Annotated in this window: 45 protein-coding genes, 1 tRNA gene and 1 rRNA gene (1 of these 47 cut by a window edge); 32 read left to right on the top strand and 15 right to left on the bottom strand. The window is 71.6% G+C overall.

From position 1 onward, the window contains the following. Positions 1 to 95 (top strand): 5S ribosomal RNA (gene rrf / locus ACZ6C6_RS16590); the annotation flags it as partial. A 161-nt stretch (positions 96 to 256) separates the two neighbouring features. Then, a tRNA-Thr gene (locus tag ACZ6C6_RS16585) sits at positions 257 to 329 on the top strand. A gap of 53 nt (positions 330 to 382) precedes the next feature. Here ACZ6C6_RS16585 and ACZ6C6_RS16580 read toward each other — a convergent pair. Beyond that, a complete protein-coding gene (locus tag ACZ6C6_RS16580; RefSeq protein ID WP_469203324.1) occupies positions 383 to 2989 on the bottom strand; it encodes a SpoIIE family protein phosphatase in 2607 nt (868 codons plus the stop codon). Positions 2990 to 3400: 411 nt separating this feature from the next. Here ACZ6C6_RS16580 and ACZ6C6_RS16575 point away from each other — a divergent pair, with 411 nt between their 5' ends. The 11 genes from ACZ6C6_RS16575 to ACZ6C6_RS16525 all read left to right on the top strand — a co-directional run bounded on the left by ACZ6C6_RS16575 (position 3401) and on the right by ACZ6C6_RS16525 (position 18461). Continuing rightward, positions 3401 to 8827 (top strand): HAMP domain-containing protein, encoded by a 5427-nt coding sequence (locus tag ACZ6C6_RS16575; RefSeq protein WP_469203356.1) that lies wholly within the window; start codon positions 3401 to 3403, stop codon positions 8825 to 8827. 245 nt (positions 8828 to 9072) lie between these two features. After that, entirely contained in the window at positions 9073 to 9750 is a 678-nt protein-coding gene (locus ACZ6C6_RS16570) for a response regulator (protein WP_469203322.1), read from the top strand. A gap of 185 nt (positions 9751 to 9935) precedes the next feature. Further along, positions 9936 to 12695 (top strand): DNA translocase FtsK, encoded by a 2760-nt coding sequence (locus ACZ6C6_RS16565; protein WP_469203320.1) that lies wholly within the window; start codon positions 9936 to 9938, stop codon positions 12693 to 12695. Between the two features lie 201 nt (positions 12696 to 12896). After that, a complete protein-coding gene (locus ACZ6C6_RS16560; RefSeq protein ID WP_469203318.1) occupies positions 12897 to 13697 on the top strand; it encodes a helix-turn-helix domain-containing protein in 801 nt (266 codons plus the stop codon). 133 nt (positions 13698 to 13830) lie between these two features. Beyond that, positions 13831 to 15309, top strand: a complete 1479-nt coding sequence (rimO, locus tag ACZ6C6_RS16555) for a 30S ribosomal protein S12 methylthiotransferase RimO (protein WP_469203316.1) — start codon at positions 13831 to 13833, stop codon at positions 15307 to 15309. Then, complete coding sequence (gene pgsA / locus ACZ6C6_RS16550; protein WP_469203314.1) at positions 15306 to 16052, top strand: CDP-diacylglycerol--glycerol-3-phosphate 3-phosphatidyltransferase; 747 nt, start codon at positions 15306 to 15308, stop codon at positions 16050 to 16052. The genes rimO and pgsA overlap by 4 nt, the downstream gene beginning before the upstream one ends. Next, a complete protein-coding gene (locus ACZ6C6_RS16545) occupies positions 16049 to 16558 on the top strand; it encodes a CinA family protein (RefSeq protein ID WP_018105284.1) in 510 nt (169 codons plus the stop codon). The genes pgsA and ACZ6C6_RS16545 overlap by 4 nt, the downstream gene beginning before the upstream one ends. A gap of 109 nt (positions 16559 to 16667) precedes the next feature. Continuing rightward, positions 16668 to 17051 carry a helix-turn-helix domain-containing protein gene (locus ACZ6C6_RS16540; protein ID WP_018105285.1) on the top strand — a complete coding sequence of 128 codons (384 nt, stop codon included), beginning with the start codon at positions 16668 to 16670 and terminating at the stop codon, positions 17049 to 17051. Between the two features lie 263 nt (positions 17052 to 17314). Beyond that, positions 17315 to 17785 carry a Dps family protein gene (locus tag ACZ6C6_RS16535; protein ID WP_469203311.1) on the top strand — a complete coding sequence of 157 codons (471 nt, stop codon included), beginning with the start codon at positions 17315 to 17317 and terminating at the stop codon, positions 17783 to 17785. Positions 17786 to 17832: 47 nt separating this feature from the next. Further along, positions 17833 to 18021, top strand: a complete 189-nt coding sequence (locus ACZ6C6_RS16530) for a CsbD family protein (RefSeq protein WP_365684629.1) — start codon at positions 17833 to 17835, stop codon at positions 18019 to 18021. A 176-nt stretch (positions 18022 to 18197) separates the two neighbouring features. After that, complete coding sequence (locus tag ACZ6C6_RS16525) at positions 18198 to 18461, top strand: hypothetical protein (protein ID WP_469203309.1); 264 nt, start codon at positions 18198 to 18200, stop codon at positions 18459 to 18461. A 43-nt stretch (positions 18462 to 18504) separates the two neighbouring features. Here the strand turns inward: ACZ6C6_RS16525 and ACZ6C6_RS16520 are convergent, their stop codons facing one another. Further along, the gene (locus ACZ6C6_RS16520) at positions 18505 to 19335 is read right to left on the bottom strand and encodes a DNA-formamidopyrimidine glycosylase family protein (RefSeq protein WP_469203307.1); all 831 of its coding nucleotides are present in this window, start codon (positions 19333 to 19335) and stop codon (positions 18505 to 18507) included. Between the two features lie 97 nt (positions 19336 to 19432). Beyond that, positions 19433 to 24109: an Lhr family ATP-dependent helicase gene (locus ACZ6C6_RS16515; protein ID WP_469203305.1), complete on the bottom strand. Its 4677-nt coding sequence runs from the start codon at positions 24107 to 24109 to the stop codon at positions 19433 to 19435. Positions 24110 to 24209: 100 nt separating this feature from the next. Here ACZ6C6_RS16515 and ACZ6C6_RS16510 point away from each other — a divergent pair, with 100 nt between their 5' ends. From ACZ6C6_RS16510 to ACZ6C6_RS16500, 3 genes are read left to right on the top strand one after another with little or no spacing between them, the layout of a single operon-like run. Next, complete coding sequence (locus ACZ6C6_RS16510) at positions 24210 to 25073, top strand: AraC family transcriptional regulator (protein ID WP_469203303.1); 864 nt, start codon at positions 24210 to 24212, stop codon at positions 25071 to 25073. A 10-nt stretch (positions 25074 to 25083) separates the two neighbouring features. Further along, on the top strand, positions 25084 to 25875 hold the full coding sequence (locus tag ACZ6C6_RS16505) for an AzlC family ABC transporter permease (RefSeq protein WP_469203301.1): 792 nt from the start codon (positions 25084 to 25086) through the stop codon (positions 25873 to 25875). Beyond that, a complete protein-coding gene (locus ACZ6C6_RS16500) occupies positions 25872 to 26177 on the top strand; it encodes an AzlD domain-containing protein (protein WP_469203299.1) in 306 nt (101 codons plus the stop codon). The genes ACZ6C6_RS16505 and ACZ6C6_RS16500 overlap by 4 nt, the downstream gene beginning before the upstream one ends. A 108-nt stretch (positions 26178 to 26285) precedes the next feature. Here the strand turns inward: ACZ6C6_RS16500 and ACZ6C6_RS16495 are convergent, their stop codons facing one another. Further along, positions 26286 to 27200, bottom strand: coding sequence for a hypothetical protein (locus ACZ6C6_RS16495; protein WP_469203297.1), 915 nt, complete (start codon positions 27198 to 27200; stop codon positions 26286 to 26288). A 79-nt stretch (positions 27201 to 27279) separates the two neighbouring features. Here ACZ6C6_RS16495 and ACZ6C6_RS16490 point away from each other — a divergent pair, with 79 nt between their 5' ends. From ACZ6C6_RS16490 to recX, 5 genes are all read left to right on the top strand, one after another. Next, positions 27280 to 27474, top strand: a complete 195-nt coding sequence (locus ACZ6C6_RS16490; RefSeq protein WP_469203294.1) for a DUF3046 domain-containing protein — start codon at positions 27280 to 27282, stop codon at positions 27472 to 27474. A 171-nt stretch (positions 27475 to 27645) separates the two neighbouring features. Then, on the top strand, positions 27646 to 28854 hold the full coding sequence (locus ACZ6C6_RS16485) for an AI-2E family transporter (RefSeq protein ID WP_469203354.1): 1209 nt from the start codon (positions 27646 to 27648) through the stop codon (positions 28852 to 28854). A gap of 76 nt (positions 28855 to 28930) precedes the next feature. Beyond that, on the top strand, positions 28931 to 29689 hold the full coding sequence (locus ACZ6C6_RS16480; RefSeq protein ID WP_469203292.1) for a hypothetical protein: 759 nt from the start codon (positions 28931 to 28933) through the stop codon (positions 29687 to 29689). A gap of 212 nt (positions 29690 to 29901) precedes the next feature. Further along, positions 29902 to 31029, top strand: coding sequence for a recombinase RecA (recA, locus tag ACZ6C6_RS16475; RefSeq protein WP_469203290.1), 1128 nt, complete (start codon positions 29902 to 29904; stop codon positions 31027 to 31029). A gap of 3 nt (positions 31030 to 31032) precedes the next feature. Next, on the top strand, positions 31033 to 31674 hold the full coding sequence (gene recX, locus ACZ6C6_RS16470) for a recombination regulator RecX (protein WP_469203288.1): 642 nt from the start codon (positions 31033 to 31035) through the stop codon (positions 31672 to 31674). An 11-nt stretch (positions 31675 to 31685) separates the two neighbouring features. On the opposite strand, the gene ACZ6C6_RS16465 is transcribed toward recX, so the two are convergent. Further along, entirely contained in the window at positions 31686 to 32318 is a 633-nt protein-coding gene (locus tag ACZ6C6_RS16465; RefSeq protein WP_469203286.1) for a DUF6197 family protein, read from the bottom strand. A 464-nt stretch (positions 32319 to 32782) separates the two neighbouring features. Here ACZ6C6_RS16465 and ACZ6C6_RS16460 point away from each other — a divergent pair, with 464 nt between their 5' ends. Together ACZ6C6_RS16460 and ACZ6C6_RS16455 are read left to right on the top strand one after the other, a co-directional pair. Further along, positions 32783 to 33379: an ArsR/SmtB family transcription factor gene (locus tag ACZ6C6_RS16460; protein WP_469203283.1), complete on the top strand. Its 597-nt coding sequence runs from the start codon at positions 32783 to 32785 to the stop codon at positions 33377 to 33379. Then, positions 33376 to 35931: an FtsX-like permease family protein gene (locus ACZ6C6_RS16455; RefSeq protein WP_469203281.1), complete on the top strand. Its 2556-nt coding sequence runs from the start codon at positions 33376 to 33378 to the stop codon at positions 35929 to 35931. Before ACZ6C6_RS16460 ends, ACZ6C6_RS16455 begins: the two co-directional genes overlap by 4 nt. A gap of 45 nt (positions 35932 to 35976) precedes the next feature. Here the strand turns inward: ACZ6C6_RS16455 and ACZ6C6_RS16450 are convergent, their stop codons facing one another. The 8 genes from ACZ6C6_RS16450 to ACZ6C6_RS16415 form a co-directional block, all read right to left on the bottom strand. Continuing rightward, on the bottom strand, positions 35977 to 36366 hold the full coding sequence (locus ACZ6C6_RS16450) for a rhodanese-like domain-containing protein (protein ID WP_469203279.1): 390 nt from the start codon (positions 36364 to 36366) through the stop codon (positions 35977 to 35979). Then, positions 36363 to 36878, bottom strand: a complete 516-nt coding sequence (locus tag ACZ6C6_RS16445) for a cupin domain-containing protein (RefSeq protein WP_469203277.1) — start codon at positions 36876 to 36878, stop codon at positions 36363 to 36365. Before ACZ6C6_RS16445 ends, ACZ6C6_RS16450 begins: the two co-directional genes overlap by 4 nt. Positions 36879 to 36982: 104 nt before the next feature. Further along, positions 36983 to 37069 (bottom strand): putative leader peptide, encoded by an 87-nt coding sequence (locus ACZ6C6_RS16440; protein ID WP_311307652.1) that lies wholly within the window; start codon positions 37067 to 37069, stop codon positions 36983 to 36985. 32 nt (positions 37070 to 37101) lie between these two features. Then, positions 37102 to 38718: an FAD-dependent monooxygenase gene (locus tag ACZ6C6_RS16435; RefSeq protein ID WP_469203275.1), complete on the bottom strand. Its 1617-nt coding sequence runs from the start codon at positions 38716 to 38718 to the stop codon at positions 37102 to 37104. A 221-nt stretch (positions 38719 to 38939) separates the two neighbouring features. Beyond that, entirely contained in the window at positions 38940 to 39851 is a 912-nt protein-coding gene (locus ACZ6C6_RS16430; RefSeq protein WP_469203273.1) for an amino acid ABC transporter permease, read from the bottom strand. Continuing rightward, positions 39848 to 40516, bottom strand: coding sequence for an amino acid ABC transporter permease (locus ACZ6C6_RS16425; protein ID WP_469203271.1), 669 nt, complete (start codon positions 40514 to 40516; stop codon positions 39848 to 39850). The genes ACZ6C6_RS16430 and ACZ6C6_RS16425 overlap by 4 nt, the downstream gene beginning before the upstream one ends. A 75-nt stretch (positions 40517 to 40591) precedes the next feature. After that, complete coding sequence (locus ACZ6C6_RS16420; RefSeq protein WP_469203269.1) at positions 40592 to 41434, bottom strand: glutamate ABC transporter substrate-binding protein; 843 nt, start codon at positions 41432 to 41434, stop codon at positions 40592 to 40594. Between the two features lie 69 nt (positions 41435 to 41503). Next, positions 41504 to 42292: an amino acid ABC transporter ATP-binding protein gene (locus ACZ6C6_RS16415; RefSeq protein ID WP_026171813.1), complete on the bottom strand. Its 789-nt coding sequence runs from the start codon at positions 42290 to 42292 to the stop codon at positions 41504 to 41506. 329 nt (positions 42293 to 42621) lie between these two features. On the opposite strand from ACZ6C6_RS16415, the gene ACZ6C6_RS16410 reads away from it, so the two are divergent. After that, the gene (locus ACZ6C6_RS16410) at positions 42622 to 43314 is read left to right on the top strand and encodes a response regulator transcription factor (RefSeq protein WP_469203267.1); all 693 of its coding nucleotides are present in this window, start codon (positions 42622 to 42624) and stop codon (positions 43312 to 43314) included. Positions 43315 to 43329: 15 nt separating this feature from the next. Further along, positions 43330 to 44724 (top strand): sensor histidine kinase, encoded by a 1395-nt coding sequence (locus ACZ6C6_RS16405; protein ID WP_469203265.1) that lies wholly within the window; start codon positions 43330 to 43332, stop codon positions 44722 to 44724. 5 nt (positions 44725 to 44729) lie between these two features. Here ACZ6C6_RS16405 and ACZ6C6_RS16400 read toward each other — a convergent pair whose 3' ends face one another. Beyond that, entirely contained in the window at positions 44730 to 45728 is a 999-nt protein-coding gene (locus ACZ6C6_RS16400) for a TAXI family TRAP transporter solute-binding subunit (RefSeq protein ID WP_469203263.1), read from the bottom strand. A gap of 99 nt (positions 45729 to 45827) precedes the next feature. Between ACZ6C6_RS16400 and miaB the strand changes: the two genes are divergently transcribed. Together miaB and ACZ6C6_RS16390 are read left to right on the top strand one after the other, a co-directional pair. Continuing rightward, entirely contained in the window at positions 45828 to 47348 is a 1521-nt protein-coding gene (miaB, locus tag ACZ6C6_RS16395; RefSeq protein WP_469203261.1) for a tRNA (N6-isopentenyl adenosine(37)-C2)-methylthiotransferase MiaB, read from the top strand. 90 nt (positions 47349 to 47438) lie between these two features. Further along, positions 47439 to 48152, top strand: a complete 714-nt coding sequence (locus tag ACZ6C6_RS16390) for a class III extradiol dioxygenase subunit B-like domain-containing protein (protein WP_469203259.1) — start codon at positions 47439 to 47441, stop codon at positions 48150 to 48152. 63 nt (positions 48153 to 48215) lie between these two features. Here ACZ6C6_RS16390 and ACZ6C6_RS16385 read toward each other — a convergent pair whose 3' ends face one another. Continuing rightward, positions 48216 to 48461: an antitoxin gene (locus ACZ6C6_RS16385; RefSeq protein ID WP_365684581.1), complete on the bottom strand. Its 246-nt coding sequence runs from the start codon at positions 48459 to 48461 to the stop codon at positions 48216 to 48218. 145 nt (positions 48462 to 48606) lie between these two features. Here ACZ6C6_RS16385 and miaA point away from each other — a divergent pair, with 145 nt between their 5' ends. From miaA to ACZ6C6_RS16360, 5 genes are all read left to right on the top strand, one after another. Then, complete coding sequence (miaA, locus tag ACZ6C6_RS16380; RefSeq protein WP_469203256.1) at positions 48607 to 49545, top strand: tRNA (adenosine(37)-N6)-dimethylallyltransferase MiaA; 939 nt, start codon at positions 48607 to 48609, stop codon at positions 49543 to 49545. 104 nt (positions 49546 to 49649) lie between these two features. Continuing rightward, positions 49650 to 50102, top strand: coding sequence for a hypothetical protein (locus tag ACZ6C6_RS16375; protein WP_469203352.1), 453 nt, complete (start codon positions 49650 to 49652; stop codon positions 50100 to 50102). A gap of 95 nt (positions 50103 to 50197) precedes the next feature. Next, positions 50198 to 51070, top strand: a complete 873-nt coding sequence (gene dapF / locus ACZ6C6_RS16370; protein WP_469203254.1) for a diaminopimelate epimerase — start codon at positions 50198 to 50200, stop codon at positions 51068 to 51070. Positions 51071 to 51210: 140 nt separating this feature from the next. Next, positions 51211 to 53304, top strand: coding sequence for a RelA/SpoT family protein (locus ACZ6C6_RS16365; RefSeq protein ID WP_469203252.1), 2094 nt, complete (start codon positions 51211 to 51213; stop codon positions 53302 to 53304). Positions 53305 to 53491: 187 nt separating this feature from the next. Further along, positions 53492 to 54914 carry the 5' portion of a M1 family metallopeptidase gene (locus tag ACZ6C6_RS16360; RefSeq protein ID WP_469203250.1) on the top strand. 32 nt of this gene lie beyond the right edge of the window, so 1423 of the gene's 1455 nt are visible here — the first part of the coding sequence; the start codon lies at positions 53492 to 53494; the stop codon falls past the right edge of the window.

Below are 54914 nucleotides of genomic sequence, written 5' to 3'. Positions count from 1 at the left end.
AAACGCCCGGTTACATTCCGAACCCGGAAGCTAAGCCTTTCAGCGCCGATGGTACTGCAGGGGGGACCCTGTGGGAGAGTAGGACGCCGCCGAACTCCTTTTAGGAAGAGCCCCGTGCCCTTGTGGCACGGGGCTCTTCTGCGTTTCCGGTGCGGGACGCCTGGCCGTCCACCTGCCAGCCGGCCCGAGCGGTCCGGCGGTTTTGCATAACCCCTGGATCAGGGTAAGCTTTAGCTCGTTGCCGCAGGGCAGCAAGGCCCCAATAGCTCAGTCGGTAGAGCGTCTCCATGGTAAGGAGAAGGTCTGCGGTTCGATTCCGCATTGGGGCTCAGAACAAAGAAAGGCCCCGCCAGTCGGCGGGGCCTTTCTTCATGTCCGGGACCTACTGAGGTTCCGGGACCCTCATCGTCAGAATGGCCATGTCGTCCGAAGGCGGCTCGGCGGCGAAGCGCTCGACGGCCCGCAGGATGCGTGCGGCCACCGCGCCCGCCGTGAGCCCTGTGCAGTGGGCGAGCACGTCAGCCAGGCCGTCGTCGCCGAGCATCCGCGTACCCTCACGGCGTTCCGTCACACCGTCCGTCACGCACAACAGGACGTCGCCCGGCTCCAGCGTGAATTCCTGCTCGTACAGCTCCAGGTCCTCCATGACGCCCAGCAGCGGCTGCGGGTCCGCCGCCGGCTCCACCGAGCCGTCCTGGCGCAGACGCAGCGGCAGTGGGTGGCCCGCACAGACGACCTTCAACAGTGCGCTGCCGTCCTCCTGCGGCCACAACTCGCCGTAGAGCAGCGTGAGGAAGCGGCTGCGGGACCCTTCGTCGAGGATCGCGGCGTTGAGCCGTTCCAGGACCGCGGGGCCGCCGAAACCCTCCCGGGCCAGCAGGCGCAGGGCGTGCCGGGCCAGGCCCGTGACGGCCGCCGCCTCCGGCCCCGTACCGCACACGTCGCCGATGGCGAACCCGTACGCGCCGTCCCGGATCGGGAAGACGTCGTAGAAGTCGCCGCCGACCTCGTTGCCCTCGCCGGCCGCGCGGTAGATGACGTCCACCTCGACGTTGGGCACGGCGGGAAGGCCCGGCGGAAGGAGGCTGCGCTGAAGGGACTGGCTGATCGCCGTGCGCTCCGAGTAGAGGCGGGCGTTGTCCAGGGCCAGGGCGGCCCGGCGGGACAGGTCCTCGGCCAACTCCAGGATCTCCTGGCGGAAATGGTCGTCGGACGGCTTGCCGAGCGTCAGCATGCCGATGACGCGGTTGCGGGCGACAAGGGGCAGGACGACGGTCTCGCCGCCCACCGCCGCCGCGGTCGCCAGAGTCGTGCGCGTGGTCGAGCCGAGGCCCCCCGCGTCGCCGATCCCGATGCTCCGCATCGAGGTCCGCAGCGCCGCCTCGTGGGCGGCCTGGGAAGGAGCGGCCCACACCCGCGCCCCGGGGGTCCGCACGGGCTCCGGCGGGGAGATCCTGGTGAGCAGCCCCTTGAGCCCGTCGATGCGGTCCTCGTCCTCGTGCAGCACGTAGGAGAGCTCCGGGTCCGACGCCGGGTCGGCGATCGTGTAGACGGCGCACCACGTCGCCAGCGTCGGGACCGTCATCTGGGCCATCAGGGCCAGCGTCTGGTCCCGGTCCAGGGTTCCCGCCAGCAGATCCGACGCCTCGACGAGGAAAGACAGCGAGCCCCGGCGCAGCCGCTCCAGCTCGCCGAGGCGTGCCGACTCGACGGCGAGGGCGATCCGGTCCGCGGCGAACTGGAGGCGCAGCGCCTCCTCGTTGGAATAGCGGCCCGCGGCCTCCGCCGCGACGCCCAGCGAGCCCGTGAGACGTCCCTCGACCTTCAGCGGGACCGTGACCACCGAGCGCATGCCGGTGTTGGCGAGGAGCGGGACCGCGCCCGGGACGGCGTCCAGATCCTCGTGGACGGCGGGCATCCGGGCGGAGCCGTACCGGCCGGTGCCGGCCTCGACGGGGACGCGGGCGAAGCGCTGACGGGCGGAGGGCAGGCCGGTCGTGGCGCGTACCTCCAGCTCCGTCTCGTCGTCCGTGGCCAGCAGCAGGAAGGCGGCGTCGGCGTCCAGCATGTCGCGCGCCCGTTCGACGGTGCGCTGGAGCAGGCCGTCGAGGTCGTCGGGAGCGGGGGAGCCGATGAAGACCTCGAAGGGGTCCGTCTGGCGGCTCTCGGCGGCATCCGAGACCGGGGCGCGCACGGGGGTCTGGAGGACCGCGCGCTCGTAGTCGCGCACCAGCAGGCAGACCGTGGACGGCTCGCCCTGAGGGTCCCGTACGCGCAGGTGGGAGCCGTAGACCGGGATGGTGCGGCCGTCGGCGCCCCGGATGCCGTAGCTGCCCTCCCAGCGGGAGAGGCGCAGGGCGTCCGCGATGCCGGTGCTGGTGCCGGGCGTCTGCGGCCAGGCGGTGAAGTCGGTGAGCTGCTTGCCGATGACCTGGTCCGTCGGGTGCCCGAAGAGGTACTCGGCGTCATCGTTCCACGCGGCCACGGCGCCCTCGCTGTCGACCTGGACGACCGCGACCCTGACGCGTTCGTCGGTGACCGGGAGGAGGCCCACCGGCAGCAGTGGACCGGCCGAGCGGACGCCCACCGGGCGGTCCGGGAGGTCCAGCTGGAACCAGACATGTTTGCGCGTGGGGGAGTATTCGACGCCCCAACGGGAAGCGAGGGCCGCGCACAGCAGCAGACCGCGACCGTTCTCGCTGTCGAGGCTGCCGAGATCCAGGGCGGCAGGCTGGAGCGGGATCTCCCGCTCCGGGTAGTGGTCGGCGATCTCCACCCGGACGCCGTCCTCCGTGCGCAGACACAGCACGTCCGCGGCGGTGCCGGCGTGGATCACGGCATTGGTGACGAGCTCGCTGGTCAGGACGACGGCGTCGTCCACGACGTCGGTGTAGCCCCAGCCCTGGAGCGTGTCGCGGACAAAGGCACGGGCCGTCGCGACGGAGCGCGCCACCGGGTCGAAGGTGGCAGCCGCACGCGCCGTGATCACAGCACTCCCCATATGGTGTCTCGTCGCTTCCCCGAGTCCGTGCCCGTTTCTCGCCGCTTCGATTCGCCTGCCAGGCTAGACGCTCCCCCCGCGTACCGGGTACACGAGGGCGGACTTCGGACAGGGCCGGGCGGGACCGGACGAATGACCGGACAGGATGGGCTTCCCCTCGGAGGGATGTGGGACAACCATGGGAGGTTCCACCCCGACCGGTTCCCGCCTGGTACGTTTCAACGATTTGACGTCCGCATGGTCACCCGTCGACGGTGGGCTGTGGCGGTGAGCCGTGGAAGTTCTGGGCAGGCTCTCGGACGAGGTTCTAGCTAGATGGTCAACCCCTGCGGGAGGGACACGGTGGAGTCTGACGTGGCGGCGCGGGGTTCGGGTACGCGCAATAAGGGCGGGCAGGCCGTGAAGAAGCAGCGCAATGGAACCGTCGAGGTAGACGCGGCGGCGCTCCACAGACTGCTGGCCGGTCTGGTCGCCATGCGCGACGGCAACTTCCGCAGGCGCGTCACGGTCTCCGGTGAAGGCGTGATGGCGGAGCTCGCCGCGGTCTTCAACGAGGTCGCGGACCGTAATGTGCACCTCACCGGCGAGCTGGCCCGGGTCCGGCGTGTGGTCGGGCGGGAGGGCAAGCTCACCGAGCGCCTGGAGACGGGCGCCTGCGAGGGTTCGTGGGCCGCGGCGATCGACGCCTCCAACGAGCTGGTGGACGATCTCGCGCGTCCGGTCTCGGAGGTCGGGCGGGTGCTGTCGGCCGTGGCCGACGGTGATCTCGAACAGCGGATGGAGCTGCGCTCCCACACGGCGGACGACACGGTACGGCCGCTGCGCGGCGAGTTCCTGAAGGTCGCCCGTACCGTCAACAACCTGGTCGACCAGCTGTCGGCGTTCACCGAACAGGTGACCCGGGTGGCGGTCGAGGTGGGGACCGAGGGCAAGCTGGGCGGCCAGGCGCAGGTGCGCGGGATGTCGGGGTCGTGGAAGGACCTCACGGACTCCGTCAACACCATGGCGTACCGGCTGACCGCACAGGTGCGCGACATCGCGCTGGTGACGACGGCCGTGGCCAAGGGTGACCTGTCGCGGAAGGTCACCGTCCACGTGGCCGGCGAGATGCTTCAGCTGAAGAACACCGTCAACACGATGGTCGACCAGCTGTCCTCGTTCTCCTCCGAGGTGACCCGGGTCGCCCGCGAGGTGGGCACGGAGGGCGAGCTCGGCGGCCAGGCCGTGGTGCCGGGGGTGGCCGGGGTATGGAAGGACCTCACCGACTCCGTCAACACGATGGCCGGCAACCTCACCTCACAGGTGCGTGGCATCGCGGAGGTGACGACAGCGGTCGCCAACGGTGACCTGTCGCAGAAGGTGCAGGTCAGCGCGCGCGGCGAGGTCGCGCAGCTCGCCGAGACGATCAACCAGATGACCGAGACGCTGCGCACCTTCGCGGACGAGGTCACCCGCGTGGCCAGCGAGGTCGGTGGGCAGGGTCTGCTCGGTGGTCAGGCGCAGGTGCCGGGGGCCGCCGGGACCTGGAAGGACCTCACCGATTCGGTGAACACGGTCTTCCGGAACCTGACGACCCAGGTGCGCGACATCGCCCAGGTGACGACGGCGGTGGCCAGCGGTGACATGACGCAGAAGGTCACCGTCGACGTCGCCGGCGAGATGCTGGAGCTGAAGAACACCGTCAACACGATGGTCGACCAGCTTCAGTCCTTCGGTTCGGAAGTGACCCGGGTGGCCCGGGAGGTCGGCGTCGAGGGCCGGCTCGGCGGGCAGGCCGAGGTGCCGGGCGCCGCCGGGACCTGGAAGGACCTCACGGACTCCGTGAACACGGCCTTCCGGAACCTGACCGGTCAGGTCCGCGACATCGCGCAGGTGACGACGGCGGTCGCCAACGGGGACCTGTCGCAGAAGGTCACCGTCGATGTGGCCGGCGAGATGCTGGAGCTGAAGAACACCGTCAACACGATGGTGGCGCAGCTCTCCTCGTTCGCCGACCAGGTCACGCGGATGGCGCGTGACGTGGGCACCGAGGGCCGCCTCGGCGGTCAGGCACGGGTCGACGGCGTCTCGGGTACGTGGAAGGAGCTCACCGACTCCGTCAACTTCATGGCGGGGAACCTGACCTCCCAGGTGCGCCAGATCGCGCAGGTCACGACGGCGGTGGCGCGGGGTGACCTGTCGCAGAAGATCGACGTGGACGCGCGGGGCGAGATCCTGGAGCTGAAGAACACCATCAACACGATGGTCGACCAGCTTTCCGCCTTCGCCGAGCAGGTGACCAGGGTCGCCCGCGAGGTGGGTACGGACGGTCGGCTCGGCGGCCAGGCGCAAGTGCCCGGCGTCGCCGGTGTGTGGCGTGATCTGACCGACTCGGTGAACGGGATGGCGGGGAACCTGACCGCTCAGGTCCGTAACATCGCGCAGGTCGCCACGGCGGTGGCGCGGGGTGACCTGTCGCAGAAGATCGACGTGGACGCGCGCGGCGAGATCCTGGAGCTGAAGAACACCCTCAACACCATGGTCGACCAGCTCTCGAACTTCGCGGAGCAGGTGACGCGGGTGGCCCGCGAGGTGGGGACCGAGGGCATTCTGGGCGGCCAGGCCGAGGTGCAGGGTGTCTCCGGTACGTGGAAGGACCTCACGCAGTCCGTCAACGGCATGGCCAACAACCTCACCCTTCAGGTGCGGAACATCGCCGAGGTGACGACGGCGGTGGCCAACGGTGACCTGTCCAAGAAGATCACCGTCGACGCCAAGGGCGAGATCCTCGAACTGGTGACGACGGTCAACACGATGGTCGACCAGCTGCTCAACTTCGCCGACGAGGTGACCCGCGTCGCCCGCGAGGTGGGCACCGAGGGCATCCTCGGCGGCCAGGCGCGGGTGCGCGGGGCGACGGGCATCTGGAAGGACCTCAGCGACAACGTCAACCTGATGGCCAACAATCTGACCAGCCAGGTGCGCAACATCTCCCGCGTCTCGTCCGCCGTCGCCAACGGCGATCTGACGAAGAAGGTCACCGTCGAGGCACGCGGCGAGGTCGCCGAACTGGCCGACACCGTCAACACGATGGTGACGACGCTGTCCTCGTTCGCGGACGAGGTGACCCGCGTCGCCCGCGAGGTGGGCACCGAGGGCGAGCTGGGCGGCCAGGCGCGCGTCCCGGGCGTCTCCGGTACGTGGAAGGACCTCACCGAGTCCGTGAACTCGATGGCGTCCAACCTGACGGGCCAGGTGCGCCAGATCGCCGCCGTCACGACGGCCATCGCCAAGGGCGACCTGACCAAGAAGATCGACATCGATGCGCGCGGCGAGATCCAGCAGCTGAAGAACACCATCAACACGATGGTCGACCAGCTGTCGTCGTTCGCCGAGCAGGTGACCCGGGTCGCCCGCGAGGTGGGCACCGAGGGGCAGCTCGGCGGTCAGGCGCGGGTGCGCGATGTGGACGGCACCTGGCGCGACCTCACCGAGTCGGTGAACGAGATGGCCGGGAACCTGACCCGTCAGGTGCGGGCCATCGCGGCCGTCGCCACGGCGGTGACGCGCGGCGACCTGAACCTGAAGATCGACGTGGACGCGGCGGGCGAGATCCAGGCCCTCCAGGACAACATCAACACCATGATCGCGAACCTGCGCGACACCACCGCCACCAACAAGGAGCAGGACTGGCTGAAGGGCAACCTCGCCCGCATCTCCGGTCTGATGCAGGGGCGGCGCGACCTGGACGACGTCGCCTCGCTGATCATGAGCGAGCTGACCCCCGTGGTCTCCGCGCAGCACGGCGCGTTCTTCCTGGCGACGCCCACCGGCGAGACCGACGCGCTGGGCGCCGAGGCCGAGGGTGCGTACGAGCTGCGCATGCGGGGGAGCTACGGCTACTCCGCCGGCTCCATGCCGACGTCGTTCCGGCCGGGCGAGACGCTCATCGGCACGGCCGCGGAGGAGAAGCGGACGATCCAGGTGGACAACGTTCCGCCGGGGTACCTGAAGATCTCGTCCGGGCTCGGTGAGGCGCCGCCCGCGCATGTGATCGTGCTGCCGGTGCTGTTCGAGGGCAAGGTCCTCGGAGTCATCGAACTGGCCTCGTTCCAGCCGTTCACGCACATCCAGCGGGACTTCCTGAACCAGCTCGCGGAGATGATCGCCACGAGCGTCAACACCATCAGCGTCAACACGACGACCGAGAAGCTGCTCGAACAGTCGCAGGAGCTCACCGAGCAATTGCGCGACCGCTCGCAGGAATTGGAGAACCGGCAGAAGGCCCTCCAGGCGTCCAACGCCGAACTGGAGGAGAAGGCCGAGCTGCTGGCCAGGCAGAACCGTGACATCGAGGTCAAGAACACGGAGATCGAGGAGGCGCGGCAGGTCCTGGAGGAGCGCGCCGAACAGCTCGCCGTCTCGATGCGCTACAAGTCCGAGTTCCTGGCGAACATGTCGCACGAGCTGCGCACGCCGCTCAACTCGCTGCTCATTCTGGCCAAGCTGCTCGCGGACAACGCCGAGGGCAATCTCTCGCCGAAGCAGGTGGAATTCGCCGAGACGATCCACGGGGCCGGTTCCGACCTGCTCCAGCTGATCAACGACATCCTCGATCTGTCGAAGGTCGAGGCGGGCAAGATGGACGTCAGCCCGACGCGGATCGCCCTGGTGCAGCTCGTGGACTATGTGGAGGCGACCTTCCGGCCGCTCACCGCGGAAAAGGGACTGGATTTCTCCGTACGGGTGTCGCCGGAACTGCCGGCCACGCTGCATACGGACGAGCAGCGGCTTCTCCAGGTGCTGCGCAACCTGCTCTCCAACGCGGTGAAGTTCACCGACAGCGGGGCGGTCGAGCTGGTGATCCGGCACGCCGGCCAGGAGGTGCCGGACGCCATCCGCGAGCAGTTGCTGGAGGCCGGTTCGCTGCGGGACGCGGACGGCGACCTGATCGCCTTCTCGGTGACCGACACCGGCATCGGGATCGCGGCCAGCAAGATGCGGGTCATCTTCGAGGCGTTCAAGCAGGCGGACGGGACCACCAGTCGCAAGTACGGAGGCACGGGCCTCGGTCTGTCCATCAGCCGCGAGATCGCGCGGCTTCTGGGGGGCGAGATCCACGCGGCGAGCGAGCCCGGCCGCGGCTCCACGTTCACGCTGTACCTGCCGCTGCACCCGAGCGAGCTCCCGCCGCAGGGCTACCCGCAGCTCGCGCCGGGGCAGCCTGACGGCCACACCGGCGCGATCGAGGGCGGCCGGATGCCGGAGGCCGGACAGGTGTACGTGCCGGACGCCGCCGAGGCCGCCCCGCGCCGCCGACGCAAGGCGCTCGGAGGCGCGCGGCAGCAGCCCGCGCTGCCGCCGCGTACGGTGTCGGCCCCCGCTCCGCAGGCGGCTCCGGCCGCCGAGCCGGAGGCGTGGGCCGTGGGCGGCCAGGAGGAGCCCGAGCAGCCGCGCCGGACGTTCCGGTTCGGCGGCGAGAAGGTGCTCATCGTGGACGACGACGTCCGTAACGTCTTCGCGCTCACCAGCGTGCTGGAACAGCACGGACTGACGGTCCTCTACGCCGAGAACGGGCGCGAGGGCATCGAAGTCCTGGAGCAGCACGATGATGTGACGGTCGTACTGATGGACATCATGATGCCGGAGATGGATGGCTATGCGACGACCTCGGCGATCCGCAGGATGCCGCAGTTCGCCGAGCTGCCGATCGTGGCCCTGACCGCCAAGGCGATGAAGGGCGACAAGGAGAAGGCGCTCGAATCGGGTGCGTCCGACTACGTCACCAAGCCGGTCGATCCCGACCATCTGCTTTCGGTCATGGAGGAGTACGTGCGTGGTGAGTGAGCACTCACCACGGGAATCCGTGAAGATTTGTTGAGCGGTGGTGTCCGAAGGAGTGTGGGAACGCGGATGGCGGGGAACTTTCTGGTCTCCCGCCACGTTTCCGGTACGGGCACTGTGACATCACGGTGACAGGGTGTGGTGACCGCCGGGGTGCGGTTACCATGACCGGCACAAGGACGGGCGGCGTAAGGGAGTCGTCCCCCGGGGCGGCGCCCGGTGCAATTCCGGGGCGAGGAGGGCGGGCCATGGTGCAGAAGGCCAAGATCCTCCTGGTCGATGACCGGCCGGAGAATCTGCTAGCGCTGGAGGCCATCCTCTCCGCGCTCGATCAGACACTGGTACGGGCATCGTCAGGGGAGGAGGCGCTCAAAGCGCTGCTCACGGACGACTTCGCGGTCATTCTGCTGGACGTCCAGATGCCGGGCATGGACGGTTTCGAAACCGCCGCGCACATCAAGCGGCGGGAACGGACCCGGGACATCCCGATCATCTTCCTCACCGCGATCAATCACGGCCCGCACCACACCTTCCGGGGTTACGCGGCCGGCGCGGTGGACTACATCTCGAAGCCGTTCGACCCCTGGGTGCTGCGTGCCAAGGTCTCGGTGTTCGTAGAGCTGTACATGAAGAACTGTCAGCTGCGGGAGCAGGCGGCGCTGCTGCGGCTCCAGTTGGAGGGCGGCGGCCGGACGAGCGCCCAGCAGGAGCGGGAGCCCGCCGGTCTGCTGGCGGAGCTCTCGGCGCGGCTCGCCGCCGTCGAGGAGCAGGCGGAGGCGCTGTCGAAGCAGCTCGACGACGAGTCCGCGGACGCGGGCGCCGTCGCGACGGCCGCCCATCTGGAACGGAAGCTGACCGGTCTGCGCCGCGCGCTCGACGCGCTGGAGCCGGGCACCGGCGGGGCCTCCGCGGCTGTTCCCTCGTAGCGGCGCATCAGCCGTGTGGGCTGGGTGTCTTCGGGTGCGCCCGGGCAACTGGGCGTCGGCTGCGGGGTTTCGGTGCGCACCCGCCGATGAGGGCGCGTCAGTTTCCGGCCCGCGCAGGGCGACACGGACGGGTGAACCGGCACGCACCGGTGTCCACAGAGGTGGACACCGGTAACCTCGGGCTCATGGCCTCACGTACGTCCGGCAAGGGTTCCCAGGGCACTGCGGGCACCGCGAAGCGCGTCGGCGGTGGCCCGGGTCCGGCGAAGAAAGCCGCACCCGCCAAGAAGACCGCAGCGAAGAAGGCACCCGCGAAGAAGGCCCCGGCCAAGAAGACCGCGGCGAAGAAAGCCGCTCCGCCGCGCCCGGCGCCCTCGCCCACCAACGGGGTGTACCGGCTGGCGCGGGCCCTCTGGCTCGGCATGGCCCACGCCGTCGGCGCGATGTTCCGCGGCATAGGGCGTGGCGCCAAGGGCCTCGACCCCGCCCACCGCAAGGACGGCGTCGCGCTGCTGCTGCTCGGCCTCGCGCTGATCGTCGCCGCCGGCACCTGGTCGAATCTGCGCGGCCCCGTGGGCGACCTGGTGGAGATGCTGGTCACCGGGGCGTTCGGCCGGCTCGACCTGCTCGTGCCGATACTGCTGGGTGCCATCGCGGTGCGGCTGATCCTCTACCCCCAGCGGCCCGAGGCCAACGGCCGCATCGTCATCGGCCTCTCCGCCCTGGTCATCGGCGTGCTCGGGCAGGTCCACATCGCCTGCGGTTCGCCGGGGCGCGACGAGGGAACCGAGGCCATGCAGGACGCGGGCGGCCTCATCGGCTGGGCCGCCTCCAAGCCGCTGATCTTCGCCATGGGCGAGGTGCTGGCCGTGCCGCTGCTCCTGCTGCTCACCGTCTTCGGGCTGCTCGTCGTCACGGCGACCCCGGTGAACGCCATCCCGCAGCGGCTGCGGCTGCTCGGCGTCAAGCTGGGCATCGTCGAGGCGGCGTACGACCCCGAGGCGCAGGAGGGCGACGACGAGCGGTACGACGAGCAGTGGCGCGAGGCGCTGCCGTCCCGCTCCCGGCGCTCCCAGGCGCCCGACGCGTACGACCCGGACGTCGCGGAGTCCGAGGCGCTGTCCAAGCGCCGCAGGCCGCGCAGGCCCTCGGTGCAGCCGGCCATGAACCGCACCATGGACGCGGTGGACGTCGCCGCCGCCGCTGCCGCCGCGCTCGACGGGGCCGTGCTCAACGGCATGCCGCCCTCCCCGGTCGTCGCGGACCTGACCCAGGGCGTCTCGGTGGACCGCGAGCGGGCGGGCACGCCGGTCCCGGGCGCCAGGGAGGCGGAGCCGGCCGCGAAGTCCGCCGGGAAGCGGGCGGAGGCCACGCCCGGGGCCGGGGTACCCGATCTGACCAAGCCGGCCCCCGAGCCGCCCGAGCCCCAGTCGCTGCCCGCCCGGGCCGAGCAGCTCCAGCTCTCCGGCGACATCACGTACTCGCTGCCCTCGCTCGACCTGCTGGAGCGCGGCGGCCCCGGCAAGACCCGGAGCGCCGCCAACGACGCGATCGTCGCCTCGCTGACCAATGTGTTCACCGAGTTCAAGGTGGACGCCGCCGTCACCGGCTTCACCCGCGGGCCGACGGTGACGCGGTACGAGGTGGAGCTCGGCCCGGCGGTGAAGGTCGAACGGATCACGGCGCTCACCAAGAACATCGCGTACGCCGTCGCCAGCCCCGACGTCCGCATCATCTCGCCGATTCCGGGCAAGTCCGCGGTCGGCATCGAGATCCCCAACTCCGACCGGGAGATGGTGAACCTCGGCGACGTGCTGCGGCTGGCGGACGCGGCCGAGGACGACCACCCCATGCTCGTCGCGCTGGGCAAGAACGTCGAGGGCGGCTACGAGATGGCCAACCTCGCGAAGATGCCGCACGTCCTGGTGGCCGGTGCGACCGGCTCCGGCAAGTCCTCCTGCATCAACTGCCTGATCACCTCGATCATGGTGCGGGCCACTCCGGAGGACGTCCGGATGGTCCTTGTCGACCCCAAACGGGTCGAGCTCACCGCGTACGAGGGCATCCCGCACCTGATCACGCCGATCATCACCAACCCCAAGAAGGCCGCCGAGGCACTTCAGTGGGTCGTACGGGAGATGGATCTGCGCTACGACGACCTCGCGGCCTTCGGCTACCGGCACATCGACGACTTCAACCACGCGGTGCGCACCGGCAAGCTCAAGACGCCGGAGGGCAGCGAACGGGAGCTCGCGCCCTATCCGTATCTGCTCGTGATCGTTGACGAGCTGGCCGACCTGATGATGGTCGCTCCGCGCGACGTCGAGGACTCGATCGTCCGCATCACCCAGCTGGCCCGCGCCGCCGGCATCCACCTGGTGCTCGCCACGCAGCGACCCTCGGTGGACGTCGTCACCGGTCTGATCAAGGCGAACGTGCCCTCGCGGCTCGCCTTCGCCACTTCCTCGCTCGCCGACAGCCGCGTCATCCTGGACCAGCCCGGCGCCGAGAAGCTCATCGGAAAGGGTGACGGCCTGTTCCTGCCGATGGGTGCGAACAAGCCGACCCGTATGCAGGGCGCCTTCGTCACGGAGGACGAGGTCGCGGCGGTCGTCCAGCACTGCAAGGACCAGATGGCCCCGGTCTTCCGCGACGACGTCGTGGTCGGCACGAAGCAGAAGAAGGAGATCGACGAGGACATCGGCGACGACCTCGACCTGCTGTGCCAGGCCGCCGAGCTGGTCGTCTCCACCCAGTTCGGATCGACCTCGATGCTCCAGCGCAAGCTGCGGGTCGGCTTCGCCAAGGCCGGACGGCTCATGGACCTGATGGAGTCGCGCAACATCGTCGGACCGAGCGAGGGCTCCAAGGCGCGCGACGTCCTGGTGAAACCCGACGACCTCGACGGGGTGTTGGCACAGATTCGTGGGGAAACCGCTTCGTAAGAGTTTTACGGGCAACCGTTTCGCCGGGCCGTACGTCAAGTTGAAGGGAAGGACGCAACGTCCTTCCCCGGGGCGTCCCGGCGAAACCGGCTCTGTTCGAATCTGATGGCGTACAAAGTCCACCCGCCCGGTTGCCCCACCCTTTCGTACCCCCCCTAGACTGAACACCCAGCAGGTGGCTCACGCTCGAAAGGCGCCCCCGTGTCCATCGGCAACTCCCCCGAAGACGACCGGCCTTCGATCGGCCGAGTGCTCCAGCAGGCTCGGCTCGCCGCAGGCCTCACGGTCGAAGAGGTCAGCACGTCCACCCGGGTGCGCATCCCCATCGTGCACGCGATCGAGCAGGACGACTTCTCCCGCTGCGGCGGAGACGTGTACGCCCGCGGCCACATCCGTACGCTCGCCCGTGCCGTCGGCACCGATCCGGAACCGCTGATCGCGCAGTACGACGCCGAGCACGGCGGCCGTCCCGCGCCCACGCCGGCGGCGCCGCTGTTCGAGGCCGAACGCATCCGCTCCGAACCCCGCAGGCCCAACTGGACGGCGGCCATGGTCGCGGCGATCGTCGCCGTGGTCGGCTTCGTCGGCTTCACCTTCTTCAAGGGCGGCGACGAGCCCTCGACCGCGGGCCGTGTCGCCGAGGGCCCGACCTCCGACAAGATCGCCCCGAAGCCCTCCGCCAGCAAGCCCGCCGACCCCAAGCCGGCCCCGTCCGAGAGCGCCATCGCCGCGGCGCCCCAGGACAAGGTCACCGTCAAGCTCAGCGCCACCCAGGGCAAGAGCTGGATCTCCGCCAAGGACCACAACGGCCGGGCGCTCTTCGACGGCACCCTCCAGCAGGGCGAGTCGAAGACCTTCCAGGACAAGGAGCGCGTCGACCTCATCCTCGGCAACGCGGGCTCGATCGAGCTCTTCGTGAACGGGAAGAAGGTCGAGGACCAGTTCAAGCCCGGACAGGTCGAACGCCTCTCGTACACCAAGGGCGACCCCGAGGTCGGCTGACCGGTCACCCGCAGACATCGCGGCGCGGCGAGCGCCCGGCCACCGTGCCGGGCGCTCGCCGTCTTTGTCACCGTGGGTAACGGTGCAACCCTCCGCGGCGGGGCCGGTGCCGGGACAAAGTAGTCTTGAGTCCATGCCCGAACGCCGTACCGTCGCCCTTGTCACTCTTGGCTGCGCCCGTAACGAGGTGGACTCGGAGGAGCTCGCAGGCCGCCTGGCAGCGGACGGCTGGGAGCTCGTCGAGGATGCCTCCGATGCCGATGTCGCCGTCGTCAACACCTGTGGGTTCGTGGAGGCCGCCAAGAAGGACTCCGTCGACGCCCTCCTCGAAGCAAACGATCTGAAGGACCACGGCCGCACCCAGGCCGTCGTCGCCGTCGGCTGCATGGCCGAGCGCTACGGCAAGGACCTCGCCGAGGCCCTGCCGGAAGCGGACGGTGTCCTCGGCTTCGATGACTACGCCGACATCTCCGACCGCCTCCAGACCATCCTCAGCGGCGGCGTCCACGCCTCCCACACGCCCCGCGACCGCCGCAAGCTGCTGCCGATCAGCCCCGCGGAGCGGCAGGACGCCGCCGTGTCCCTGCCCGGCCACGCGCAGGAGATCGCCCCGGCCCCCGCCGACCTGCCGGAGGGCGTCGCCCCGGTCTCCGGGCCGCGCGCGCCCCTGCGCCGCCGGCTGGGCACCAGCCCCGTCGCCTCGGTCAAGCTGGCCTCCGGCTGCGACCGGCGCTGCTCCTTCTGCGCCATCCCGTCCTTCCGCGGCTCGTTCATCTCGCGCCGTCCCTCGGACGTGCTGGGCGAGACCCGCTGGCTGGCCGAGCAGGGCGTGAAGGAGGTCATGCTGGTCTCCGAGAACAACACCTCGTACGGCAAGGACCTGGGTGACATCCGTCTTCTGGAGACCCTGCTGCCCGAGCTCGCGGACGTCGACGGGATCGAGCGCATCCGCGTCAGCTACCTCCAGCCCGCCGAGATGCGGCCCGGCCTGATCGACGTCCTCACCTCGACGCCGAAGGTCGCGCCCTACTTCGACCTGTCCTTCCAGCACTCCGCGCCCGGCGTGCTGCGGGCGATGCGCCGCTTCGGCGACACGGACCGCTTCCTGGAGCTGCTGGACACGATCCGGGGCAAGGCGCCGCAGGCCGGAGCCCGGTCCAACTTCATCGTGGGCTTCCCCGGCGAGACCGAGGACGACCTCGCGGAGCTGGAACGGTTCCTCACGGGTGCCCGTCTCGACGCCATCGGCGTCTTCGGCTACTCCGACGAGGAGGGCACCGAGGCGGTCGGCTACGACAACAAGCTCGACGCCGACGTCATCGCGGAGCGCCTCGCGCACATCTCCCAGCTCGCCGAGGAACTGACCTCGCAGCGCGCCGAGGAGCGCATGGGTGAAACGCTCCAGGTGCTGGTCGAGTCCGTCGAGCCCACCGAGGACGAGCCGCGCGCCTATGGCCGCGCCGCGCACCAGGCACCCGAAACCGATGGCCAGGTGCTCTTCACCACACGCGAGGGCCTGGTCCCGGGCCGTATGGTCGAGGCAAAGGTCGTGGGCACCGAAGGCGTGGACCTGATCGCCGAGTGCAGTGAGCTTGTGGAGGTAGCCAGATGACCGGAGCCCCGGCATCCGCGGCAGGCGGTTCCGGCGCGACGCCGGTCCGCGGCGGAAAGCTGGGCGCCACTGCGGTCAATCAGGCCAGTCTGTGGAACATCGCCAACCTCCTGACGATGGCCCGGCTCGTGCTCGTCCCCGGCTTCGTGGTGCTGTTGCTCCACAACGGCGGATACGACCCGGCCTGGCGCTCCTTCGCCTGGGCCGCCTTCGCCATCGCCATGATCACCGACCTGTTCGACGGGCATCTGGCGCGCACGTACAACCTGGTCACCGACTTCGGGAAGATCGCCGATCCGATCGCCGACAAGGCGATCATGGGCGCGGCGCTCATCTGCCTGTCGTACCTGGGCGACCTGCCCTGGTGGGTCACGGGTGTGATCCTCTTCCGTGAGCTGGGCATCACGCTGATGCGGTTCTGGGTGATCCGGCACGGGGTCATTCCGGCCAGTCGCGGCGGCAAGATGAAGACGCTGGCGCAGGGGACGGCCGTCGGGATGTACGTCCTGGCGCTGACCGGTCCCCTGGCAACGCTGCGCTTCTGGGTGATGGCGGTGGCCGTCGTGTTGACGGTCGTCACCGGCCTCGACTACGTCCGACAGGCCGTCGTGCTGCGGCGCCAGGGCCTCGCGGCGGAGCGGGCGGCCGAGGAAGAGCCTCAGGCCGGGGAAGCGCCCGGGGCCGCGTCCGCGGAGCCCGGCGCGGTTGCGGGGGCTCGGGGGCCGGCGGAGGCCGAGCGGTGACTGCGGCGGGCCGGGTGCTGCGGCTGCTCGTCGAGCGGGGGGAAACCCTCGCCGTCGCGGAGTCGCTGACCGGCGGCCTGGTCGCGGCCGAACTGACGTCCGTACCGGGTGCCTCCCAAGCGTTCAGGGGCTCGGTGACGGCCTACGCAACCCCCCTCAAGAGTGAAGTCCTGGGGGTGGACGCCGGTCTTCTGGCGGAGCGCGGAGCGGTCGACGCGGACGTCGCCCGTCAGATGGCGACAGGCGTACGGCGCGCTCTGGGCGCAGACTGGGGAGTGGCGACCACCGGCGTCGCCGGCCCCGAACCACAGGACGGCCGGCCAGTCGGAACGGTCTTCGTCGCGGTCAGCGGCCCGGACGGCACCGAGAAAGTGTCCGCGCTGCGGTTGAACGGCGACCGGGCGGACATCCGTAAGAAGAGCGTACGGAGCGCGCTCGACCTGCTCTCAGGCGAACTCCACGAGAATGCGAGCGCACAGGATACGGAAGAGAACGGGGGGAATTGATGTTTGCAGCCCTGAGTGAACACGACATCGCTCCCCGCACGGCCGCAGCGCTAAGCGGTACGGTGGGGCGAGAAGGATGCGGCTACGCGGTCCGAGGAGGGAGCCACCGATGATTCTGCTCCGTCGCCTGCTGGGTGACGTGCTGCGTCGGCAGCGCCAGCGCCAAGGCCGTACTCTGCGCGAAGTCTCCTCGTCCGCCCGAGTTTCGCTCGGCTATCTCTCCGAGGTGGAGCGGGGGCAGAAGGAGGCATCCTCCGAACTGCTCTCCGCCATTTGCGACGCGCTTGACGTACGGATGTCCGAGCTCATGCGTGAAGTGAGCGATGAGCTGTCCCTGGCCGAATTGGCCGAGTCGGCAGCGGCCAGCGATCCGGTACCTGTACCGGTGCGCCCCATGCTCAACTCCGTCTCCGTTACCTCGGTGGCGGGTGTACCGACGGGGCGGGTGACCATCAAGGCACCCGCGGAAGCGGTGGACGTAGTCGCCGCCTGACCGATCGGTTCGGTGTGAAGCCGGAGCCCCGGTTCTTCCCTTTTCGCGGGGGATGGCCGGGGCTTTTGCGTGCCTGCGTGCGGTTTGGTGCGTGATACGCGTGTCAGTGGGGCGATGGGGGGCAGGTGCGTGGATGAGAGACCGAGGAACCGTCCCGAAGGTGCTGAGCGCACCCATCGGAGAATTCCTCGAATGACCGTTTTGCTTCGTTTGTGCCATCGTGGGTGGTGCTGAACGGAACGGATTCCAGATCGGAGACGTGCATGTCTGTGGTGAAGAGCCCACTGTCCGAGACCGACCTCAAGACCGTCGGAGAGGCCCTGCAGGGCGCTCTGGTGGATCTCCTCGACCTTTCTCTGGTGGCCAAGCAGGTCCACTGGAACGTGGTCGGGCCGCGGTTCAGGTCCGTGCACCTCCAGCTCGACGACGTCGTGGACACCGCTCGCCAGCACTCCGACACGGTCGCCGAGCGGGCGTCCGCCATCGGCGTCAACCCGGACGGCCGATCAGCGACGATCGCCAGGAGCACAGCCATCGCCTCCGTGGCCGAGGGCTGGATCAAGGACGTGGACGCGGTGAAGACCCTGGTCGACGCCCTCGGCGTGGTGATCGGGCGGATGCGCGAGCGCATCGAGGTGACCGAAACGCCGGATCCGGTCAGCCAGGACATCCTGATCACGCTGACCGCCGACCTTGAGAAGCACGCGTGGATGTTCCAGGCCGAAAGCGCCTGAACGCACGCCGCCACTCACCGGATTTCTCCAACGGAGGTACGAGCATCATGAACGAAGGCGCTAAGGACAAGGTCACCGGCAAGGCGAAGGAAGCCATGGGCAAGATGACCGGCGACCGTCGCAAGGAGGCCGAGGGCAAGGCGGACCAGACCAAGGGCAAGGCCAAGGACGCCATGGACGGCGCCCGCGACCGGGCGGACGGCGTCAAGGACTCCCTCAAGAACGACAAGGACTGACCCGCCCTCGGCGAGCCCCCACCCGCCCGGTGGGGGCTCCGCGCTGAGAAGGGCCGGTGCGGGGCGGGGTTGTGCGGCCGGTCCCGTGCGCGCCGGGGGTGCAACGGTGCGCTCTCGCCCCGGCGGAACGGGCGCGACTAGGGTCCTTCGTTTGGATCAAGCCGGAGGAGGCAGCCATGGTACGGCGGTGGGTGCCGGCGCTCGTTCTCTGCGGCGTGTGGTGGTGGGCCGTGCTGCGGCTGATGCTGGCCCCGGCGCACGCTGGGGTGGTCGAGGGAGCGGTGGCAGCGGGTGGCTGGGGCCTCAGCCTCCTGCCGGTGCACGTGGCCGCCACGGCCAGGCCCCTCGGCATCTTCGACGCGGGTACGGGGCTGCTGCGGCGCGGTACGGCATGGGCCCGGAGGCGGGCGGACGTATGGCGGCGGTGGGTGGTCAGGTAGGTGCCGGGCCACCCGCTCCGGCCGCGCGGAGCGGCGGGGCACGTCAGGTGGGCCCCGGGCCGGTCTGGCAGCCGGGACACCAGTAGGCGGGACGGTCGTCCTGCTCGGCCGCCCTGATCGGGGTTCCGCAGCGCAGGCAGGGGCGGTGCGTCCGGCCGTAGACCCAGAGGTTTTCGCTCGGCCTGCGCGCGCGGGCGGCGGCGCTCGTGACGGTGCGGGAACGGCCCCCGGCCGTCGTGACGCGGTTCGGGCGGTCGCGGTTGGCGTCGAGGAGCTGGTGCGCCGTGCTGACCAGCAGGGCGGCCGTCCGGGTGGGCAGCTCGCCGATGGGGAGCCAGGGGGTGGCCCGGGCCAGGAAGCAGAGCTCCGCCTTGTAGATGTTCCCGATGCCGGCCAGATTGCGCTGGTCGAGCAGGGCTTCGCCGAGCGGGCGGGCGGGGTCGCTCAGGAGATTCCGCAGAGCCGTGTCGGCGTCCCAGTCCGGTCCGAGCAGATCGGGGCCGAGGTGGCCGACCGCCTGCTCCTCGTCCTGGGTGCGCATGAGCTCCAGAACCGGGAGGCGGTAGCCCACGGCGGTGTGGGCGGCGTTGCCCAGGACAGCGCGGATCTGGTGGGCGGGGCCGCCGCGCCAGCGCTCACCCGGGCTGTAGATCCGCCAGGCGCCGTCCATCCGGAGGTGGCTGTGCAGGGTGAGACCGCCCTCGATCCGGGTCAGCAGGTGCTTGCCACGGGCGGTCACGTCGAGCACCGCCCGGCCCGTGAGGTCGGCGGTGGCGAACCGGGGGACGCGGAGGTCGGACGTGGTGAGGACCTGTCCGGCCAGCGCGTGGTGCAGCCGCGCGGCGGTCTGCAGGACGGTGTCTCCTTCGGGCATGCCTCCATGATGCGTGGGCGGGGGGTGCGCGAGGCGGAGATGCGTGGGACACGGGCCGGGGTGCCCGTCCCCCCGTACCCGTCCGCCGGGTCCGGGGCTACGTCGCGCGCAGGCGCAGGCCCCTCGGGGTGGCGAGGAAGCCGGCCGCCTCCAGCGTGCGCCCCAGGGGCGAGGTCAGGGACGATGCGCCGTTGGTGCGCTCGACGGTCACGGTGCCGAGGGCTCCGGCGCGGGCGGCCGAGGCCAGTGCGCCGGCCGCCGCCCGCAGCGCGGGGTCGTCCGGATCGGTCGGCCAGGCCAGCAGCGTCTTGCCGCCGCGCTCCATGTACAGCGTCAGCTCACCGTCGACCAGGACCACGAGGGAGCCCGCCTTGCGGCCAGGCTTGTGCCCGGCCCCGTCCGGCGGCTCCGGCCACGGCAGGGCAGCGCCGTACGCGTTGGCCGGGTCGGCCGCCGCGAGGACGAGGGCGCGGGGGGCGGCGCCCGGCTCCGTACGGTCCCGGGCCGTGGACACCGCGCGGAGCCGGTCGACCGCGCCGTCCATCGCGAACTGGGCGGCCCCCAGCCCCTCCACGACGTACCCCCGGCGCGCCTGCCCGTTGTCCTCGAAGGCCGACAGCACCCGGTACGCCGCCGAGAAGCCGCCCTCGACGCCCTCGGCCTGCACCGCGCCCCGGGTCACCACCCCGTGGCGGTCGAGCAGCGTGCGCGCCAGGGCGTGCGCGCGGTGCGTGGGCTCGCGTTCCAGGGCCGGCAGCAGGGACCAGCGGCCCGAGACCGTGGGCGGCCCGGTGCGTGAGGCGGGGCGGGCGGCAGCGGTGAGGGTGCCGTAACGGCCGCGCGGGACATTCCGCCGGGCGCGGTGGGCGGTCGAGCCGGCCGTGCGGCCCGAGCCCAGGAGAGAGCGCAGCGGCGCGAGGGTGTCGTTGGTCAGGCGGCCGGACCAGGCGAGGTCCCACAGCGCGTCCGCCAGTTGCGGATCGGTGCAGTCGGGGTGGGTGGTGGCGCGGACCTGGTCGGCGATCTGGCGGAAGAACAAGCCGTAGCCGCCGCCGAGCGCGGTCAGCACGGACTCGTGCAGCGCGCTGAGCTCCAGGGGGCGCGGCGGGGGGAGGAGCAGGGGCGCGCTGTCGGCGAGGTAGAGGGAGATCCAGCCGTCCTTGCCGGGCAGGGCGCCCGCACCGGCCCAGACGACCTCGCCGGTGGTGGTCAGCTCGTCCAGGAGCGCGGGGGTGTAGCCGGTGACCCGGCCGGGCAGGACGAGCCGTTCCAGCGCGGAGGCGGGGACGGGCGCCCCCTGAAGCTGCTCGACGGCCCGGGCCAGCCCGTCGATGCCGCGCAGGCTGTTGCCGCCGAGATGCTGCCATTGCGGCAGGAACCCGGCCAGGGCGGCGGGCGGGACCGGCTCCAGCTCATGGCGGAGGGCGGCCAGCGAACGCCGCCGCAGCCGTCGCAGCACCGTGGCGTCGCACCACTCCTGGCCGATGCCGGCGGGGTGGAACTCGCCCTGGACGATGCGGCCCGACGCCGCCAGCCGTTGCAGCGCCCCGTCGGTGACGGCCGTGCCGAGGCCGAACCGGTCCGCCGCGGCGGTGGAGGTGAACGGGCCGTGCGTACGGGCGTACCTGGCGAGGAGGTCGCCGAGGGGGTCCTTCACCGGCTCGGTGAACGCTTCGGGCACGCCGACCGGGAGCGCCGTGCCCAGGGCGTCGCGCAGCCGGCCCGCGTCCTCGATCGCCGCCCAGTGGGCCGCCCCGGCGATCCGGACGCGGATGGCGCGGCGGGCGGACTCCAGCTCCTCCGCCCAGCCGGGCCGGGCCCCGCGCTCGGCCAGCTCCTCGTCGGTGAGGGGGCCGAGCACCCGCAGCAGATCCGCGACGCCCTCGGCGTCCTTGACCCGGCGGTCGTCCGCCAGCCACTGGAGCTCCCGCTCCAGCTCGGTCAGCACATCGGCGTCGAGCAGTTCGCGCAGCTCCGCCCTGCCCAGCAGCTCGGCGAGGAGCCGGGAGTCCAGGGAGAGCGCGGCGGCGCGCCGTTCGGCGAGCGGCGAGTCGCCCTCGTACAGGAACTGGGCGACGTAGCCGAAGAGGAGGGAGCGGGCGAACGGGGAGGGCTCCGGGGTGGTGACTTCGACCAGGCGGATGCGCCGGGCCTCCAGGTCGCCCATCACCTCCGTGAGCCCCGGGACGTCGAAGACGTCCTGGAGGCATTCGCGGACCGCTTCCAGAACGATGGGGAAGGAGCCGAACTCGGAGGCCACCTGGAGGAGCTGCGCCGCCCGCTGGCGCTGCTGCCAGAGCGGGGTGCGCTTGCCGGGGCTGCGGCGGGGGAGCAGGAGCGCCCTGGCGGCGCACTCGCGGAACCGCGAGGCGAACAGGGCGGAGCCGCCGACCTGGTCGGTGACGATCTGCGCGATCTCGCCCTTGTCGAAGGCCACATCGGCCGCGCCGACCGGGGGCTGGTCGCTGTCGAAGGCGGTGTTGGCCGGGGCGAGCGGTGCGGATGCGCCCTGCCCGGGCTCTTGGGACGGCTCCTGCGCCGGGTCGAAGTCCAGGAGGTCCAGGCCCATCATGTCGGCGTCGGGCAGCCGCAGCACGATGCCGTCGTCGGCATGCATGACCTGGGCGTCCATCCCGTACCGCTCGGCGAGCCGGGCGCTCAGCGCCAGCGCCCACGGGGCGTGCACCTGCGCGCCGAACGGGGAGTGCACGACGACCCGCCAGTCGCCCAGCTCGTCCCGGAAGCGCTCCACCAGGATGGTCCGGTCGTCCGGGACATGACCGCAGGCCCGGCGCTGCTCGTCCAGATACGCCAGGACGTTGTCGACGGCCCAGGTGTCCAGCCCCGCGGAGAGCAGGCGGTCCCGGGCGTCCTCGGGGGAGAGCCCGCCGAGCTCGCGCAGGAAGGCCCCCAGGGCGCGGCCCAGCTCCAGCGGGCGGCCCAGCTGGTCGCCCTTCCAGAACGGCAGCCGCCCGGGCACCCCGGGCGCGGGGGAGACCAGGACCCGGTCCCGGGTGATGTCCTCGATCCGCCAGGACGTCGTGCCCAGCGTGAAGACGTCGCCGACCCGGGACTCGTAGACCATCTCCTCGTCCAGCTCACCGACCCGGCCGCCGCCCTTCTTGGGGTCCGCTCCGGCGAGGAAGACCCCGAAGAGGCCCCGGTCCGGGATCGTCCCGCCCGAAGTGACGGCGAGGCGCTGCGCACCGGGCCGGCCCGTGACCGTACCGGCGACGCGGTCCCAGACGACGCGGGGCCGCAGCTCCGCGAAGGCGTCGGACGGATAGCGGCCCGCGAGCATGTCGAGGACGGCGGTGAACGCCGACTCGGGCAGCGAGGCGAAGGGGGCGGCCCGGCGGACCACCGTGAGCAGGTCGTCCACCTGCCAGCTGTCCAGCGCGACCATCGCGACCAGCTGCTGGGCCAGCACGTCCAGCGGATTGGACGGGACGCGCAGTGCCTCGATCGAGCCCGTCCGCATCCGTTCGGTGACCACGGCCGCCTGCACCAGGTCCCCGCGGTACTTCGGGAAGACGACACCGGTGGAGACCGCGCCCACCTGGTGGCCGGCGCGGCCGACCCGCTGGAGGCCGGAGGCGACCGAGGGCGGCGACTCGACCTGGATCACCAGGTCGACCGCGCCCATGTCGATGCCCAGCTCCAGGCTGGAGGTGGCGACCACCGCGGGCAGCCTGCCCGCCTTCAGGTCCTCCTCGACCTGGGCCCGCTGTTCCTTGGAGACCGATCCGTGGTGGGCTCGGGCGAGCAGGGCGGGGGCGCCCTTGGCCGCGCCGGACTCCGCCATGATCTCGGCGGGGGAGTGGGCCTCCGGCATGGTCTCGCCGGTGGCTCTCTCGTACGCGATCTCGTTGAGCCGGTTGCACAGGCGCTCCGCGAGGCGCCGGGAGTTGGCGAAGACGATCGTGGAGCGGTGCGCCTGGACGAGATCGGCGATCCGCTCCTCCACATGCGGCCAGATCGACGGCTTCTCGGCCTGCCCCGAGGTGTCGTCGGTGGCGGGGGAGCCGCCCAGCTCGCCCAGGTCCTCGACGGGCACCACCACCGACAGGTCGAACTGCTTGCTGGACAGCGGTTGGACGATCTCCACCTTGCGGCGGGGCGACAGGAAGCGCGCCACCTCGTCCACCGGCCGGACGGTGGCCGACAGGCCGATGCGCCGGGCCGGCCGCGGTAGGAGCTCGTCCAGGCGCTCCAGCGATACGGAGAGATGGGCGCCGCGCTTGGTGCCCGCGACCGCGTGGACCTCGTCCAGGATCACCGTCTCGATGCCGGACAGGGCCTCGCGGGCCGAGGAGGTCAGCATCAGGAACAGCGACTCGGGCGTCGTGATCAGGATGTCCGGCGGGCGGGTCGCCATCGAGCGGCGCTCGGCGGCCGGGGTGTCGCCCGACCGGATGCCCACCCGGACCTCGGGCTCCGGCAGCCCCTGGCGCACCGACTCCTGGCGGATGCCGGTCAGGGGTGAGCGCAGATTGCGCTCGACGTCGACCGCGAGCGCCTTGAGCGGCGACACGTACAGCACGCGGCAGCGCTTCTTCGCCTCCGCCGGAGGAGGGACGGCCGCCAGCCGGTCCAGGGCGGCGAGGAAGGCGGCAAGCGTCTTGCCCGAGCCGGTCGGCGCGACGACCAGCACGTCCGATCCCTCGCCGATCGCCCGCCAGGCGCCCTCCTGCGCGGCGGTCGGCGCGCTGAACGCCCCCGTGAACCAACTGCGGGTCGCGGGGGAGAAGGAATCGAGTGCGGAGCCGGTCATGTCCCCCATCGTGCACCCCGCCACTGACAACGGCCCCGCAACCACCGGGCGGGCCGCGGGACCGGCGGCCGGTCCGCCCGCGAGCTGGGAGAATCCCACCATGGCAGGAGCACAGCAACCGGGGGAGTGGGCACGGCACTGGAGTTACGCGGCGCTGCCCGACCTGGACCTGCTGCGGGCCCGCTACATCCGGCACACCTTCCCGCGCCACAGCCACGAGGGCTATGTCGTCGCCACGGTGAGCCACGGCGTCGAGGACATCGGAACGCCTTCGGGAACCCTGCACGCGGGGCCGGGGACCGTGGTCATGATCAACCCGGAGGTGCCGCACAGCGCCCGTGCCGGTGTCCCCGAAGGCTGGGCGTACGACACGCTCTACCCGTCCGCGCAGGTGATCAACGACATCGCCGCCGATACGACGCGCCTGCGCGGCACCGTCGGCTTCGCCGAGACCGGGGTGGCCGATCCGTACGCGGCCCGGCTGATAGCCGAGGTCCACCGGGCGGCCGAGGAGGGCAACGCCCTGGCCGCCGACAGTGTGCTGCGGGTCGTCGTCGCCCGCCTGCTCGCCCGGCACGGCACCGCCCTTCCCGCCTCGGCCCCCCGCGCCGCCGGCGCCCGCGACGCGGCGCGCGCCCGGGCCCTCCTGGAATCCCGGATGGCCGAACCGCCGACCCTGGAGGCGCTGGCCGCCGAGCTGGGCACGAGCCCGTTCGCGCTGCTGCGCGCCTTCAAGAAGCAGTACGGCATGCCCCCGCACACCTGGCTCACCGACGCCCGGGTACGGCGTGCGCGCCGGATGCTCGACGCGGGCACGGCCCCCTCGGTCGCGGCGACGGAAGTCGGCTTCACCGACCAGCCGCATCTCAACCGTCACTTCACCCGGATCGTGGGAGTGACCCCCGGCGCCTACCAGCGCGAACGTGCAAGAACGTACAAGACCGGCCCGGAACGCCCCGGGTAGCGTGCTGAACGTGGCGAAACAGACAGCACCCCCCTGCACCACCGCCGACCCGGCGGACGGCAGCACACTTGCGGCCGGGACCAAGCCGGACTCGGCCGTCGTACGCGACGCGCTCGGCGTCGGCATAGCCGTCGGCCTCTCCGGCTTCGCCTTCGGCGTCACCTCGGCGGGCTCCGGCCTGAGCCTGCTCCAGACGTGCGCGCTCAGCCTGCTCGTCTTCACCGGCGCGTCCCAGTTCGCCCTGGTCGGCGCACTCGCCGCGGGCGGCAACCCGTACACCGCGGCCGCCGGGGCCTTCTTCCTCGGCGTACGCAACGCCTTCTACGGACTGCGGCTCTCCCAGCTCCTCGCCCTGCCGCGCGCCCTGCGTCCGCTCGCCGCCCAATGGGTCATCGACGAGACGACCGCCGTGACGCTGCCCCAGCCCACCCGGCGGGCAGCCCGGCTCGGCTTCACCGTCACCGGGCTCACCCTCTACGTGCTGTGGAACCTGACCACCCTGGTGGGCGCCATGGGCGCCGAGGCGCTCGGCGACACCGACGCCTGGGGGCTCGACGCGGCCGGCCCGGCCGTCTTCCTCGCGCTGCTCGCACCGATGCTGAAGTCCACGACGGAGCGCGTGACGGCGGCGCTCGCCGTGCTGCTCGCCCTCGGCCTCCTGCCGGTGCTGCCGGCCGGGGTGCCTGTGCTGCTGGCCGCGCTGGCCGCGCCCGTCGTCCTGTTCCTGGTGGGGCGCGCCAGGGGTGGCGGCACGGGCGGGCCCGAGGACACCGGTGCGACCCGGGCGGAGGGCGGCCGGTGAACGTCTGGATCGCCATCGCGCTGACCTGCGTCGGCTGCTACCTGGCCAAACTCGTCGGCCTCCTGGTGCCCGCCGGGGCCCTGGAACGGCCGCTGGTGCAACGCCTGGCCGCCCTGCTCCCGGTGGCCCTGCTGGCCGCGCTCACCGCCCAGCAGACCTTCGGAGACGGACCGCACCTGGCCCTGGACGCCAGGGGCGCGGGCCTCGCCGCCGCGGCGCTCGCCCTTGTCCTGCGCGCCCCGTTCCTGGTGGTCGTGGCCGCTGCGGTGGTCGTCACGGCAGGGGTGCGCGCGCTGGGCTAGGCGCTGGTCGGCCCCGGGAAGGCCAGCGGTGTGCCGCCTGGAGCGTAAGGGGCATGCCTCCTGGAGCGTGCCCCTTACCGGAGCGCCTGTCCCCGCCGTGCCGCCCCTTCACGTCAGGACGCGGCCATGCGCCCGCAGCGTTTCCAGCGCCCTGAGGGTGACCAGGGGGCGTCCCTCCAGTGCAGTCCCGGGTGCCCACTGCCGCCAGGTCACCGGCCAGCCGCCGTCCGGTTCCTGTGCGGCGGCGAGATGGTCCAGCGACCGCTCCATCTCGGTGTCGGAGAACCACCGCCGGGCGAGCGACGCGGGTGTACGGGCGTAGTCGTACGGGAAGTGCTGCTCGCCCGGTGCGTACCCGGGGGCCACCGGGTACTCGGCGCGCCGGTCCGGATCGAGTACGGCGAGCCGCTGGTCGCGCACCAGCCGCCCCAGCCGTTCGGCGGCGGCCTCCGCCCGTTGCCGGTCCGGCACCCCGTCGAGAAAGGCGACCGCCGCCTCGATCTCGTACGGATGCGACACCTCCAGGGTGTCCACGGCCGACCAGCAGAAGTCCGTCGCACGGAAGAGCCAGGCGTGCCAGACCTCGTTGCGATGCAGCAGCCCGACGACGGGCCCGGTGGCCAGCAGTTCGGCCGGCGGGTCGTCCACGATCGGGATGAAGGGGGCCGCCGGATAGTTGCGCTGGGAGGGCAGCAGCGCGGGCAGGGCGCCCTCCTTGGTGGACACCTCCGTCAGGTACCGGCAGATCCGCTCCACCCGCAGACCGCCGCACCGGCCGATGGAGTCGAGGACGCTGAGCGCGTGCGCGGTGTGCAGGGGCTGACTGACCGGGCCCCGCAGATCGGGTTCGAGTGCGTGGCCGTAACCTCCGTCCTCGTTGGCATACGCGGTGAGCGCTGTTTCCACCGCCTCCGCGCTTCCCTCCAGATACTGATGGGCGAACCGCCGCTGTTCGAGGACACGGGCCGTGAGCCAGATGAACCGCTCGGCACGGTCGAGGGGATTTGTTCCAGTTGCAGCCATGGACCGACCGTAGGGCTTCGGCCCCCCGAGCAGGGCCTATGCGGCCCGGCTGCACTCTCAGGAGCGGGATACTGAACGCATGCGGTTGACGATTTTCTGGGAACGGATGGCGGACCACTTCGGCGCGGCCTACGCGGACTCCTTCGCACGCGACCACGTGATGGCGGAGCTGGGCGGACGTACGGTCCATGAGGCGCTCGCGGCCGGCTGGGAGACGAAGGACGTCTGGCGCGCGGTCTGCGCGGCGATGGACATCCCCGCCGACAGGCGCTGACTCCGGGGCGGGAAGGCCGCCTTCCGGGGTGCGCGAGGGACTGTCACCCACATAGGCGAGACTTGCTCCGTGGCACCCACAGACGAGACCGCTCAGATCCAGCCGCCGCGCACGCCGCCCGTCCCACCGGCCGCGCCACCGGTCCCGCCGTCCGGCGGCGGGCCCGCCCGCATGCCCGCCTGGCTGCCGCGTGCCATGGTCCTCGCCCTCGCGCTCTACGCCTGCTTCCGGCTCGGCAGCTGGGCGTTCGACCAGCTCATCGGCCTGCTGATCAATGTGCTGATCGCCTTCTTCCTGGCGCTCGCCATCGAACCCGCCGTGAGCCGGATGTCCGCCCGCGGCATGCGCCGGGGTCTCGCCACCTTCCTGGTCTTCCTCGGTGTGATGATCGCGGGGGCCGGCTTCGTCTTCCTGCTCGGCTCGATGCTCGCGGGCCAGATCGTGGACATGGTGGAGGACTTCCCGGACTACCTCGACTCGGTGATCAACTGGGTCAACCAGACCTTCCACACGGAGCTCTCCCGCGTCGAGGTCCAGGACAGCCTGCTGCACTCCGACTGGCTGCAGAAGTACGTACAGAACAGCGCGACCGGCGTGCTCGACGTCTCGGCGACCGTCCTCGGAGGCCTCTTCCGCCTGCTGACGATCTTCCTGTTCTCCTTCTACTTCGCGGCGGACGGCCCCCGGCTGCGCCGCGGGCTGTGCTCCGTGCTGCCCCCGGCCCGCCAGGCCGAGGTGCTGCGGGCCTGGGAGATCGCCGTCGACAAGACCGGCGGCTACCTCTACTCGCGCGGCCTGATGGCGCTGATCTCCGGCATCGCGCACTACATCCTGCTCGCCGCCCTCGGCGTGCCGTACGCACCGGCGCTCGCGGTCTGGGTCGGGCTCGTCTCGCAGTTCATCCCCACGATCGGCACCTATCTCGCGGGCGCCCTGCCGATGCTGATCGCCTTCACCGTCGACCCGTGGTACGCGCTCTGGGTCCTCGGCTTCGTCGTGGTGTACCAGCAGTTCGAGAACTACATGCTCCAGCCCAAGCTCACCGCGAAGACGGTGGACATCCACCCCGCCGTGGCGTTCGGCTCGGTCATCGCGGGCACGGCACTCATGGGCGCCGTCGGCGCGCTGATCGCCATCCCGGCCGTGGCCACGCTGCAGGCGTTCCTCGGGGCGTACGTGAAGCGCTACGACGTCACGGACGACCCGCGCGTCCACGGCAGCCGCCCCGGCGTGCGCGGCGAGCCCTTGTGGACGCGCCTGAGACGGATGCGTACCGCTTTCGCGGGCGAGGACGGCCGGGATGTGGACGGGCGGCCGGACGGCGGCGAGCCGGAGGAACCGGAGCGGCCGGAGGGGCCTTCCGGGCCGGGCCCCACCTGAAGTGCTCCTCCCGCCGGAGCGGGCCGGGCGGCCCGTACGCTGAGGCGCGGGATGTCGTGCCGACCCTGGGGGGAACATGGAGTGGCTGTCCCTGGCATCGGCGGCCGTGGCCGTCTGCGGTGCGGCGGCGGCCGCGCTCTTCAGCTACTGGCAGCAGCGCCGCCTGCGGTCCCGGGAGCAGCGCGACTACATGGACCGGTACGGGGCTTCCCTGGCGTGGGCCGCGTTCGATCTGCAGAGGCGGCTGTTCAACATCCTGCAGGGCCATGACACCGATCAGGATCCCGCGCGCGGCGACGGTTTCCTGACGAGCTTCCTCACTCGGGGGACCCCGCGCGAGGCCGGCTTCGTCCGCCACAGCACGGTGTTCGTGCTGGCCGAGTACCTGGGCTGGGTGGAGATCCTGCGGCGTGACATCCAGTTCCTGGAGCTGGGCCGGAGCCGCGTCAACGCACAGGTCATGACGCAGATCTCCCGGATCGGTTCGAGCTTGTCCAGGATCGACACAGTGAGCAATGAACTCCGTCTGTTCCACGCCCAGCAGCGGGCCGTCGGCGAGCTCATGGTCCACCCCGACAGCGAGCCGGGCCGGCGCCGCTGCCTGGGCTACGCGGAGTTCTGCTCGAAGCTGGAACACGACCAGGAGTTCGCCGCGTGGTTCACCGATCTGCTGGCGGACGTGGACAGGCTGGCGGCCGACACCGCCCAGGCCGTCGGCCGCCTTACGGATCTCCAGGTCCAGCTGATCGCGCTGATCGATCTGCTGGACCCCGGAAGGGAACGCTTCCCCCAGTTCAGGCTGGCCTACAGCCCGCGCGCCCGGCCCCGGAGCTGACCGCTCCGCCCCTCCGGCCCATGCGTGCGGGGGCGGCGTGGTGCGCTTGACACTAAAATCGAACATCCATTCTCATGGGATTCCGGCCGGGTTTTCCCGGGCCCGACCGCGGAGTTTTCCACAGGCCGGGAGGACGTCGAGGCCCATTGTCAGTGGCAGGGGTTAGCGTCTTTGACGTGAAGCGATCGACTCAAGCAAATCGGGTGGAACCCATGGCAGGAACCGACCGCGAGAAGGCGCTGGACGCCGCACTCGCACAGATTGAACGGCAATTCGGCAAGGGCGCGGTGATGCGCCTCGGCGAGCGGCCGAACGAGCCCATCGAGGTGATTCCCACCGGGTCCACCGCGCTCGACGTCGCGCTGGGCGTCGGCGGTCTGCCGCGCGGCCGTGTGGTGGAGGTGTACGGACCGGAGTCCTCCGGTAAGACGACGCTGACGCTGCACGCCGTGGCGAACGCGCAGAAGCTCGGCGGCTCGGTGGCCTTCATCGACGCGGAGCACGCCCTCGACCCGGAGTACGCGAAGAAGCTCGGCGTCGACATCGACAACCTCATCCTGTCCCAGCCGGACAACGGTGAGCAGGCTCTTGAGATCGTGGACATGCTGGTCCGCTCGGGCGCCCTCGACCTCATCGTCATCGACTCCGTCGCGGCCCTGGTGCCGCGCGCGGAGATCGAGGGCGAGATGGGTGACTCGCACGTGGGTCTCCAGGCCCGCCTGATGAGCCAGGCGCTCCGGAAGATCACCAGCGCGCTCAACCAGTCCAAGACCACCGCGATCTTCATCAACCAGCTCCGCGAGAAGATCGGTGTGATGTTCGGCTCGCCGGAGACCACCACCGGGGGCCGGGCGCTCAAGTTCTACGCCTCGGTGCGTCTCGACATCCGCCGGATCGAGACGCTCAAGGACGGCACCGACGCGGTCGGCAATCGCACCCGCGTCAAGATCGTCAAGAACAAGGTCGCGCCGCCCTTCAAGCAGGCGGAGTTCGACATCCTCTACGGCCAGGGCATCAGCCGCGAGGGCGGCCTGATCGACATGGGCGTGGAGCACGGCTTCGTCCGCAAGGCCGGTGCCTGGTACACGTACGAGGGCGACCAGCTCGGCCAGGGCAAGGAGAACGCGCGCAACTTCCTCAAGGACAACCCCGACCTCGCCAACGAGATCGAGAAGAAGATCCTGGTGAAGCTGGGCGTCGGGGTCCGGCCCGAGGACGCCGCGGAGTCCGGTGCGGACGCGGCGGGCGCGGCGGCTCCGGCCGAGGCCGCGGCGAAGCCGGCGGCGACGGCGGCGGCCGGCAAGACCAAGCCGGCCAAGGCGGCCGCGGCCAAGAGCTGATCCGTGACGCGTCGTACTGAGTGGCCGGCCGGCGCCGTCGACCCCGGCGCGGCCTCCGGATCCGGTGAGGGAGCGGGACGGCGTTCCCGCTCCCGGTCCAGTGACAGCGGTTCCCCCTCCTCGTCGAGGGCCGAGAAGGGGGAACCGCGCGACCCGGTCGAGCAGGCCCGCAACATCTGCCTGCGCCTGCTCACCGGCACACCGCGCACCCGCAAGCAGCTCGCGGACGCTCTCCGCAAGCGGGAGATCCCGGACGAGGCGGCCGAAGAGGTGCTGTCCCGCTTCGAGGACGTCGGGCTGATCGATGACGCCGCCTTCGCCGACGCCTGGGTGGAGTCCCGGCACCACGGCCGAGGGCTCGCTCGCCGGGCGCTGGTCCGTGAGCTGCGGACCAAGGGGGTGGACGCCGCCGTGATCGATGAAGCCGTGGGGCAGCTCGACTCCGAGCAGGAGGAGGAGACGGCGCGCGAGCTCGTCGCCCGCAAGCTCCGGTCCACCCGGGGACTGGACCGCGACAAACGCCTGCGCCGCCTCGCGGGCATGCTCGCCCGCAAGGGATACGGCGAGGGGATGGCCCTGCGCGTGGTGCGCCGGGCGCTGGAGGAGGAGGGGGAGGACACGGAAGGGCTGGACGAGCCCTTCTGAGCCGTCTGCCACTACTGGCCGGCGCGGGCCGCGCGGCTGATGGTGGCGTCGACCAGCGCGAGGGCGTCCTCGGCAGTGCGCCCCGGGTAGCGGTTCCAGGGACCGATCAGCCCGGTCCAGCCCTGGGAGCGAAGCTCCGCGATGAGCCACGCCCCGGCGCGGTCGACCGTCTCCGCCGAGCCGTAGCCCAGACGGTGCGCGGTCAGCATGGCACCGCAGACGCAGCGGGCGCCCCGCATGTTGCGGAGCCGGTACGGGGTGTTCTGCCAGCCCCACTCGGTCAGGATCCGCCTGGCGTGGGCGAGATGGACGGACGGCCGCACATCGGGCTGCCCGACGCGCCGCCACGCGTGGAGACGGTCGGGCAGGATCGCACCGATGCGCCCGGGAAGCGGACGCTCGCCCGGTGCGGCGGGGGGAAGTGCCCGGACGCTGTCGGCGATCAGCCGTTCCACCGGTACGGAGAGCAGGGCGCGCCAGTCGTCAGCGGGGGCCGGCGCGGGCGGGGCGGTGCTCACGGGACCCGGGGAGGGCACCGGGGCGGTCAGGTCCCAGCCGGTGACGATCTGCCGCCAGGCGTCCGTGTCATGGAGGCGTGCGGCCTGGGCATCGAGTTCGTCGGGGGTGAGGGCGGTGGTCGGCATCGGTGCGTGCTCCCCGTCGTAGCGGCGTACCGGCGCCCTGACGGCGTTCCGGCAGACGGGCAGCCGGAGTGGCCGCACCCGCCGTGAGCCGAATGTCCGTCCCCCTCCCGGGCCGCTCCACCCGAGCGACGCCAAACGGGTGTGTCACGGGGGCATTCCGGTGGTGGCCCACGGACGGGCCCGCCCGCGTGGGGCGACGAGGAGTACCGCACCCGGGCCCGACGAAGCGCCGGTGCCCGCCCGGCGGCGCCCCGCTCCTCCCGGCCCCGCGCCCCGGCGAGCCGCACCGCCGCCGCCCCGCCGCGCGGAGCCGGTCCGGGTCTGGCGGTGAGGGCCCACCCCGATCTCCGCGAGGCCGCGCGCCCCCGCCCCCGGAGCCGTAAGCCCAGGGGGGACAACCCCCCTACGGAGACGCCGGGATGCTCCAGTGCACAGGTATCTGTGCACAGAGCAGTGTGTGACACATGCCAGAGAAGCCCGGTGGTACCGAGATCACGGAGTTGGCCGCCCTCAAAGCGCTTGCCCAGCCGCGGCGCCAGCAGATTCTTCAGCACCTCACCCTGCACGGCCCCGCGACCTCCGCGATCCTCGCCCGCGCGCTGGGGCTGAACACCGGGGCGACCAGCTATCACCTGCGTGAACTGGCCCGCTACGGGTTCGTGGCGGACACCGCGCCGCAGCAGCCGGACGGGCGCCGGGGCCGGTGGTGGCGGGCCGTTCCCGGGGACCGGCGCTTCCCGGCACCGTCCCGGCGGACGCCCGAACTGCGCCTCGTCATCGAGGAGCTGAACCGTCACGCGTACGCGGCCGACCTCGCCCTCTTCGAACGGCTCCAGCGCGAGAGCGCGGACGCGCCGGACGAGTGGGCGGACGCCTTCGCCTACTCGCGGGGCGCGCTGAGCCTCACCCTCCCCGAACTCCGCGCGTTCTTCGAGGAGTACATCGCCCTGATGAACCGCTACAGGCGCCCCGGCGCCGACACCGCACCTGGCGCGCGGACGGTCCACACCCGCCTGCTCGCCTTTCCGGACCTCGATCGATCAGAGACGGATGCCTCATGATGCTGCGCTATGCCCTGCGGACGATCCGGCACCGCAAGGCGGGATTCCTCGGGGCGTTCCTCGCCCTCATGTGTGCCGCCGCACTTGTCACCGCCTGCGGCACCCTGCTGGAGACCGGCCTGCGCGGCCGGATCGCGACCGAGCGGTACGCGGCTACCGCGCTGATCGTCTCGGCCGACCAGAACGTCCACCGCACGACCGTGAAGCACAAGGGCAACGGCAAGACGAAGATCAAGCACAAGGCGAAGCCCGTCGCCGAACGGGCCTGGCTTCCCGCCGCGACCGCTGACCGGCTGCGCCGGCTGCCGGGCGTCCGCGCGGTCGTCCCCGAACTCACCTTCCTCGCCCAGCCGCTGGGGCTCCCCGCCCGGGCAGCGGACGACGACGTCCCCTTCCACGGGCACGCCTGGTCGTCCGCCCCGCTGACCCCCTTCGCGCTCACCGCCGGCCGGGCCCCGGCGTCCGCCGACGACGTGGTGATCGACCGGACCCTCGCCGCACGCGCGGGCCTCGCGACCGGCGACCGGATCACCGTGCAGTCGACCCGCGCCCCGCGCACGTACCGGGTCAGCGGCATCGCCTCGCCCCGGGGGCGGGGCGAACTCCGGCAGCAGCGCTCGCTGTTCTTCTCCACCGCGGAGGCCCGACGGCTCGCGGACCGTGCGGGCCGGGTCAGCGCGATCGGCGTCCTGCCCGAGCCGGGCACGGACACCGGCACGCTGAAGGAGCGGGTCACCGCCGCACTCAAGGGCACCACCGCCCAGGTGGCGACGGGTGACGGACGCGGACCGGTCGAATTCCTCGACGCGGCGGGGGCCCGCGTCAAGCTGGTCTCGATGGGCGGGGCCATGGGCGGCACCTCGCTGCTGGTCGCGGTGCTCGTCGTCGTCGGGACGTTCGCCCTCTCCATCCAGCAGCGCCACCGCGAGCTGGCCCTGCTCCGTACCATCGCCGCCACCTCGCGGCAGGTCCGCAGGCTGCTCGGCCGGGAGGCCCTGGTCGTCGGGGCCCTCGCCGGAATCCTGGGCGCGCTCGCCGGACTGCCGCTCGCCGCCTGGCTGCACGGCCGGTTCACCGGCATGGGAGTGATCCCGCCGACGCTGGAACGTACGGCCGGAGTCCTCCCCGCACTGGCCGCCGTCGCGGTCACCCTGCTCGGTGCCTGGGCCGCCGCCCGGATCTCCGGCCGCCGGATCGCCGGTCTCCGTCCGGCCGAGGCCATGGCCGAGTCCGCGGTCGAGCGCGGCCGCCCGGCGCGGGGCCGCCTCCTCGCGGGGCTGCTCCTCCTCGCCGGCGGCGGTGCGCTGGTCGGTGTCCTGAGCGTGCTGCGCACCGAGGCCGCCTCGACCCCCGTGACCTTCCTGGCCGTAGTCGTGCTGGCCACGGCCCTCTCGCTGCTTGGGCCCCTCCTCGTACGGGCGGCTGCCTTCCTGCTGGCGGGCGTGCTCCGGCGGACCGGGCCGATGAGCGCGCTGGCCACCGCGAACGTCCGGGGAAACTCCACCCGGATGGCCTCCGTCGTCACCCCGCTCACCCTGCTCATCGGCATGACGTGCACCGTCCTCTTCCTCCAGCCGACCGTCGGCGACGCCGCGCGCGCCCAGGCCAGGGAGGGCATCCGCGCCACCTGGGTGCTCGGAGCGCAGGGGCCGGGCGTGCCGTCGGCGGCCACCGAGGCGGTCCGCGCGACGCCCGGGGTCACTGCCGCCACGGAGGTCGTACGGACCACCGTGCGCGTGGGTCTGGAGAAGTACGCCGCACAGGGCGTCACCGGTCCTGGGCTCACCCGCACCTGGGACCCCGGCGTGACGAGCGGTTCCCTCGCCGCGTTCGCCGCCAACGGGCGGACCGCCGCGATCAGCGAACTCGCCGCCGAGCGGCTCGGGCTGCACGTCGGCAGCGAACTCGCCCTGCACCTCGGGGACGGCACCCCCGCCACCCTCACCGTCGCCGCCGTCTACCGGCGGGGCCTCGGCTTCGGGGACCTCACCCTGCCGCACGAGCTGGTCGCACGGCACATGGACAACCCGCTCGCCGCGACGGTGCTGGTGGCCGGGGAGGCGTCCGGGGGCGAACTGACCGCCGCCGTGCGGAAGTTCCCCGGCGTCGAGGTCGTCACCCCGGCGGTGGCCGACCGACTCCAGGCCGACCGGGGGCAGGAGAACGCCGAGGTCAACCTCCTCGCCATGGGGCTGGTTCTCGCCTTCACGGCCATCGCCGTCGTCAACACGCTGGCCATGTCGGTGTCGGAACGGTTCAGGGAGTTCGCCCTCCTGCGCCTCGCGGGCGCCACACGCCGCCAGGTGCTGCGGATGCTCCGTACCGAGACGCTGTCGGTCCTGGTGATCTCCACGGCCCTCGGCACCGGTATCGCGCTCGCCGTACTGACCGCGTTCAGCATCGGCATGACGGGGAGCGCGGCGCCCGGTGTGCTGCCCCTGGTGTACGGGGCAGTGGTCGGCACCGCCGCGCTGCTGGCCCTGGCCGCGACGGCACTGCCCGGCCGGTTCGCGCTCCGGACCCGCCCGGTGGAGGTGGCCGCGGGCCGGTGACGAGGGGGGCATGAGGGGGCGGCCCGGGCGGGCCGCCCCCTCGTCTCACGTCTCGACCGGAAGGCCCGCCGCGCGCCACGCCTGGAAGCCGCCCACCAGGTCCGTTGCCCGGTACAGGCCGAGCCGGTGCAGCGAATCGGCCGCCAGGCTCGACGCGTAACCCTCGTTGCAGATCACCACCACCCGCAGACCGTGGTCCACCGCCTCCGGGACCCGGTGGCTTCCCCGCGGGTCCAGCCGCCATTCCAGTTCGTTGCGTTCGATGACCAGGGCCCCCGGGATGAGCCCGTCCCGCTCTCGCAGCTCCGCGTAGCGGATGTCCACGAGCAGGGCGCCCTCGGCGGCCGCCGCCCATGCTTCCTGCGGGCCGAGCCGTGCGTATCCGGCCCTGACGCGCTCCAGCAGCTCATCGATCCCGAGGGCCTCGTCGCTCAATTCCAGTCCTCCGGTCCCTCGGTCTGCTCCAGGCGGAGCACCGCGCCGGTGCGGCTGTAGCGGCGGATGCGCGGCAGCGGCGGGTAGTACGCGTGGACGGAGACGGCGTGCTCCGTGCCGGACTCGTTCAGCACCTCGTGGACGTGGTGGCGGCCGAAGGCCCTGCCCCGGCCGGGGGTCAGCTCCCGGGTGCGGTCGATGTCCTCGTTCAGTTCCAGGGTCTTCCAGCCGTCGGTGGGCAGCCGGGCCGCGAGCGAGTGCTCCCTGAGCGTGCCGGCCGCGGTGAGGAAGGCGCCGACCGAGTCGGCGTGGTCGTGCCAGCCGGTGCCGGTGCCCGGCGGCCAGCCGATCAGCCAGGCCTCGCTGCCACCGGGTCCGTCGAGCCGGATCCAGGTCCGGCCCTCCGGGTCGAGGGGGAGGGAGGCGACGAGCGCGGTGTCCGCGGCGGTGCGGCGGACGAAGTCGAGCAGTTCCGCGGCGGTCGGAGCCGGAGCGGATGTGCGTGTGGGCACGGGGGCAGGGGGGAAGGGAGAGGCAGACACGGAGACCGTCCTGAGAGTTCGCGAGGACGCCCCGCCGTACGGCACAGCGCACGGCGAAGGCAGGTGAGGGCGATTCAGCAGGACGGGCGACACACGCAGCCCGCGTAGCGGAGCAGGTCCATATGGACCCTCCGCCACAGGCGCACATCGGTGTCGGTCATGACCGGGAGTAGACCATGCGCGCCCGTGAGGGTCAATTGACGTCCGCGGTCCTGTCGGCACGCACCGACGTCCCGGCAGCGCCGCCGCGCGCCGCGTCCGCCGCCGCGAACAGCTCGGCCGGACGCACCCCGCCGAACGCCTGCACGAGATGCCCGTCCGGCCTGACCAGCAGGACCGTGTGCGCGGAGGCTCCCGGATAGCTCTCGGCCACCAGCAGTTCGGCCTTTACCGGCAGGGCCTCGACGGCCTCCGCCAGCCGGGGCATCACTCCGGCGCGCATCCAGTGGCGCCGGTCCCATACTCCGGTTCCGGGCGCCACCAGCACCACGAGCAACTGCCCCTGCCCCAGCCGCTCGCGCAGCCGCACCGGAGTGCCGTCGGGCGCCGTGACCCGAACATCGGCCACCGGCGCACCGGGGGGCGTGCCCACCGAGGCGTGCGCCTCGCTGCGCGCGGGCGCAAGGGGGGACAGGGCGTAGGAAGGGGGCGCACCGAGGGGGCCGCAGCCCAGATGCCCGTCCATCAGCAGGGCGTCATGCCCCCGTGCGCTCCCCGGTACGAGCGTCCGCAGACCTCCGCCGCCCCGCAGTATCGGCAGCGACTGGTCGGCGGCGCGCAGCCGTGCGGCGACGGCGGCCCGGCGTTCGGCCTGATAGCTGTCGAGGAGCGCGTCGGACGCCCCGTGGTGCCAGGCCAGGGCCAGCTTCCAGGCCAGGTTCTCCGCGTCCCGCAGCCCCTCGTCGAGCCCCTGGGTGCCGAGGGCACCGAGCAGATGGGCGGCGTCCCCGGCCAGGAAGGAACGCTTCACCCGCCACCGCCGGGCCAGCCGGTGGTGCAGCGTGTAGACCCCGGTGTCCAGCAGCTCGTACGGGGGAGTCTCGCCGCACCAGCCGGCGAGCGTGTCCCGGACCCGGGTGACGAGCGCGTCCGGCGTGACCAGTTCGCCGCGCGCGGGCAGGAGCCAGTCCAGCCGCCACACGTCGTCGGGCAGCGGGCGCGCCGTGACCTCGGCGCCGCCGGTGCGCCAGGGCGGCGACCGGTGCAGCACGGCCTCACCGGGCCGGGGCAGCTCGGCGCGCAGGGCGGCCACGGCGTGCCGTTCCACCGCCGTACGCCCGGGAAACCGGATGTCGAGGAGTTTGCGCACGGTGGACCGGGCCCCGTCGCAGCCGACCAGGTAACTCCCTCGCCACCAGGTCGATCCGGGCTCCCTCGTGTGCACGGTGACCCCCGCCGGGTCCTGCTCCAGAGTGTCGATCCGGCTGGGCCCTGCCGTCTGCACCAGCTCCTGTGCGGCCACCGCGTCCCGCAGGCCCCGTACGAGCGCGTGCTGCGGTACGTGCACGGGGGCGGCCGGCACCCCGCTGCCCGGGGCCGCGTCCTCGCCGAGCGGCAGCTCGCGCACCAGCTGCCTGCGCCGCACCGAACGCCAGCCGGACCAGCGCAGTCCCTCGTCCCGCAGCGCCTTGCAGCCCAGCCGCTCCAGGAAGGCCGCGGTGTCCTCGCGCAGCACGACCGTACGGGCGGGGCGTGTCTCGTCGTTGTCGGGGTCCTCGTCGAGCAGCACGGACGGCACGCCCTGCGCGGCGAGGGCCAGCGAGAGCGCCAGACCCACCGGCCCGGCACCGACGACGATCACCGGGTCCACGGCGCGTCCCCCGTCGGAAGTGCGGTGAAACCGAACGTCCCGGTGAAGCGGAACGGACGGTGCGCGGGCGTCGGAGGGGGTGCTGCGGCGTCGGGGACTCGGTGCGCGATCACAGAACGTATGCAACCTACTGCCGGTGCTTGCGTCAAGCGACGCCGGAACGCGGCGAGGGGCGGTGGCAGGTGTGCCACCGCCCCTCGCGGGCGTCGTACGACGAGCCGTCAGGCGGCGCTTCCATCGTCAGGCCTGAGCGACGGCGCACCGATCGTCTCCAGTTCGCCCCCCGGCCCGGTGCCCACGACCGCGCCCGTGCTCTTCTTGCCGCGCCGGAGCCACCGCTCCAGCCAGCTCGCGAAGGACGTCAGGACGAAGTTCAGGGCGAGATAGATCACCGCGATGATCGTGAAGCACGCGATGGTGTTCGACCCGTAGTTCGCGGACATCGGACGGACCGAGGCCAGCAGCTCCGGGTAGCTGAGCACCGCGCCGCCCAGGGCGGTGTCCTTCACGATCACCACGAGCTGGCTGACGATGGCCGGCAGCATGGCGGTGACCGCCTGCGGCAGCAGCACGAAGATCATCGTCTGGCCCTTGCGCATACCGATCGCCTTGGCCGCGTCCGTCTGCCCGCGGGGGAGCGTCAGGATGCCCGCTCGTACGATCTCGGCGAGTACCGAGGCGTTGTAGAGCACCAGGCCCGTCACCACGGCGTACAGCAGACGCGTGTCCGGTTCGAGGTCGGTGTACTCGGAGTATGCCGCGTTGGCGATGATCATCAGGAGCAGCACGGGGATGGCGCGGAAGAACTCCACGACCACGCCGCCCGGCGCGCGCACCCAGCGGTGGTCCGAAAGCCGCCCGATCCCGAACAGCGCGCCCAGCGGCAGCGCGATGAGCAGTGAGAAGAACGCTGCCTTGATCGTGTTCTGGAAGCCCGGCCAGATGTAGGTCTCCCAGGGCAGGGAGCTGGTGAAGAACGGCTTCCACTTGATCCAGTCGAGCTGGTGCTTCTCGGCGAGGCCGTCGTACACCCACCACACCACGGCCGCGGCGGCCAGCACGAAGAGGACGGTGTACAGGATGTTGCGCCGCTTGGCGCGGGGCCCCTGCGCGTCGTACAGGACGGAGCTCATCGCTTCACCGCCACCTTCTTGGCGACCCAGCCGAGGATGAGACCGGTCGGGAGGGTCAGGATGACGAATCCGAGGACGAACACACCGGAGATCAGCAGCAGCTGGGCCTCGTTCTCGATCATTTCCTTCATCAGGTACGAGGCCTCCGCGACGCCGATCGCCGCCGCGACGGTGGTGTTCTTCGTCAACGCGATGAGCACGTTGGACAGCGGATTGACCACCGAACGGAACGCCTGCGGGAGCACGATCAGCCGCAGCACCTGGCCGAAGCTGAGCCCGAGCGCCCGGGCCGCCTCCGCCTGGCCCACCGGCACCGTGTTGATGCCCGAACGCAGGGCCTCGCTCACGAACGACGCGGTGTAGACGACGAAGGCGAGCACCGCGAGCCGGAAGTTGATGACCTTGAAGTCGCCACCGCCTCCGAGCGTGATCTGAAGGGTCTGGAAGAGGCCCAGCGAGGCGAAGACGATGATCACGGTCAGCGGAATGTTCCGGACCACGTTCACGTAAACGGTCGCGAACCCGCGCATCAGGGGGACCGGGCTGACCCTCATGCCGGCCAGCAGCGTTCCCCATATGAGGGAGCCGAGGGCGGAGAACACGGTGAGCTTCACCGTGACCCAGAAGGCCCCCAACAGGTCATAACCATCAAGAAAGTCGAACACGATCTCCCGTGCTTCCGCGTGTAGGAGGGCGCGGCGCGCCGCCGTTCAGCGGCGGCGCGCCCGGTCAGCCCTGCTTCACTTGACGACGTTGCCGATCTTCGGAGCTTCCTCGTTCTTGTAGCCGGCGGGACCGAAGTTCGCGTCCACGGCCTTCTGCCACGAGCCGTCCGAGACCATCTTGGTCAGCGCGTCGTTGATCTTCTTCTTGAGGTCGGCGTCGCCCTTCTTCAGGCCGATGCCGTAGTTCTCGTTGGTCATCTTGAAGCCGGCCAGCTTGAACTTGCCCTTGTTGACGTCCTGCGAGGCGTAGCCGGCCAGGATGCTGTCGTCCGTGGTCAGCGCGTCGACGGCCTTGTTCTCCAGCCCGGTCAGGCACTCCGAGTAGCCGCCGTACTCCTGCAGCTGCGCCTTCGGGGCCAGCTTGTCCTTGACGTTCTGCGCCGAGGTCGAGCCGGTGACCGAGCAGAGCTTCTTGTTGTTCAGGTCCTCGGGCGACTTGATCGTGTTGTCGTCCGCGCGGACCAGGATGTCCTGGTGGGCCAGCAGGTACGGACCGGCGAAGTCGACCTTCTGCAGGCGCTCGTCGTTGATCGAGTACGAGGCGACGATGAACTTGACGTCACCGCGCGAGATCGCCGTCTCGCGGTCGGCGCTCTTCGTCTCCTTGAACTCGATGTTCTTGGCGTCGTAGCCGAGCTCCTTGGCGACGTACGTGGCGACGTCGACGTCGAAGCCGGTGTACTTGCCGTCCGGGGTCTTCAGGCCGATACCCGGCTGGTCGATCTTGATGCCGATGGTGATCTTCTTGCCGCCGCCCGAACCGGCCGAGTCGTCCTTGTCGTCGGAACCACAGGCGGTGGCGGTGAGGGCGAGGGCGAGCACGGCGGCCGAGGCGGCGGTGACCTTACGAAGCTGCATGGTGAAATTCCCTAGAGTTGACGCGAAGTGAGTGATCAGCGGATACGGGAGCCGGTACGGCGGGCTCCGTCAGTGGTGAAGGATCTTCGACAGGAAGTCCTTCGCCCGGTCACTGCGCGGGTTGCTGAAGAACTGGTCGGGCGTGGCCTCTTCGACGATCTTTCCGTCCGCCATGAAGACGACCCGGTTCGCCGCCGAGCGCGCGAAGCCCATCTCGTGGGTGACGACGACCATCGTCATTCCCTCGCGGGCGAGCTGCTGCATGACCTCAAGGACCTCGTTGATCATCTCCGGGTCGAGGGCCGAGGTCGGCTCGTCGAAGAGCATGACCTTCGGGTCCATCGCCAGGGCCCGGGCGATCGCGACGCGCTGCTGCTGACCGCCGGACAGCTGGGAGGGGTACTTGTCGGCCTGGGTTCCGACGCCCACCCGGTCGAGCAGCGAACGCGCCTTGTCCTCGGCCGCCTTCTTGTCCGTCTTGCGGACCTTCAGCTGGCCGAGCATCACGTTCTCGAGGACCGTCTTGTGGGCGAAGAGGTTGAACGACTGGAAGACCATGCCGACGTCGGCACGCAGCCGCGCCAGCTCCTTGCCCTCCGCGGGCAGCGGCTTCCCATCGATCGTGATCGCGCCCGAGTCGATCGTCTCCAAGCGGTTGATCGTGCGGCACAGCGTGGACTTACCGGACCCGGACGGCCCGATGACGACCACGACCTCGCCGCGGGCGATCGTCAGGTCGATGTCCTGGAGCACATGCAGCGCGCCGAAGTGCTTGTTGACGTTGCTCAGCACAACCAGATCGCCGGCGGGCGCGGGTGCAGCGTCCTCGGCGCCCTTGGTCACTGAAACTCCGCTCATCGGCTTCTTGCTCCGTCCTCCTCGGTTGGGAAGGACCCTAGTGACGCAGTGCTACGAACGTCATTACATCTGAGCGGAAATTGAGCATAACGATCCGGCGGCAACCGGACACTCCGCGTGAACGGGACGTCACGCCGGTCGTACCGGCCGTACCGGGTGCATAACGGAAACCCGGATACATCGGGCAGGCCCTTGACTGTCCACCCTCGATCGGCGTGGATTCCCTGGTACACCCCTACGTGAAACACCCCGGAACGGGGAAGTGACCGGGGGCGTACACGACCGTACGGACCGACCGCCGAGACACACGCCACTGCCAGAGGGGGGCCATGAGACTGCTGCTCGTCGAGGACGACAACCACGTCGCCGCCGCCCTGTCCGCGATCCTCGCCCGGCACGGCTTCCAGGTCGTCCACGCCCGCAGCGGCGACGAGGCCCTGCAGGCGCTCCTGCCCACCGACACCGAGCCCTTCGGCGTCGTCCTCCTCGACCTCGGCCTTCCCGACCAGGACGGCTACGAGGTGTGCGGGAAGATCCGCAAGCGCAGTTCCGTGCCGGTGATCATGGTCACCGCCCGGGCCGACGTACGCTCCCGCATCCACGGACTCAACCTCGGCGCCGACGACTACGTGACCAAGCCGTACGACACCGGCGAGCTGCTGGCCCGTATCCACGCCGTCAGCCGGCGGAACGCGAGCAGCGAGGACACCGTGTCCACGCCGGTCGCGGCTCTGCGCCTGGGACACGTCAGCATCGAGCTGCCCACCCGCCGGGTCAGCGTCGACGGGACGGAAGTGCAGCTCACCCGCAAGGAGTTCGACCTGCTCGCGCTGCTCGCCCAGCGGCCCGGTGTGGTCTTCCGCCGCGAACAGATCATCAGCGAGGTGTGGCGCACCAGCTGGGAGGGAACGGGCCGCACACTGGAGGTGCACGTCGCCTCGCTCCGTTCCAAGCTGCGGCTGCCCGCCCTGATCGAGACGGTGCGCGGGGTCGGCTACCGCCTCGTCTCCCCGCCCGCGTAAAGGCCTACGTCCCCGGTGCGTACCCGGCTGCTCCCGCTGCTCATCATCCTGATGGCGAGCGTCCTGCTCGCCCTCGGCTTCCCGCTCGCCGTCAGCGTGGCCGCCGCCGAACAGCAGCGCGTCGTGATCGACCGCATCGACGACACGGCACGCTTCGCCGCACTCGCCCAGTTCATCACCGAGCGCACCCGCGGATACGACGAACGGCGCCGTACCCTCCAGGCCGAGCTGGAGACGTACAACTCGGTGTACGGCATCCGCGCCGGTGTCTTCTACCGCGACGACTCCGCCATGGCGAAGGCCCCGGACGCGTGGCGGCTGCCCGTCGAGGGGGAGGGGCGCGCCGCCTTCAGCGAGGCGCTGCTCGGCCGCCGCAGCCACGACCCGCCCCAGGTCTGGCCCTGGCAGAACGGGCGCGTGGTCGTCGCCTCGCCCGTGGTGCGCGACGGAGACGTCATCGCCGTCGTCGTCATCGACTCGCCCACCGGCCAGATGCGCGGCGACACGATCCGCGGCTGGCTGCTGATCGCGGCGGGCGAGGCGGTCGCGATGCTGGTCGCCGTCGGCGCGGCGATCCGGCTCACGGGCTGGGTCCTGCTGCCCGTCAAGACCCTGGACGCCGCGGCCCACGACATCGCCAGCGGCCGGATGCGCTCCCGGGTCGCCGCATCGGGCGGGCCCCCGGAACTCAGGCGGCTGGCCCGCTCGTTCAACGAGATGGCCGACAACGTCGAGGACGTGCTGGAGCAGCAGCGCGCCTTCGTCGCCGACGCCTCCCACCAGTTGCGCAACCCGCTGGCCGCCCTGCTCCTGCGCATCGAACTGCTCGCCCTCGAACTGCCGGAGGGCAACGAGGAGATCGCCTCCGTGCGCACCGAGGGCCGCCGCCTCGGCCAGGTCCTCGACGACCTCCTCGACCTCGCGCTCGCCGAGCACGCCGAGAGCGACCTCCAGCTCACGGATATCGGTGCCCTCACCGCCGAACGCGTCGCGTCCTGGCGGCCGGTGGCCGAGGAGAAGGGCGTACGGCTCCGCGCCGACGGACCGCCCGCCGTCACGGCCTGGGCGGACCCCATCGCCCTGTCCAGCGCGCTCGACGCCATCATCGACAACGCCCTCAAATTCACGCCCGCCGACGAGGAGGTCCGCGTCACCGTCGCCTCCGGCGGCCAGGACGTCACGGTGGTCGTCGCGGACGGCGGTCCAGGCCTCACCGACCAGGAGCTGGAACGCGTCGGCGACCGCTTCTGGCGCAGCCCCCAGCACCAGAACGTCCGGGGCTCGGGCCTCGGCCTCTCCATCTCCCAGGCGCTCCTCGCGGCGGGCGGCGGCTCGCTCTCGTACGCGCGCAGGGAGCCGTACGGGCTCAGCGTGACGGTCTCCGTGCCGCGCCACGATCCCAAGGGCTGAAGGCCCTACGGCTTGACCGAGCGGTAGTAGCGCTTCGCCCCTTCGTGCAGCGGGAGCGGGTCGGTGTAGATGGCCGTGCGCAGGTCCACCAGTTGCGCCGCGTGCACCTCGCGCCCGATGCGGTCGCGGCTGTCGATCACGGTCCTTGTGAACGCCTCGGTCATCGCCGCGTCGGTGCGGTCCGTGGTGACCAGCACATTGGCGACCGCCACCGTGGGCACGGCCTGGCCCTGCTGCGCGTTGCGGTACGCGTCGGCGGGCATCACGGCCGACCGGTAGTAGCGGGTGGAACCGCCCGCCGCCTGGAGCTCCTTGATCAGCGGTTCCTCCAGCGGGACCAGCCGGATCGGGAACCGGTCCGACAGGTCGGTCACCGCGGTCGTGGGCAGCCCGCCCGACCAGAAGAACGCGTCGATCCGGCCCTCCTCCAGCAGCTTGGGCATCGTGTCGATGCCCACCGGCAGCGGCGTCACGTCGTTGACCGGGTCGAGACCGGCGGCCGTCATCAGCCGGTCCGCGACCAGCTTCACCCCGGAGCCCGACTGCCCCACGGCGACCCTGCGGCCGCGCAGATCCGCCACGCTGTCGATGTCCGAGTCCCGCTTCACGATCAGCTGTATGTAGTCGTCGTACAGCCGGACGCAGCCGCGCAGCCGTTCGTAGCCGGGCTTGCGGGCCCGCAGATAGGTGGCGACGGCGTCGGTGGTGGCGATGGTGAAGTCCGCATCGCCCGCCGCGACCCTGGCCAGGTTCTGCTGGGAGCCCTCGCTCGTCTGAAGATTTATCGACACATCGGGCAGGTCCTTGGCCAGGGCCCCCTTCAGCCGTTCCCCGTAGCGCTGGTAGACACCGCTGCGCACCCCCGTACTGAACGACAGGGAGCCGGTGGGCGCCGGGTCGCCGAGCGGGAGCAGCCACCAGAGCAGCAGCCCGAGCACGACTGCGAGGGCGGCGCCCGCCCGCAGGGCGCGACGCCGGCCGATTCGGGACAGGGCCTGGAGCATGCCGGGGATCCTGCCAGGTCGCTCCGGGCCGTGGCCAGGGGCGTCGTCGGATCGCCCGCCCGAGGCGGAGCGATCCCGGACACCACCTACCCTTGTCCCATGAGCAGCGGCAACCGGAGCGAAGCAGTGGACGTCAGAAAAAGCTATGAGGTGCGCACCTACGGGTGCCAGATGAACGTCCACGACTCCGAGCGCTTGTCGGGGCTCCTGGAGGACGCCGGCTACGTGCGCGCGCCCGAGGGCTCCGACGGCGACGCCGACGTCGTTGTCTTCAACACCTGCGCGGTCCGTGAGAACGCCGACAACAAGCTCTACGGCAACCTCGGCCGGCTCGCCCCGATGAAGACCAAGCGTCCCGGCATGCAGATCGCCGTCGGCGGCTGCCTCGCCCAGAAGGACCGGGACACCATCGTCCAGCGGGCGCCCTGGGTCGACGTCGTCTTCGGCACGCACAACATCGGCAAGCTCCCCGTACTGCTGGAGCGCGCCCGCGTCCAGGAGGAGGCGCAGGTCGAGATCGCCGAATCCCTGGAGGCCTTCCCCTCCACGCTGCCCACCCGCCGCGAGTCCGCGTACGCCGCCTGGGTCTCGATTTCCGTCGGCTGCAACAACACGTGCACGTTCTGCATCGTTCCGGCCCTGCGCGGCAAGGAGAAGGACCGCCGCACCGGCGACATCCTCGCCGAGATCGAGGCCCTGGTCGCCGAGGGCGTCTCCGAGATCACCCTGCTCGGCCAGAACGTCAACGCGTACGGCTCCGACATCGGCGACCGCGAGGCGTTCTCCAAGCTGCTGCGCGCCTGCGGGAAGATCGAGGGCCTGGAGCGCGTCCGCTTCACCTCGCCGCACCCGCGCGACTTCACGGACGACGTCATCGCCGCGATGGCCGATACGCCGAACGTCATGCCGCAGCTGCACATGCCGATGCAGTCCGGTTCGGACCGGGTCCTGAAGGCGATGCGCCGCTCCTACCGGCAGGAACGCTTCCTCGGGATCATCGAGAAGGTACGCGCCGCGATGCCCGACGCCGCGATCTCCACCGACATCATCGTCGGCTTCCCCGGCGAGACCGAGGAGGACTTCGAGCAGACGATGCACGCGGTCCGCGAGGCGCGCTTCGCGAACGCCTTCACCTTCCAGTACTCCAAGCGGCCCGGCACACCCGCCGCCGACATGGAGGGCCAGATCCCCAAGGAGGTCGTCCAGGAGCGCTACATGCGCCTGTCCGCCCTCCAGGAGGACATCTCCTGGGAGGAGAACAAGAAGCAGGTCGGCCGCACCCTGGAGGTCATGGTCGCCGAGGGCGAGGGCCGCAAGGACGGCGCCACCCACCGGCTGTCCGGCCGCGCCCCCGACAACCGCCTGGTCCACTTCACCAAGCCGGACGAGGACGTCCGCCCCGGTGACGTGGTGACCGTCGGGATCACCTACGCCGCCCCGCACCACCTGCTCGCCGAGGGCACCCCGGTCGCCGTGCGCCGGACCCGCTCCGGCGACGCCTGGGAGAAGCGGAACGCCGCCCCGGCCGACAAGCCGGCCGGCGTGATGCTGGGCCTGCCGGGCATCGGCGCCCCGGCGCCCCTGCCCGCGACGGCGGCCCCGGGCTGCGGCTGCGACTGAGGTACGGGGGCGGGGGCGCCCGGGCCGGAAGCGCCGCCCGCCCGGGCCGCTCCGTCGGCCCGGGGCAGGGACCGCAGTACGCTGCCGGTCATGCTTGTCGCCGCCGCTGTATGCCCCTGCCCGCCGCTGCTCGTCCCCGATGTCGCCGCCGGCGCCGCACCCGAGCTGGACGACGCCAGGACCGCGTGCACCGACGCCCTGGGCGTCCTCGCCGCCTCCCGGCCCGACCTCCTCGTGGTGATCGGCCCGGCCGGGCCCGCCGGGCGCGGCACCCACCCCGAGGGCGCCGTCGGCGGTTTCCGGGAATTCGGCGTCGACCTGGAGGTCCGGCTCGGCCGGGACCGGGGAACGCGCGACGCCCGCCCCCTCCCGCCCTCGCTCGCGGTGGGGGCCTGGCTCCTCGCCCGTACGGGATGGGCCCAGGCCCCCGTCGAGGGCCTGGGCGTGGGCGAGCCGCTGGAGACCGCGCGCTGCACGGAGACCGGGCGGGAGCTGGCCCGCCGGGCGGACCGGGTCGCGCTGCTGGTGATGGGCGACGGCAGCGCCTGCCGCACCGTGAAGGCCCCGGGCTATCTGGACGAGCGCGCGGCAGCGTTCGACGCGGAGGCCGCGCGGGCCCTGGGGGCCGCCGACGCGGAGGCGCTGACCGCTCTGGACGAGGCACTCGCGTACGAGCTCAAGGCCGCGGGGCGCGCCCCCTGGCAGGTGCTGGCGGGCGCGGCCGAGGGCGCCGGTCCGGCCGGCCGGCTGCTGTACGAGGGCGCGCCGTACGGCGTGGGCTACCTGGTCGCCACCTGGTCCTGACGGCCGGCGAACGCGTGGAGGGCCCTGCGGCGGGCATCGCCGCAGGGCCCTCCACGCGCGCTGTCAGGCCGCGGGCGGGGGCGGCGGCGGTGTGCCGCCGTCCTTGTTCGCCAGCTTGTCCACCGCGTCCTTGGCCTTCTGCCGGCCCGTCACGATCTTGTCGCTGTACTTGCCCTTGGTCTTCTCGTCCACCGTCCGGGCCGCCTTCTCAAGCCCCTGGTCGATCTTGTCCCCGTGCTGCTGCGCGAGGTCGCTGACCTTCTCCTTCGCCGGGGCCAGCTTCGCCTTCACACTGTCCATGAAGCCCATCGGGCACCTTCTCCGCTCGGAAACTGTGAGAAATAACCCATATGTACAACCACTGTACGGGGGAGACCGCACTGTCGCGTCACCTTCCCCGCCCGCGCTTCCCTCATTCGGGATACGCGGCGCAGGTTTGAGGGAGACTGAGCCGGTGACAAGCTCAGCTCCCACACCTCGGGTCATCACCGTCGTCGGTCCCACCGCAGCAGGAAAGTCCGACCTGGGCGTGTACCTCGCCCAGCGGCTCGGCGGCGAAGTGATCAACGCCGACTCCATGCAGTTGTACCGGGGGATGGACATCGGCACCGCCAAGCTGACGCTCGCCGAACGCGCCGACGTACCGCACCGGCTGCTGGACATCTGGGACGTCACCGAAACCGCCAGCGTCGCCGAGTACCAGCGCCTCGCCCGCGCCGAGATCGACCGGCTCCTCGCCGAGGGCCGCACCCCGATCCTGGTCGGCGGCTCCGGCCTGTACGTGAAGGGCGCGATCGACGCCCTGGAGTTCCCCGGAACGGACCCCGGCGTCCGGGCCGCGCTGGAGGCCGAGCTGGACCGGCACGGCTCCGGAGCACTGCACGCACGGCTCGCCGCGGCCGACCCCGAGGCGGGCCGCGCGATCCTGCCGAGCAACGGCCGCCGCATCGTCCGCGCCCTGGAGGTCATCGAGATCACCGGCAAGCCGTTCACCGCGAATCTCCCCGGCGACGACGCGGTCTACGACGCCGTCCAGATCGGCGTCGACGTGGACCGCCCCGAACTGGACGAGCGCATCGCCCTGCGCGTCGACCGCATGTGGGAGGCGGGTCTCGTGGACGAGGTGCGCGCCCTGGAGGCGCAGGGGCTGCGTGAGGGGCGTACCGCCTCGCGGGCCCTCGGCTACCAGCAGGTGCTGTCCGCCCTCGCCGGCGAGTGCACCGAGGACGAGGCGCGCGCCGAGACCGTGCGCGCCACCAAACGCTTCGCGCGCCGTCAGGACTCCTGGTTCCGCCGCGACCCGCGCGTCCAATGGCTCAGTGGTGCCGTAGAACACCGCGGGGAACTCCCCAGCCAGGCGCTGGCGTTGGTCGAACGAGCGGTTACAGCCTGATCACGTGATGGCATCGGGACGCTCCGCCCGTCATTTCGGCGACCGCGGCCGTGCCATCATCGAGCATCGATCGACTGGAGTCCGAGTTGGGAGGGCGCGTGGCGATGGAGGCCGGCCCTCGCGACACGGAACAAGACGCACCGGAACACGGCGCACCGGGCGCCGGGCATGAGGCGGACAGCCTCAGCCCGGACGGGCCCGACGAGCTCGACGTGACCCCCGAGGTCGAGGTCGAGCTGCGGCCCGCCCGCCGGCTGCGCATCTGGCAGCTCGCGCCCATCGTCACGCTCGCCGCGGTGGGCTCACTGATGTTCGCCTTCCCCCTGGCCTTCGAGTTCGGCGACGGCGGCGCGGTCGTCGCCATGCTGGGCCTCCTGATCAGCTGCTGCGCCGCCGGCTGGTCCATGATGGCCGCCCGCCGCGTCGGCTACGCCTGGCCCGGACTGCCCTCCAGAGGGTCGTCGCAGCGCCCGGACTGGCGCGTGATCGCGCTCTACGCCGGGGTCTGCGCCGTGCTCGTCGCACTCGCCGTCTGGCGCGTGGCGCGACTGCGCTGACCAGCCCGGAGTTCCGGAGCAGGCGAGCGCCCCGGGGCCCGGTCCGCGCAGCGGACCGTTTTCCGGCTGTCGGTGCCGCCTCGTACAGTTGTCCCGTGACCACCTCGCAGATCGCCTTCCTCAAGGGCCACGGCACCGAGAACGACTTCGTGATCGTTCCCGACCCGGACAACGCCCTCGACCTGCCCGCTTCCGTCGTCGCCCGGCTCTGCGACCGCCGTGCGGGCATCGGCGGCGACGGCCTGCTGCACGTCGTGCGCTCCGCCGGGCACCCGGAGGCCAAGGCGATGGCCGAGGACGCCGAGTGGTTCATGGACTACCGCAACTCCGACGGCTCGGTCGCCGAGATGTGCGGCAACGGCGTCCGGGTCTTCGCCCGCTACCTCCAGCGCGCCGGTCTGGTCGAGGCGGGCGACCTCGCGGTCGCCACCCGGGGCGGCGTGAAGAAGGTCCACCTCGCCAAGAACGGCGACGTCACCGTCTCCATGGGACGCGCCCTGCTCCCCGCCGACGGCGTCACCGTCACCGTCGGCGACCGGGTCTGGGACGCCCGCAACGTCAACATGGGCAACCCCCACGCGGTCGCCTTCGTGGACGACCTGGCCCACGCCGGTGATCTGCTCACCGAGCCGTCCTTCGCCCCGGCCGCCGTCTACCCCGAGGGCGTCAACATCGAGTTCGTCGTGGACCGGGGACCCCGCCACGTCGCCATGCGGGTCCATGAGCGCGGCTCCGGAGAGACCCGCTCCTGCGGCACCGGCGCCTGCGCGGTCGCCGTCGCGGCCGCCCGCCGGGACCAGGCCGACCCCGCGGGGACCGGCGAGCCCGTCACGTACACCGTCGACCTCCCCGGCGGCAGCCTCGCCATCACGGAGCACCCGGACGGCGGGATCGACATGACCGGACCGGCCGTCATCGTCGCCGAGGGCATGATCGATCCGGCCTGGCTCGAAACGCCGAACGACTGACCCTTCGCTCGAATGGGTGATCCGTTTCACGCTGGGCGAGAGCGGGACTCCGCCACGTGGTGGGCTCGGTAGCATCAAGCACCGGCCCGGAGGCGCGCCGCGCCTCCCCACCGCCGGTCGACGTCGCCGGAGGTGCCCCCATGAGCGCAGAGGCCACCAGCCCAGGTGCTCCCATCCGCAGGCGGGGCCGTCCCCGGATCGACCTCCGCAGGCTCGGCAGAGCCGCGCTCTTCGGTCCGGTCTCCCGCGACCGGCTCCCCGACGCCATCGCGCACGTCGCCGAGGTGCACCGGGTCCACCATCCCGACGCCGACCTCTCGGTCCTGCAACGCGCCTATCTGCTCGCCGAGACCTCGCACCGGGGGCAGATGCGCAAGAGCGGTGAGCCCTTCATCACCCATCCGCTCGCCGTCACCCTCATCCTCGCCGAGCTGGGCGCCGAGACGACCACCCTGACCGCGTCCCTGCTCCACGACACGGTCGAGGACACCGAGGTGACCCTCGACCAGGTGCGGGAGGAGTTCGGCGAGGAGGTCTGCTACCTCGTCGACGGCGTCACCAAACTCGAAAAGGTCGACTACGGGGCCGCCGCCGAACCCGAGACCTTCCGCAAGATGCTGGTCGCCACCGGGGACGACGTCCGCGTCATGTCGATCAAGCTCGCCGACCGGCTGCACAACATGCGCACCCTCGGCGTGATGCGGCCCGAGAAGCAGGCGAGGATCGCCAAGGTCACCCGCGACGTGCTGATCCCGCTCGCCGAACGGCTCGGCGTCCAGGCGCTCAAGACCGAGCTGGAGGACCTGGTATTCGCCATCCTCCACCCCGAGGAGTACGCCCGCACCGACGCCCTGATCACCGAGGCGGCCGACGGCCCCGACCCGCTCGGTGCCATCGCGGGGAACGTGGCCTCGGTGCTCCGCGAAGCCGGCATCTCCGCGGAGGTCCTGGTCAGGCCCCGCCACTTCGTCTCCGTCCACCGGGTCCGCATCAAACGCGGCGAGCTGCGCGGCAGCGACTTCGGACGGGTCCTGGTGCTCGTCGGTGAGGACGCCGACTGTTACGCCGTCCTCGGAGAGCTGCACACCTGTTTCACCCCGGTGATCTCCGAGTTCAAGGACTTCATCGCCGCCCCCAAGTTCAACCTGTACCAGTCGCTGCACACCGCGGTGGCCGGGCCGGACGGCGAGGTGGCCGAGGTCCTCATCCGCACCCACCGCATGCACAAGGTCGCCGAGGCCGGTGTCGTCGCCCTCGGCAATCCTTACGCCTCCGAGGGCGCCTCCCAGACCGCCGAACCGGCCGACGGCGAACGCGCCGACCCCACCCGCCCCGGCTGGCTCTCCCGCCTCCTCCAGTGGCAGCAGTCCGCGCCCGACCCCGACACCTTCTGGACCACCCTGCGCGCCGACCTCGCCCAGGACCGCGAGATCACCGTCTTCCGCACGGACGGCGGCACGCTCGGCCTGCCCGCCGGCGCCAGCTGCGTCGACGCGGCCTACGCCCAGCACGGCGACGCCGCCCACGCCTGTATCGGGGCCCGGGTGAACGGCCGGCTGGCCACGCTGAGCACCGTGCTGAAGGACGGCGACACCGTGCAGCCGCTGCTGGCCGAGGACGCCGCGTCCGGCCCCTCGCCGGACTGGCTCGACCACGCGCGCACGCCCGCCGCCCGGATCGCCATCACCGGCTGGCTCGACGCCCACCCGCAGAGCGCGGAGACCGGACAGCCCGGCATGCCCGCCCACCCCGACCCGCAGCCGGTGCCGCCCTCGGTGCCCAGGACCGCCCGCGCCCGCACCGCGACCGCGGTGGCCGAGCGGCCGGACGCCGCGGTACGGCTCGCCGGATGCTGCACGCCCGTGCCCCCCGACGAGGTCACCGGCATCCCCGTACGCGGCGGCGCCGCCGTCACCGTGCACCGGATGGAGTGCCCCGCCGTGGCCCGCATGGAGGCGGCCGGGCGGACACCGGTAGCGGTGAGCTGGGGCGACGAGCAGGCGTGCCGGGTGACGCTGATCGCTGAATCGTTCGGCCGCCCCCGACTGCTCGCCGACCTCACGGAGGCGATCGCGGGAGCCGACGCCGCGGTGATCTCCGCCACCGTCGAGCCCCCGAGCGAACAGCGCGTGCGGCACACCTACACGCTGCGGCTCCCGGACGCGGCCGGGCTGCCCGCGCTGATGCGCGCCATGCGCGAAGTACCCGGCGTGTACGACGTGAGCCGCGCCTAGGGCGTGTCCGAAAGTCCCGCCTGTCCGGCGGGCGGACGGCGCTACTTCCGAAACACGCCCATGGGCCTGTCTGACAGGCCCAAGGGCCGGGGCGCTCCGGCGCGGCGGACCGTCAACCGCGTTCTCATTCGGGTGGCGCGGCGCGCGCCGCGCCCGTCCGGCGGGGCGGCGCTGATAGCCGTAGTGCATGCCGTTCCTCTCCCGCCGTTCGCGGGCCGCTGTGCTGGCCGCCGCCTCGGCCGCTCTCGTCGCCGCCACCCTGCCCGCCGACCCGGTGCCCCTCGGCATCGGCGACCCGCTCTTCCCGCACCTCGGCAACCCCGGGTACGACGTGCTCGCGTACGACATCGGCCTCACCTACAAGGGCCGCAACGACGAGCCGCTGGACGCCGTCACCACCATCGACGCACGCACGACCGAGCCGCTGGACCGGATCAACCTCGACTTCACCCGGGGCACCGTGCGCTCCGTCGCCGTCAACGGGCTGCGCGCCGGCTTCGAGACCGCCGGCGAGGACCTGGTCGTACGGCCGGCGGGCCGCATCCCGGCCGGCGTGCCCCTGCGCGTCACCGTCCGGCACACCAGCGACCCCACAGGCGAACAGGACAGCGGCGGCTGGGTGCGCACCGCCGACGGACTCGCCATGGCCAACCAGGCGGACGCGGGGCACCGGGTCTTCCCCAGCAACGACCACCCCGCCGACAAGGCGTACTTCACCTTCCGCGTCACCGCGCCGAACGACCTGACCGTCGTCGCCAACGGCGTGCCCACCGGGCGCAGCCGCAACGGCGGCGACACCACCTGGACCTACCGCACCGAGCACCCCATGGCGACCGAACTCGCCCAGGTCAGCATCGGCGGAAACACCGTCGTGCGACGGACCGGGCCGCACGGACTGCCGGTGCGCGACGTCGTACCGACGGCGGACCGCGACCGCGCGGAGACCTACCTGAAGAGGACCCCCGCTCAGCTGGACTGGATGGAGCGGCAGGTCGGGCCGTACCCGTTCGAGAACTACGGAATCCTCGTCGCCGACACCGAGACCGGATTCGAGCTGGAGACCCAGACGCTCTCCCTCTTCGAGAAGCGGCTGTTCACCGACACGCGCTTCCCCGCGTGGTACGTCGAGTCGGTCATGGTCCACGAACTGGCCCACCAGTGGTTCGGCGACAGCGTCTCCCCGCGGTCCTGGTCCGACCTCTGGCTGAACGAGGGGCACGCCACCTGGTACGAGGCGCGGTACACCGAGGACCACATGGACGCGCCGCTGGAGGCGCGCATGCGGAACGCCTACATCCGGTCGGACACCTGGCGTGCCGCCGGAGGACCGCCCGCCCGGCCCGCCGCGCCGAAGCCGGGCCAGAAGATCAGCCTGTTCCGGCCCGTCGTCTACGACGGCAGCGCCCTCGTCCTGTACGCGCTGCGCCAGGAGATCGGGCACGACGCCTTCGACCGGCTGGAACGGCGATGGGTCCGCAAGCACCGCGACTCCAACGCGGCCACGGAGGACTTCGTCCGGCTCGCCTCGCAGGTGGCCGGACGCGACCTGACCGACTTCTTCGAGGGCTGGCTGTACGGGACGAGGACACCGCCCATGCCGGGGCACCCGG

It is taken from the genome of Streptomyces sp. NPDC041814 (assembly GCF_055590565.1).
Note: the sequence above shows the minus strand (reverse complement) of the source record. Positions and strands in the feature narration are given on the sequence as shown.

Bases quoted from the DNA above. Each gene is read 5' to 3' on its own strand.
- ACZ6C6_RS16570 (WP_469203322.1), top strand. From the start codon at position 9,073: ATGGTGCAGAAGGCCAAGATCCTCCTGGTCGATGACCGGCCGGAGAAT.
- ACZ6C6_RS16565 (WP_469203320.1), top strand. From the start codon at position 9,936: ATGGCCTCACGTACGTCCGGCAAGGGTTCCCAGGGCACTGCGGGCACC.
- rimO (WP_469203316.1), top strand. From the start codon at position 13,831: ATGCCCGAACGCCGTACCGTCGCCCTTGTCACTCTTGGCTGCGCCCGT.
- pgsA (WP_469203314.1), top strand. From the start codon at position 15,306: ATGACCGGAGCCCCGGCATCCGCGGCAGGCGGTTCCGGCGCGACGCCG.
- ACZ6C6_RS16540 (WP_018105285.1), top strand. From the start codon at position 16,668: ATGATTCTGCTCCGTCGCCTGCTGGGTGACGTGCTGCGTCGGCAGCGC.
- ACZ6C6_RS16535 (WP_469203311.1), top strand. From the start codon at position 17,315: ATGTCTGTGGTGAAGAGCCCACTGTCCGAGACCGACCTCAAGACCGTC.
- ACZ6C6_RS16530 (WP_365684629.1), top strand. From the start codon at position 17,833: ATGAACGAAGGCGCTAAGGACAAGGTCACCGGCAAGGCGAAGGAAGCC.
- ACZ6C6_RS16525 (WP_469203309.1), top strand. From the start codon at position 18,198: ATGGTACGGCGGTGGGTGCCGGCGCTCGTTCTCTGCGGCGTGTGGTGG.
- ACZ6C6_RS16520 (WP_469203307.1), bottom strand. From the start codon at position 19,335: ATGCCCGAAGGAGACACCGTCCTGCAGACCGCCGCGCGGCTGCACCAC.
- ACZ6C6_RS16515 (WP_469203305.1), bottom strand. From the start codon at position 24,109: ATGACCGGCTCCGCACTCGATTCCTTCTCCCCCGCGACCCGCAGTTGG.
- ACZ6C6_RS16510 (WP_469203303.1), top strand. From the start codon at position 24,210: ATGGCAGGAGCACAGCAACCGGGGGAGTGGGCACGGCACTGGAGTTAC.
- ACZ6C6_RS16495 (WP_469203297.1), bottom strand. From the start codon at position 27,200: ATGGCTGCAACTGGAACAAATCCCCTCGACCGTGCCGAGCGGTTCATC.
- ACZ6C6_RS16490 (WP_469203294.1), top strand. From the start codon at position 27,280: ATGCGGTTGACGATTTTCTGGGAACGGATGGCGGACCACTTCGGCGCG.
- ACZ6C6_RS16485 (WP_469203354.1), top strand. From the start codon at position 27,646: ATGCCCGCCTGGCTGCCGCGTGCCATGGTCCTCGCCCTCGCGCTCTAC.
- ACZ6C6_RS16480 (WP_469203292.1), top strand. From the start codon at position 28,931: ATGGAGTGGCTGTCCCTGGCATCGGCGGCCGTGGCCGTCTGCGGTGCG.
- recA (WP_469203290.1), top strand. From the start codon at position 29,902: ATGGCAGGAACCGACCGCGAGAAGGCGCTGGACGCCGCACTCGCACAG.
- ACZ6C6_RS16465 (WP_469203286.1), bottom strand. From the start codon at position 32,318: ATGCCGACCACCGCCCTCACCCCCGACGAACTCGATGCCCAGGCCGCA.
- ACZ6C6_RS16460 (WP_469203283.1), top strand. From the start codon at position 32,783: ATGCCAGAGAAGCCCGGTGGTACCGAGATCACGGAGTTGGCCGCCCTC.
- ACZ6C6_RS16455 (WP_469203281.1), top strand. From the start codon at position 33,376: ATGATGCTGCGCTATGCCCTGCGGACGATCCGGCACCGCAAGGCGGGA.
- ACZ6C6_RS16440 (WP_311307652.1), bottom strand. From the start codon at position 37,069: ATGACCGACACCGATGTGCGCCTGTGGCGGAGGGTCCATATGGACCTG.
- ACZ6C6_RS16430 (WP_469203273.1), bottom strand. From the start codon at position 39,851: ATGAGCTCCGTCCTGTACGACGCGCAGGGGCCCCGCGCCAAGCGGCGC.
- ACZ6C6_RS16420 (WP_469203269.1), bottom strand. From the start codon at position 41,434: ATGCAGCTTCGTAAGGTCACCGCCGCCTCGGCCGCCGTGCTCGCCCTC.
- ACZ6C6_RS16415 (WP_026171813.1), bottom strand. From the start codon at position 42,292: ATGAGCGGAGTTTCAGTGACCAAGGGCGCCGAGGACGCTGCACCCGCG.
- ACZ6C6_RS16410 (WP_469203267.1), top strand. From the start codon at position 42,622: ATGAGACTGCTGCTCGTCGAGGACGACAACCACGTCGCCGCCGCCCTG.
- ACZ6C6_RS16400 (WP_469203263.1), bottom strand. From the start codon at position 45,728: ATGCTCCAGGCCCTGTCCCGAATCGGCCGGCGTCGCGCCCTGCGGGCG.
- miaB (WP_469203261.1), top strand. From the start codon at position 45,828: ATGAGCAGCGGCAACCGGAGCGAAGCAGTGGACGTCAGAAAAAGCTAT.
- ACZ6C6_RS16390 (WP_469203259.1), top strand. From the start codon at position 47,439: ATGCTTGTCGCCGCCGCTGTATGCCCCTGCCCGCCGCTGCTCGTCCCC.
- ACZ6C6_RS16385 (WP_365684581.1), bottom strand. From the start codon at position 48,461: ATGGGCTTCATGGACAGTGTGAAGGCGAAGCTGGCCCCGGCGAAGGAG.
- ACZ6C6_RS16375 (WP_469203352.1), top strand. From the start codon at position 49,650: ATGGAGGCCGGCCCTCGCGACACGGAACAAGACGCACCGGAACACGGC.
- ACZ6C6_RS16365 (WP_469203252.1), top strand. From the start codon at position 51,211: ATGAGCGCAGAGGCCACCAGCCCAGGTGCTCCCATCCGCAGGCGGGGC.